We start from the raw sequence: 56,118 nt of genomic DNA, 5'->3' as shown, positions 1-56,118 counted from the left end.
GCCGGCCTCGGCGTCGGCGACGATCGGCGCGAACCAGTCGATGTCGGTGTTGCCTTCGGCCCAGTTGATCTGGTCGGCGCGGCCCAGCGCGTTGTTGATGCGGCGGACGACGGCCGGGACCGAGTTGGCCGGGTAGAGGCTCTGGTCCGGGTAGGTCTGGCCGGCCAGGTTGGCGTCGGCCGCGACCTGCCAGCCGGACAGGTAGATCGCCTTGAGACCCGCGCGGACCTGCTGCACGGCCTGGTTACCGGTCAGCGCGCCCAGCGAGTGGACGTAGTCCTCGGTGTGCAGGAGCTCCCACAGCCGCTCCGCGCCACGACGGGCGAGCGTGTGCTCCTCGACGACCGAACCGCGAAGCTTCACCACGTCGGCGGCGGAATAGGTCCGCTGGACGCCCGCCCAGCGGGGGTCGGTCTTCCACTGCTCGGCCAGCTCGGCCGCCGCCTGGTCGAGCTGCTTGGCCTGCTCGGTCATCGGACTCTCCCGTGTTGCGAAGTTTGCGATTGCTCGCCTTGCCTGGTTACGACCCTGACACGAGCACGAAAAGGCGGTCCATAGCTCCAATTTGCCAATTTGTGTGAAGGATGCGTAGCATCTTGCAAAGCTTGCGAATCATCGGTTGGCAAGCTGGGTGAAAATCCACGGCCTTGATCGTTCACGTAATCGTTCAGGGCCGGAAACCTTCCGGCCGATCGGAGGAGCGATGGACAAAACTTTCGCCGGGGCGCGGCTACGGCATCTCCGTGAGAGCCGTTCGATGAGCCAGGCCGACCTCGCTCGTGTGCTCGAGATCTCACCCAGCTACCTGAATCAGATCGAGCACAACTCACGGCCGTTGACGGTGCCGGTGCTGCTGCGGATCACGCAGGCGTTCGGCGTCGACACGGAGTTCTTCGCCAACAACGACACGTCTCGCCTGGTCGCGGACGTGAAGGAGGCGCTGCTCGACGAGGTCGTCGGCGTCGAGGTGACCAGTAGCGAGCTCAACGAGCTGGCGTCCAACCTGCCCTCGATCGCCCAGGCGCTGGTGAAGCTGCATCGCAGTTACCGCAACGCAGTGGAGAGCACGGTCGCGTTGACCACGGAAAACGGCCTCGGCCTGCACGGCAGCGCCGCCGCGCCGTTGCCGCACGAAGAGGTGCGCGACTTCTTCTACGAGCGGGAGAACTACGTCGCTGAGCTCGACGAGCGCGCCGAACGCATGGCCGCGGAGATCCCGTTGCGCCGAGGCTCGGCGCTGACGTCGCTGAAGGATCGCCTCTGGCAGCGCTACGGCGTGGAGGTGACGAGCGAAGGGCTCAACGAAGCCGCAGGTCAGCAGCACCGCTACGAGCCGGCGACGCGCGTGTTGCGGCTCGCGCCGAGCTTGCGCGTGGGGCAACAGGCGTTCCGGATGGCTTCGCAGATCGCGTTGCTGGAGTACGACGATCTGATCACCGAGCTGGCCGACTCGTGGGCGTTTTCGGGGCCGGCCGCGCGGACGTTGGCACGCGTGGGCCTGGCGAACTACTTCGCCGGCGCGCTGATCCTGCCGTATGGCCCGTTTCTGGCCACGGCGGAGAAGTTCCGCTACGACATCGAGCGGCTGTGCGACCACTTCGGCGTCGGCTTCGAGACGGTGTGCCACCGGCTGTCGACGCTTCAGCGGCCGAAGCAGCGGGGCATCCCGTTCTCGTTCGTGCGCGTGGACCGGGCGGGGAACATGTCGAAACGCCAGTCGGCCGCGGGGTTCCACTTCTCGCGCGTCGGTGGCGCCTGTCCGTTGTGGAACATCTACGAGGCGTTCGCTTCGCCGGGCAAGATCCTGACACAGATCGCGGCCCTGCCCGACGGCAAACGCTACTTCTGGGTCGCGCGCACGGTCTCGCGCAACATCGGCGGCTTCGGCAGCCCGGGCAAGACGTTCACCGTCGGCCTCGGCTGCGAACTGCGCCACGCGGGCCGGCTCGTCTACTCCACCGGCCTCGACCTGGACGAGCCCGCCGCGGCGACGCCGATCGGGATGGGCTGCAAAGTCTGTGAACGCCCGGCGTGCTCGCAGCGTGCGTTCCCGGCGATCGGCAAGCCGTTGACGGTCGACGAGAACACGAGCACGTTCGTCCCGTACCCGGCGGTGCCGAAGAGTTCGTGAGCTGCAGAGGCGGAGGTAGGCGTCGGAAGCGGGCATCGGCACGCCGCGATGTGGCCGATGAAAGGCCGCGACCGGGCTCGTCCGAAACGTTCACGACTGCGCAAATCAGGCCGTACCCCCGACACTCGGTGACGGCTGACCGCAAGCTGCCGCCCGCACCGCCTCGGGCGTCGCGATGAGCGGGAAGTAGATTCAACGATCGTGCAACGGATCGATACCGTCAGTGCCCAGATGGTGGAACAGGCCGCCGAGCGGCTCACGGGTGTGGTCACCCGGACGCCGCTCGAGCCGAACGCCCGGCTGTCGTCCCGCGTGGACGCGCGGGTGTGGCTCAAGCGGGAGGACCAGCAGACGGTCCGCTCGTACAAGATCCGCGGCGCCTACAACTTCATCGTGCAGCTCGACGAAGCCACCCGCTCGCGCGGCGTCGTGTGCGCGAGCGCCGGCAACCACGCGCAGGGCGTGGCGTACGCGTGTCGCCGGTTGGGGGCGAATGGCCGCGTGTACGTGCCGGGCACCACGCCTCGGCAGAAGCGCGAGCGCATCGCGACGCTGGGCGGCGCGCACATCGAGGTGATCGTCGTCGGCGAGACGTACGAGGACGCGTTCGCCGCCGCCAACGACGACGCCCAGCGCACGGGCGCGACGCTCGTGCCCGCGTTCGACGACCCGCGCACCGTCGCCGGCCAGGGCACCGTGGCGCTGGAGGTCGTGGATCAGCTCGGTTTTGTCCCGGACGTGCTCGTGGTGCCCGTCGGCGGCGGTGGCCTGCTGGCCGGCATCGCGACGTGGGTGCGCGAGCGGCACCCCGAGATCCGCGTCGTGGGCGTCGAGCCGGCCGGCGCGATGTGCATGGCCGCCGCCCTGGAGGCCGGCGAGCCGGTGCGGATCGACGCGGTGGACTCGTTCGTGGACGGCGCCGCGGTCCGTGAGGCCGGCGGCGTGACCTACCCGCTCGTGCGCGACAGCGGCGCCGAGCTCACGTCCGTGCCCGAGGGCGCCGTGTGCACGGAGATGCTGGCGATGTACCAGGCCGACGGCGTGATCGCCGAGCCCGCGGGCGCCCTGGCCTCGGCCGCGCTCGGGACGACGGTGCTGGTCGAACCCGAGCAGACGGTGGTCTGCATCGTCTCGGGCGGCAACAACGACGTCAGCCGCTACAGCGAAATCCTCGAACGCTCGCTGATGCACGAAGGGCTGAAGCACTACTTCCTCGTCAGCTTCCCCCAGGAGCCGGGCGCGCTGCGGCGGTTCCTCGACGAGATCCTCGGACCCGAGGACGACGTCACACGCTTCGAGTACGTGAAGCGCAACAACCGCGAGCTCGGCCCGGCGCTGATCGGCATCGAGATCCCGCGGCCGGCCGAGCTGCCCGGCCTGCTCAAGCGGCTGGAGGCGAGTCCGCTGCAGGTCGAGCAGGTGGAGCCGGGAAGCCCGCTGTTCCACTTCTTGCTCTGACGTTTCCGCTGGTCAGCAGCATTCGCCGCTGAACGGCAACGGGTTCAGGCCAGTTCCGCGCTGCCTTCGCGATAGATCTTGGCGGAGGCGATGCGGCCGTTGCGAAGGTGGTAGAAGCCGGCGATCGGGAACGTGTGCTCGTCGCCGGCGTGGGTGAGCCGCTCCGTCAGCTGGGCGGCCACGCGGTCGCCGTCGATCAGGATCTCGTCGACGGTCAGCGTTGGCAGGAGCTGGGTCATGGCGCTCTCGAAGAGGTCGGCCAGCTCGGCGCGGCCACGGGCGACGGTCGTGCCCGTGATCCAGACGGCGTCGTCGGTGAAACCCGCGAGCAGTGCGCGGAGGTCGCGGTTGTTGAACGCGGCCACGTGACGCCGCAGGATCTCGCTCACGAGGTGAGGGTATCCGCGGCGTCACGTGGGTTTCGCCGTTCGGCGACTACGCCTTCGGTGCCGGGATCGGCTCGCCCGGGCAGGACTGCGTCGTCGTCTGGCCGGTGTCGAAGAACGTCACGGCCGCGGCGGCGCACGGCAGGCTCGAGAGCGAACCGTGGGCGTCGTCCTCGACGGTCATGAGGGAGCCGCCGATTTGCCGCTGCATGGCGAGAGCCCAGCCGATCGGCGTGACCGGCTCGAAAGCGTGGCCGACGAGCTGCAGCGGGCTCTTGCCGGCGCTGAACTGCCACTGCGTCGCGGGCACGGGCCAGCCGACGCACATCTGCTCGTAGATGCCGAACGAGCCCGCGACCGGGTTGGCCTTGATGCGGTCGACGCGGTGCTGCCAGACCGTGTCGAAGTCGCGTGGGCTGGGTGATTCGTTGCAGAGCAGGGCGTTCTGCTGGAAGAAGTTGCCACCGGTCCGTTCGGTGTCCCAGCCGAAGCCGGTTTTCGGCGTGGTAGTGGGCTGCCCCGTCGGAGCGCCGCCGTCACGGATGGCGGCGAGCTGGCCGGCGGCCTCGACCCACTGGCGGCGCGGGTAGGCGAAGAACTGGTTGACGGTTTCGCCGTTGAGCGGCGAACCGTCGGGGCCGGTGCGCGGATGGGCGGCGAGCTCGGCACGTAGGTCGAGCAAAGCCTTCTCGACCTGGGGTTCGATGCCGCCGAAGTGGTAGACGGAGTCGTAGCGCGCAACCCACGCGGCGAACTCGCGGAACGTGTTCTCGCCCGCGGCGGCCTGGTCGTCGTCCATCGTCGTGACGCTCAGCTGCGGCGGCATGACGGAGTCGAGCAGCATCTTGTCGACGTGGCTGTCGAAGAGCGTGCGGTACTCGGCGCCGAGGGCCGTGCCCCAGGAGACGCCGTAGTAGCCGATCTTCTGCTCGCCCAGCGCTTCGCGGATGCGGTCGACGTCGCGGGCGATGTTGGGCGTGGTGAACGACTTCACGAGCGCGGGGTCCTTCGCGAAGCACGCTGCGTTGGCCGCGGCCTTGTGGTCGGCGAGGAAGCGCGCCTGGTCCTTTTCGGACAACGCCGGGTCGGGCTGGGCGTCGTCCTCGTCGCACTGGAGGCTCGCGCTGTAGTCGACGCCGCGCGGGTCGAAGCCGATGAGGTCGTGGTGCTCCAGCAGGCCGGACGCCTTGCTCTCCGCCATGGTGAGCGGCATCTTCATCCCGGACTGGCCGGGGCCGCCGGGGTTGAACACGATCGCGCCCGTGCGCGTGCCCGTCGCGCGGATTCGGCTGACGGCGATGTCGATCGTGCGGCCGGCGGGGTCGGCGTAGTCGAGCGGCACGGTGACCATCGCGCACTCGGTGCGCTGGTCGTCGACGTCCCAGCCCTTCGCGATGGACACGCAGGGTTTCCAGTCCAGCCCTTGCGCGGACGCGAGCGCCGGCACGAGGGGGACCATCGCGACGGCCGCGACAACCGGGACGAGTAAACGGAACTTCGGCATGCTGATGATCATCGGGTCCGCGCGTGATGATCCGGATCAGCCGATCGGCTGATGTGCGTCACCGATGAGCCGAGATCAGTCCGTAGTGGACTTTCGCGGGTCAGGAACCCGACACGTCCGACAGTCCGACGAACATCGTCCGGTGCAGATCGCCGACGTGGGCGCGGGTCATGATCGCCGCCTCGTCGGGGTTGCGCGTGGCGATGGCGCGGACGATCACCTCGTGCTCCCGGTTGGACGCCCGCAGCGCCGACATCCGGTACGGCAGGTAGAAGCGGTACAGCTCGCGCAGCACGAGCTCGTACTGCTTCACCGCCGCCGCCGGCGCGCCCGAGGCGGCCACGGCGAGGTGGAACTCGGCGTCGAGCTCGTGGAACTCGGCCCACCCGGCCGCGTCGTCCATGCGGCGGACGAGGTCACGCAGCCGTTCGACGTCCTCGTCGGTTCGCCGAATGGCGACGAGCTGGACCAGCCCCGACTCGATCACCAGCCGGTGGTCGATCAGGTCGTGGACCTCGTCCGACGACTCGCGGTAGGCGTTCACCGCGCCGACCCGGCCCGCCGGCGCGTCGGGGGCGACGTGCGTGCCACCGTTGCGGCCGCGCCGGCGCACCAGCACGCCGTCTTCGCACAGCGACACGAGCGCCCGGCGCACGGTGATGTCGCCGACGCCCAGTGCACGTGCGATCTCGCCGTTGGGCGGCAACCGCTCCCCCGGGCCCAGCAGGCCCAGCTCGATCGCGAGGGCGATGCGCGCCCGCACGGTGTCGAGCGCGGACAGGCGCCGGATGCCCGTCAGCGCCGGCGAACCCAGGTCGGCAGCCATGCGGAGACCTTACCCAATAAAACATCTCAAAGTGAACACTATTGTTTAAGTGAGCAAGATGGACTATTTTTCGGCGCATGCCCCGCTCCCTGCCGATCGCGCTGGCGCAGTTGCCACCGCGGCCGTACACCGACTCCGTCGCGGCGTTCGCGGACCAGGTCAGGACCGTGCTGGCCGAGCACCCCGGAACGCGCCTCGTCGCCTTTCCCGAGCTGCATCTCTGCGGGGTCGAAGGGACCGCTGACGAACGCACCGAGCAGCTCAACGCCGCCGCGCAGCCCCTCGACGGCCCGCGAACTCGTGACCTGGCCCAGCTGGCCGGCGACCTCGGCGTCTGGCTTTCGCCGGGCAGCGTCTGCGAACGCGGGGAGCACGGCGAACTGTTCAACACCGCCCTGGTCTTCTCGCCCGAAGGCGAGCTCGCCGGCAGCTACCGCAAGGTGTTCCCGTGGCGGCCGTATGAGCCTTATGACCCGGGTGACCGTTTCGTGGTCGCCGATCTCGCGGATGAGGGGCGAATCGGCTTCTCGATCTGCTACGACGCCTGGTTCCCCGAGGTCACCCGCCACCTTGCGTGGCTGGGCGCCGAGCTCGTGCTCAACCCGGTGCAGACCACCACGCCCGACCGGGCGCAGGAGCTCGTGCTCGCGCGCGCCAACGCGATCACCAACCAGGTTTTCGTGGCGAGTGTGAATACGGCCGGGCCCGTCGGGGTAGGAGACAGCATCCTGGTCGACCCCGAGGGCACCGTGCTCGGCGAGCTGCCGGGCGGCGCGTCCGGCGTGCTCGCGAGCACGGTCGACCTGGACGAGGTCGCCCGCGTCCGTCGCGAAGGGACCGCCGGCGTCAACCGGATGTGGGATCAGTTCACGCCGGGTGACCAACCGCTGGAACTCCCCCTGTACGGGGGCCGCATCGAGCCGGACCGGTGGCGTCCGCGAGGAGAAGGAGCCCGATGAGCACCACGAAGGTGACCCCCGGAGCCAAGCTCGAACGACGGCTCGGGCTGCCCGGCGTCGTCCTATTCGGACTCGCGTACATGGCGCCGCTGATCGTGCTGGGCACGTTCGGCGTCGTGGCGACGACGACCCAGGGCACGGTGCCGTCGGCGTACGTCGTGGCGCTGGTCGCGATGCTCTTCACCGCCGCGAGCTACGGCAAGATGGCCGCGACGCACCCCGTCGCCGGCTCGGCGTACACGTACGTGCGCAAGGCCATCGACTCCCGGCTCGGCTTCCTCGTCGGCTGGGCGGTGCTGCTCGACTACTTCTTCCTGCCGATGGTGATCTGGCTGATCGGCGGCGCGTACCTGTCGGCGCAGTTCCCGGACGTGCCGAGCTGGCTGTGGCTGATCGCGTTCATCGTGCTGACCACCCTGCTCAACGTGCTGGGCATCAAGATCGCCGAGAAGGCCAACTTCGTCCTCATGGCCTTCCAGGTACTGGTGATCGTGTTCTTCGTGGTGCTTTCACTCAAGCAGGTGCTCGCCGATGGCCACTCGGTGGCGAGCGGTGACCCGTTCTTCCACCCGGGCAGCACGTTCGGCACGATCTCGGGCGGTGCCGCACTGGCGACGTACTCGTTCCTGGGCTTCGACGCCGTGACGACGTTGACCGAGGAAGCCGTGGAGCCGAAGCGGACGATCCCCCGCGCGATCCTGCTGACCGCCCTCATCGGTGGCGGCGTGTTCATCGTCCTGGCGTACGTCACCCAGCTCGTGCACCCGGGTTTTCTGTTCGACGACGAGTCGTCGGCCGCGTTCGAGATCGCGCGTCACATCGGCGGCTCGCTGTTCGGCGCGGTCTTCCTGGCGGGGCTGGTGGTGGCGCAGTTCGCGTCGGGCATCGCCGCGCAGGCCAGCGCGTCGCGGCTGATGTTCGCGATGGGCCGCGACGGCGTGCTGCCGCGGGTCTTCGGCCGGTTGCAGCCGAAGCTGAACACGCCGGCGTTCGCGATCGTGCTGACCGGCGTCGTCGGGCTGATCGCGCTGGCGCTGGACGTGACGACGTCGACGTCGTTCATCAACTTCGGCGCGTTCACGGCCTTCACGATGGTCAACGTGAGCGTGATCGCGACCTGGATCCGCACGCGGCACACGGCTTCGCGCAACGTGCTGACGTGGCTGGTCGCTCCGGTGATCGGTGCGCTGGTCGATCTTTGGCTGCTGGTGAACCTCGACGGGCTCGCCCTGACCTTCGGCCTCGTGTGGCTGGGGATCGGGATCGTCTACCTGGTCGCGCTGACGCGGGGGTTCCGCCGGCCGCCGCCGGAGATGTCGTTCGAGGAGTGACGGGATTCGCCGCTGGATGGCTACGAGTTGCCGTTCAGCGGCGAAAGTCCTTGTCCTGTCGTTGCCTTTCAGTGGCGACAACCAGGCCGTCGCCACTCAGCGGCGAAACCTTCAGCCCTCGCCGAGCGTCTTCTGCAGGGCCTTGTTCGCCTTGCGCGCCATGTCGGCGACGGCTTCGCGGCGGGCGGCGTCGGCGGCGTAGTCGTCCTTCCGGTTGCGCACCACGCGCGCGGGCGAGCCCACCGCGATGGAGTACTCCGGAATGTCGCCGCGCACCACGGCGTGGGCGCCGAGCACGCACCCGCGGCCGACGCGCGTTCCCTTGAGGACACTGACCTTCGTGCCGAGCCACGTGTCCGGACCGATGCGCACCGGCGACTTCACGATGCCCTGGTCCTTGATGGGCACGTGGATGTCGGCCGTCACGTGGTCGAAGTCGCAGATGTAGACCCAGTCGGCGACGAGGGTGGCGGCGCCGAGCTCGATGTCGAGGTAGCAGTTGATCACGTTCTGCCGCCCGAACACGGACTTGTCGCCGATGCGAAGGGACCCCTCGTGGCAGCGGATCGCGTTTCCGTCACCGATGTGGACCCAGCGGCCGATCTCGAGCCGGCCGTAGCCGGGGCGGCAGTGGATCTCCACGTCCTTCCCGAGGAACACCATGCCGCGCAGGATGATGTGCGGATTCGCGAGCCGGAACTTGAGCAGGCGGAAGTACCGCACGAGGTACCACGGCGTGTACGCCCGATTGCGCAAAACCCAACGCAACGAGTCGCGGGTCAGGAACTTCGCCTGGTGCGGGTCGCGCCGGGCCCGCCGCCAGGCACGCACGCGGGACAACGCGGGCGCACCCCACATCGACGTCATGCCGTTGACCGTAACCTGTGTGGGGACGCCGGCCACAGGCAAGGGGAGCACGGATGGGGAGCAAGCTGATCATCGACACCGACCCCGGTGTCGACGACGCTTTCGCGATCGCGCTGGCGGCGGTTTCCGCCGACGTCGAGCTGCTGGGGGTGACCACGGTCTTCGGCAACGTGCCGCTGACCAGCACCACCGCCAACGCCCGGCGCCTGCTCCAGCTGTGCGACCGCCCCGACGTGCCGGTCGCCGCCGGGGCTTCGCGGCCGTTGGTGCACCTGGGCAAGCGCGGTTCGAGCCACGTCCACGGCAACGACGGCCTCTCCGGTCACGCCGGCTCGCTGCCCGAGGCGACGCGGCCGTTGGAGTCGCTGGACGCAGTCGGGCTGATGGTCTCGCTGCTGGAAGCGTCCGACGAACCGGTGACGATCGCGCCGATCGGGCCGCTCACGAACATCGCCGCGGTGCTCGCCGCGCACCCAGGTATCAAGTCGAAGATCTCGCGCATCGTGCTGATGGGCGGCGGCGTCGCGCGCGGCAACAGCACGGCCGTCGCCGAGTTCAACGTCTGGGCCGACCCTGAGGCCGCGCGCCGCGTGATCGCCGAGGACGACGTGCCGTGCGTGATGGTCCCCCTCGACCTCACGCACCGCTGCGCCGTGGACAGCGCGTGGCTGGCGAAGCTCGCCGCGTCGGGGCCGCTGGGCCGGACGCTGGAAGGGCTGACGCCGGACTACCTCGCCCACTACCGGCAGGTCCTGGGCTACGACGGCATCGTGATGCACGACGCCGTGGCCGTCGCGGAGGCGATCAGCCCCGGGATTCTCCAGACGGAGACCTACCCGGTGGACATCGACGTGACCGCGGGGCCCGCGCGCGGCATGACGCTCGTCGACCGCCGCGCGGTGCCGGTCAACCCGACGGGCCGGCCGATCGAGGTCGCGGTCGACACCGACCTCGACGGGCTGCGGGAGTTCGTGCTTTCGAGACTCGCCGGGGGCCGGTGATGGCGAGGCCGCCGGAGGGTTCGCGGCCGTCGCCGCTGGGTGGCGACGACGAGAACGCGGTGTCGTCGTTCAGTGGCGAGGGCCAGGTCAGCGAGCCTTCGCCGGTTGGCGGCGACAACCCGGGCGGCGCCGAGTTGCCGGCCAGGGGCGACGACCACACGACCGAGCCGCCGCCGGCCAGCGGCGACGGTCTACCTGCCAGCGAATTGTCGCCGGCCAGAGACATTGGTTCAGCGGCCGACGAGCCGTCGCCGATCGACGGCGGGAGCTCAGCCGCCAGAGAACTGTCGCCGGTCAGCACCGAGGGTTCACCCGCCAGCGGACCGTCGCCGATCAGACACATTGGTTCAGCGGCCGGCGAGCCGTCGGCGGACGGAGGGTATGGATCAGCGTCCAAAGAACCGTCGCCGATCGACGGCGAGGGCTCAGCTGCCGTCGAGCCGTCGCCGGCCACAGGCGACGGCTCGGCCGCTAGTGAACCGTCGCCGGCCAGAGGCGAGGGCTCAGCCGCCGGGGAGCTGTCGCCGATTAGCGGCGAGGGCCCGGCGAGCGCTCAAGCGTCGCCGATGGATGGCGACAACCAGGCCGCCGACGTTTCGCCCCTCGATGGCGACGCGCAGGAAGACGGTGAGGCTTCGCCGTTGGATGGCGACGAGACGACCGCGGCGTCGTCGCTGGACGGCGAGAGCGGAGAGGCCGATGAGCCGTCGCCGATGGATGGCGACGGGAGTGCTGGCGGGTCGCCGTTCGAAGGCGAGAGGGCGGGCTTAGGAGCGTCGCCGATCAGTGGCGACGGCCAGGTCGGGCATGGGTTTTCGGGGCCGGTCGAGCCGTTGCCGCCGTTCTCCGCGGCGATGACGGAGCAGCTGTCGCCGCTGAGTGGCGACGGGGAGAAGGCCCAGGTCGGGAAGCGGAAGTCGCGGCGGGGGCGGGCGGTTGTGGCGGTCGCGGCGGTCGTCGTGGCTGTCGCGGCGTTGGTGGTGGCCGTGCAGTTCGCGCCGGGGTCGGGGCAGCCGGCGACGAAGGCTGCGGGGGACTCGTCGTCGGTGCAAGCGCCGGTGCCGTCGGCGGCCGCGTCGAGTGCGGCGGTGCCGACGACGCAGCCGAACGTGCCGCAGCCCAGCGAGTTCGACGCGTGGGCGTCGAAGACGAGCCAGTGGCTGGACATCCCGCTTCGGGCGATGACGGGGTATGCGCAGGCGACCGTCACGCTCACCAAGGAACAACCCGCGTGCCACCTGTCGTGGGTGACGCTCGCGGCGATCGGCAAGGTCGCGAGCGACCATGGGCGCGCGCACGGCGACCACGTCGGTACCGACGGCGCGATGACCAAGCCGCTGGGCACCGTCGAGGTCCGCGACTTCTACGGCCGCGTCGTGTCGACGGCCAACGCGTCCGGGCCGATGCAGCTGGCGCCGGCGGTGTGGTCGAAGTGGCAGCGCAGCGCGTCGGGTGGCAAGCCCGATCCACAGAACATCGACGACGCGGCCCTCACCGCGGGCCGCGCGCTGTGCGCGGGTGGCCGCGATTTGGCGACGGACTGGTGGAACGCCGTTTCGTCACTGCAGGGCGCGCCCGTTTCGCTGCACCGGATCCTGGCGACGGTGAACGTCTACGGCACCGTCGGACAGAGCAGCCAGGCGCCGAACCCCGCTGTGCTGAGCGCGGTCGACTTCGCGATCGACCAGATCGGCCTCCCCTACGTCTGGGGCGGCAACGGCAGCAGCGACCCCGACCCGGGCTTCGACTGCTCCGGCCTCACGACCGCCGCGTACGGCAGCGCGGGCGTGAAGCTCATGCGCACGGCGGACACGCAGTTCCACAGCGTCCCCCACGTGAGTGAACCCCAGCTGGGCGACCTGATCTTCTACGGTGAACCCACCACGAAGATCCACCACGTCGGCCTCTACATCGGCAACCAGCAGATGATAGACGCCCCGCAGACGGGCCAGGCCGTGCAGGTGCACCCGTACCGCAAGCCCGGAGACGACTACGCGGGCGCGGGGCGGCCGACAGCCTGACGGGGCTACGGCACGTCGGACCTCGCGACCCGGACCCAGACCCAGACCCGGTTCAAGATGGTCACAGCACGTCGGTCTCCGCGACCCAGCCCCAAGGTCAAGAAGGTCACACCACGTCGGTCCCTGCGGCCGGACCCCAGATCAAGAGGGTCGCGGCGCGTCGGTCCGCGCGATCCAACCCCAGGTCAAGTAGGTCACGTTTCGCCGCGGCGGAAGTCGTCGTCGCGGGCGGCGTCGGTGGCCGTGTTGAAGCGGGTGACGGTGTCCTGCAGCGCGGTCATCGCCGAGTCGGCCGGCCGTCTCGGCGATGACGGCACGCGACCAGCGCGCGGGACGGCCCGGGCGGCCTGGTGCTCCCTCAGCCATGTGCGCGGTCTTGCAGTTGGGTCTCGCTTTCCGACTACACAAGCGTATAGTCAGCTGCACGCTCATATAGCGAGGAGGATGCCGTGGACGAACCCGGCGATCTGACGGCACGCGCCCGGATTCGGGACGCGGCGATGCGGCTGTTCGGCGAGCAAGGGTTCGAGGGCGCGACGATCCGTGGCATCGCGGAGGCGGCGGGCGTCTCGTCGGGTCTGGTGCGGCACCACTTCGGGTCCAAGCAGGCGTTGCGCGAGGCGTGCGACGCGCACCTGGTGAAGCTGATCCACCGCCTCAACGACCAGGCGCTCGCGGGCGCGGGCGGCAACCACGTGGCGGCCGCGCGGATCGCCGTCGGGCCGTATCAGGCGTACCTCGCGCGGGCGTTGGTGGACGGTGGCGCCGCGCCGTTGTTCGACGAGATGGTGCGGCTGGGGGCGCGGTGGCTCGCCGACGTCGATCGGACGCGGCCGGACGCGCCGAGCGTCGCGCCCGAGGTGCGGGCGGCGGTGAGTACCGCGATGGCGCTGTCGATCACGGTGCTGCACGAGCACGTGTCGCGCGCGATGGGCGTGGACGTGTTCAGCGTCGAGGGCGACGTGTTGCTCGCGCGCGCCCTGATCGACCTCTACTCGCACCCGATGCTCAGCGCCGACGATGCGCGGAAAGCGCTCGACGAGATCGAGCGGCACCAGTGACTTTGGGAGGAACCTGTCATGCCTCATGCGACCCAACCCCGGATCGCGCCGCTTCCGTGGGAGGAAATGGCGCCGGAGGAGCAGAAGCTCGCGAAACTCGGTGCTGATGAGGTGATCCGGGTTCTCGCGCGGAACCCGTCGTTGATGATGGCTTCGTCGGCACTCGGCGAACACCTGCTGTCGCAAGGCAAGCTGCACCCGCGGGTCCGGGAACTGGCGATCTTGCGGGTCGCGCTGCGGTGTGAGGCGCCGTACGAGTGGGCCAACCACGTGCCCGCCGCGCTCGGCGCCGGCGCGACGGCGGAGGAGATCAACGCGCTGTCGGATCCGGCCGCGGTGTGGTCGCCCGGAGACGACGCGGTGCTCCGGGCGGCCGACGAGCTGTGCGCCGACGCGTTCGTCTCGGACGAAACGTGGGCGGCTCTCGCGTCGACGTTCGATGAGGCGACGATCCTCGAGGTGCTGTTCCTCGTCGGCTATTACCGGATGATGGCGGGGTTCCTGAACTCGGCGGGCGTCGAGGTGAAGCCGGGGCAGCTGCAACTCGGTGAACGCGTGGCGCCGGCAGTCGTCGCGGGACCGGTCGTGGCCGGCGCGTCGCCGTTCAGCGGCGAAACCGTCGTCGACGGGACGTGGCACATCACCTTCACGCACCCCGCGGGGAGTAAGGAGCTGGTGCTGGACCTCGAAACCGGGGAAGACGGCGTGACCGGGTCCATCGTGGACACTCAGCTGGGCGTGACGGTCCCCCTCGTGTCGGGCCGCATCGACGGTCGTCGGCTGGAGTTCACCGCCGTGGTGACCGATCCGGCGCGGTTCGACATCGGCGTGGTGGGCACGGTCGATGGCGACGTGTTCACCGGATCGGTGACGATTTCGGGTGGTGGGACGTTCCCGTTTTCAGGTGTTCGCGGGGGGTGAAGGCGCGGAAATGGCGCGCTCGAGATGGTGATCGGCTGCTAGCGTCGGGTTCGTTCGTCCCGACTCCCGGATGGAATCCGCACTATGCGCGCCAGCCTTCGTGCCGGCCTGAAGACGGCACTCAAGAACCGCGACCGCGTCGCCACCACCGCCCTGCGCTCGGCTTTGGCGGCGATCGACAACGCCGAGGCCGTGCCGGTCGATCAGCTGTCCACGGCGACCGGGACGGAACACGTTGTGGGCGCGGCGCTGGGCGTCGGGGCCTCGGAGGCCCAGCGGCGTGAGCTGACGGAGGCGGACGTCCGCGCGATCGTCGAGAACGAGGTTCTGGAGCGCACGACTGCCGCGGACGAGTACGAGACTCTCGGCCGGACCGAGGCCGCGGAGCGGCTGCGCGCGGAAGCCGACGTGCTGAGGCAGCACCTGGAGCCGGCCTCCTGAGGTCCGGATCCGGCCCCGATCGCGGGCCGGAAATCGGCAATGCCCTCGGTGTCGCCGAGTTTCGGCAACGGCGCCGGCTGCTTGCGGGTGGCGTCGGATTCTCGTTCGCCACGGGGTGGTCCACGGGGTCCGACCGCCTGATCTGCCTGCGGTGAGTCGGCGTGCTCAGTAACCTTCGGGAAGCCGGGACGCCCGGTAGCGTGGTGACGTGAGCGGCAACGAGCTGGGAGAGTTCCTGCGCGCGCAGCGGGCCCGGCTGGCGCCTGAGGACGCGGGCGTGACCAGCCACCGTCCGAGGCGGGTGAGCGGGCTGCGGCGCGAAGAGGTCGCGGTGCTGGCGGGCGTCAGCGCGGACTACTACGCGCGCCTGGAGCAGGGGCGCGAGCGCAACCCGTCCGGGCCGGTGCTGGACGCGATCGGGCGGGCGCTGCGGCTGAACGCCGATGCCCTCTGGCACACCTATCGCCTCGCCGGCCTCGTGCCGCGGGTGCCGGAGCACGCTCGCGACGACGTCTCCCCCGAGCTCCTGCGACTCATGGACACCTTCCCCAACGCGGTCGCGTACGTCACCAATCGGCGCCTCGACCTGCTGGCGACCAACGCGCTCGCCGACGCGCTCCTGTCCCCCGTCGGCAAGCCGGCGAACATGGTGCGCACGCTGTTCCACGAACCGGCGGCGCGCGAGCTTTTCGTGGAGTGGGAAGACATCGTGGCCAGCGCCGTCGATGCGTTGCGGCTCGCGAGTGGCTACGACCGCGAGGAGGTCGGCGAGCTCGTGGACGAACTGCTGGCCACGAGCGAGGAATTCGCCGTTCTGTGGCGAAACCACGGTGTGAAGGGGCTCGCGGGGACGCGCAAGACGTTCCACCACCCCGCCGTCGGCCGGATCGTGCTGGACTACCAGACGTTCGACGTGCGCGACGCGTCCGGCCAGTACCTGCTCGTGGGAATCGCGGAGCCGAACAGCGCGAGTGCCGACGCGCTGGCGTTGCTGGGGTCGTTGCGCGCGGTGGCCGACCAGCCCCGGTGAGCCGAACCAGGGTGTGCCGCTCCTAGGCAACGGCGTCCTTCCGGATGCGTTTCGCCGCGGGCAGCCTCGAGGTCACGACGGTCCCCACGACCGCGCAAACCTCACGAGGAGTACGCATGAACGGCAAGATCGCGCTGATCACGGGCGCGAGCAGCGGCATCGGGGAGGCCACCGCACTGCGACTGGCCGCTGACGGTCACCACGTCGTCCTGGGCGCCCGCCGCACCGACCGGCTCGCGGCGGTCACGGAGAAGATCCGCGCGAACGGCGGTGTTGCCGATTTCCGGCAACTCGACGTGACCAGCTTGGAGAGCGTGCGCGCGTTCGTGACGGCCGCGCATGAGACGCACGGCCGGGTCGACGTGCTCGTGAACAACGCCGGCGTGATGCCGCTGTCCACTCTGGACAAGCTCCGCGTCGACGATTGGAACCGGATGATCGACGTGAACCTGCGTGGCACGCTGCACGGGATCGCCGCCGCGTTGCCGCTGATGGGCGAAACCGGGGGTCACATCGTGAACGTCGCGTCGACGTCCGGCCTGCGCGTGGACCCGACGGCGGCTGTGTACTGCGCCACGAAGTTCGGGGTGCGGGCGCTTTCCGAAGGTCTGCGCCAGGAGAACACGAAGGTCCGCGTCACCATCGTCAGTCCGGGGTTCACACACTCCGAACTCGCGGACCAGGGCGGCGATCCCGAGACACAGGCGGCGGCGCGTGCGGCGAGCGAGCAGCTGGGTATCCCGGCTTCGGCCATCGCGGACGCCATCGCCTACGCCGTGAGCCAGCCGGCGGCGGTGGACGTGAACGAGATCGTGGTGCGGCCCACGGCCCAGACCTGAGCCGTTGCGAACGCGCGCGGCGCGGCGGGACCCGCCGTGCCCATTCCGCGCGGTGGGACCCGCCGTGCCTATTCGGCGCTCAGGGACCGGTCGTGCCCATCCGGAACGGCAGGTCCGTTCGCGACACCGGGTTCGACACGACGGGTCCGTTCGCAACAAAGGATTCCGCACGAACGGTCCGTTCGCGACACCGCAGTCGGCATCGCGGATTACTCCGCGACGACGGATCCGGCAGGCAGGTCCCTTCGCCGATACCAGAGCCGGCACGACGGGTCCATTCGCGCACACCGCGGTCGGCACCGCAGGTCCCTTCGCGACGGCCGAGACGACCGGGGCAGAACCCGTTGCCGCAGAACAAGTCCGCGAGTCAGGCCAGGGACGCGGCCAGCTCCTCCAGCAGGTCCATCTGCTCCTGCATCCCACCTTCCATGCCGGACTCGATGATGGCGTCGCGGACTTCGCGGCTGCCCGTCTCCATGAGGATCGACAGGCTGGTGCGGTCGCCCGAGCCGGCGAAGGTCGTCGTGGTGATCGCGGCGTCGTCGTCGGAGGCGCCGGGGGTTTCGTAGACCTCGCTGCTGACGATGCGTTCGTTCGGGACGATCTCGCGGTACTCGCCGTGGAACGCGACCTCGAAGCCGCCGTTGGCGTCGAGGACGTAGCGCCACCGGCCGCCGACGCGCAGGTCGATCTCGACGGACCGCATGGTGCCGCGGTGGCCCGCCCAGAAGCGTTTGACCAGCTCAGGCGTGGTCCACGCGCGGTAGACGAGGTGCCGCGGGGCGGCGAACTCGCGGGTGATCAGGATCTGGTCATCGGCCGGCAGGGTCACCTTCGCCGTGCCCGTTGTCGTCTCGGTCATGGTCGCTCTCCTCGCCCGTGGATCGGTCGTCGGTGCGTTCGAGTTCCTCCAGCACGGAGTCCAGCAGCTCGAACCGCTCCTCCCAGGAGCGCTCGAACTGCCGTACCCAGTCGTGGATCGGTTTCAGGGCACGGCCGTTGAGCCGGTACAAGCGCTGACGTCCTTCGTCCCGGACGTCGACCGCGCCCACTTCGCGCAGCACGCGCAGGTGTTTCGACACCTGCGGCTGCCCCATGCCGAGCAGCCGGACGAGGTCGTTGACGGGGTACTCGCCACCGGCGAGCACGTCGAGGATCTCCCGTCGCCGCGGTTCGGCCACGGCGTTGAACACGTCGGTCGTCGTCGCTGCTCGTGCCACGCCGACCATCGTATTCCCATATGGGTATGTGTCAAGAGGACGCCGGCCGGGCGCGGACGTGGAACCGCTCCCCCTGTGGCCCGAAAAGGGCGAGAACCTCGCACGGCACGTCGCCGGGGTTGCCGAACCAATGCGGAACGTGCGTGTCGAACTCCACGACTTCACCCGGTTTGAGGATCACGTCGTGCTCGCCGAGGATGAGCCGCAACTGTCCGGAAAGGACGTAGGCCCATTCGTACCCCTCGTGCACGCGCGGATCGGGGTCCGTGTCGGGCCAGTGCGGCGGGAAGATCTGCTTGTACGCACGCAGCCCGCCGGGCCGGCGCGTGAGCGGCAGGAACGTGACGCCGTGCCGGACGAAGGAGTGCGTGCGCAGCCGAGGGTCGCTGGTCGGCGCGGTGCCGACGAGCTCGTCGAGCGGCACCTGGTGGGCGCGTGCGAGGGCGAGCAGGAGCTCGAGCGTCGGCTTGCGCTGGCCGGACTCGAGGCGCGAGAGCGTGCTCACCGAGATGCCGGTGGTCTCCGACAGCTGGGCGAGCGTGGCGTTGTTCTGCTGGCGGAGCGCGCGCAGTCGCGGGCCCACCGATTCGAGGACGCCGTCGACGTCCGGGAGTTCACCGTCCATGACTCCATTTGCTACTTCGGCAAACGTATTTGTCAAGTCGGCGAGATCTGCGGATAGTCCGAGGGGAGGGACGAACTACAGGAGGACCAGGTGAACGAGAACTATGACGTCGTGGTGGTCGGCGGCGGTGCCGCGGGCCTCAGCGGCGCGGTGGCACTTGCGCGCTCACGGCGTTCCGTGCTCGTGGTGGATGCCGGCGAGCCGCGCAACGCGCCGGCCGGCCACGTGCACAACTACCTCGCCCGCGAGAGCACGCCGCCCGGCGAGCTGCTGGCGGCTGGGCGTGAAGAGGTCCTCGGGTACGGGGGCGAGATCGTCGACGGGGCGGTGACCTCGGCCGTTGCGCTGGACGGCGGCGGGTTCGCCGTGGCTCTCGCCGATGGGAGGACCACGCGGGCGCGTCGCCTCCTGGTGGCGACGGGGCTCGTCGACGAGTTGCCGAACGTTCCGGGCGTCGCCGAGCGGTGGGGACGCGATGTGCTGCATTGCCCGTACTGCCACGGCTGGGAGGCGCGTGACCAGGCGATCGGCGTGCTGGCGACGAATCCGATGGCCGTCCACCAGGCCCTGATGTGGCGGCAGCTGTCGGATGACGTGGTCGTTTTCCGGCACACGGCCGCGTTCGACGAGGAGCAGCTGGCGCAGCTGAGCGCGCGCGGGATCCGGGTCGTCGACGGCGAGGTGACGGCGCTGCGGGTGGAGGACGACGCGCTCACCGGTGTCGTGCTGCGCTCGGGTGAGGTGGTGGCGCGGGAGGCCGTGGTGGTCGCGCCGCGGTTCACGGCGCGGGCCGACGTGCTCGTGTCGCTGGGGCTGGAGCCGGTGGAGCTGGAGGTCGACGGGCACGTGATCGGCAGCTCGGTGCCGGCCGACGCGAACGGCGCCACGTCGGTGCCCGGGGTGTGGGTGGCCGGGAACGTGACGGACATGAAGTCGCAGGTCGTCGTGTCCGCAGCGGCCGGGTTGACGGCCGGCGCGGTGATCAACGGCGATCTCGTCGCCGAGGACGTACGGCGGGCGCGGGAGCCGTTCGCGCACGAAATGGAACGACAGGTTGCCGCGCTGGTCGGCGGCTCGACGAAGCACGGGGTGTGACGATGGCTGAGCAGCACGAAGAAGTCCCGTTCGACCAGGATTCCTGGGACGAGCGGTACCGGTCGAAGCCCGCGATCTGGAGTGGACGGCCCAATGCGCAGCTCGTGACGGAGGCCGCCGAGCTGCGCCCGGGCAGCGCGCTCGACGCCGGCTCCGGCGAAGGCGGCGACGCGCTGTGGCTCGCGCAGAACGGCTGGCGCGTGACGGCCGCGGACTTCGCGGCCACCGCCCTCGACCGGGGTGCGGCGCAGGCGGCCGAACAGGGCCTGGGCGACCAGATCCGGTGGCTGACGACGGACCTCACGACGTGGGTGCCGGACGAGAAGTACGACCTCGTCACGTCGCACTTCCTGCACCTGCCGACGGCCCAGCGCGTCCCGATCTTCGCGCGGCTCGCGGATGCCGTGGCGCCGGGTGGGACGTTGCTCATCGTCGGCCACCACCCGACCGACGTGGAGGGCGCCGCGCACCGGCCGAACGTGCCGGACATGTTCTTCTTGGCCGAGGATGTGGCGGCGACGTTGGATGAGTCGTGGGAGTCCGTGGTGACTGACGCGCGGGAGCGGGCGCACGTGATCGAGGGGCATGAAGTGTCCATTCGCGACACGGTGTTGGTGGCGAGCAAGCGGTGAGTTCCTTGGTCGGGCACCTGTTGCCGTTGGGTGGCGACGGGTGTCCGGCCGGGGTTGTCGGGGGCGTGCGGCTGTTGTCGCCGTTCAGGGGCGACGGTGTTAGCCGGTGGGTTGCGACGGGTCGCGCCATTCGCCGTTCAGTGGCGATGGGTCGCGCCGCCGCTCGCCGGTGAGCGGTGACGGCATTCGCCAGTGGGTTGCGACGGTCGCACCATTCGCCATTCAGCGGCAACGGGGAGCGCCGGCACTCGCCGGCGAGAGGCGACGATTCGCCCGAGAGGGGCGACAGGTTGCGCCATTCGCCGCCCAGCGGCGACGGGTCGCGCCGCCGCTCGCCGGTGAGAAGCGACTGCATTCGCCAGTGGGTTGCGACGGTCGCACCATTCGCCATTCAGCGGCAACGGGGAGCGCCGGCACTCGCCGGTGAGAAGCGACGATTCGCCTGCAGGTGGCGACCAGCCGCGCCATTCGCCGCTCAGCGGCGACGGGTCGGGCGGCCGCTCGCCGTTCACTGGCAACGGCGTTCGCCCGTGAGTGGCGAGGGGTAGCGCGATTCGCCGCTCAGGGGCGACGGGTCGCGCAGCCGCTCGCCGTTGAGCGGCAATGGCATTAGCCAGTGGGTTGCGACGGTCACGCGATTCGCCACTCAGTGGCAACGGGTCCCGCCGCCGGGTTGCCCGCGGCGGTCAGCAGACCGACCCCAGCAGTACGTGACGATCGCGCCTGCTGCCACTCGCCGTTGAGAGGCGACGGCGTTCGCCCGCGAGTGGCGACAGGTCGCGCTGTTCGCCAGTGAGTGGCGACGGGTCGTGCGGCGGCTCGCCGTTGAGAGGCGACGGCAATCGCCCGCCAGTGGCGACAGGTCGCGCTATTCGCCACTTAGCAGCGACGGGTCGCGCAGCCGCTCAGCGGCTACGGCGCTGACCGGTGAGTGGCGACGGGTCGCGCGGGCGCTCGCCGTTGAGCGGCGATGGCGTTCGCCGGCAAGTGGCGACGGGTTGCGACGTTCATGGTTGAGGGGCGAGGGGTCACGCCTCTCGCCGTTTGATGGCGACGTCTCGAGCCATTCGCCGTCTAGTGACCGGGTCGCGCGGCTCGTCGTTGAGTGGCGACGGCGTTCGCCCGTGAGCGGCGACAGGTTGCGACGTTCGCCGGTCAGTGGCGACCGGCCGCGCGATTCGTCGTTGAGCGGCGACGGTATTCGCCTGTGAGGGGTGAGTGGCTGGTGGGCGGGTGAAAAGGGGCGCCGCGCGGAGCGGGGCGAGTTAGCCTGGGCGGCATGGCGACTTGGGAGGACGTGGCGCGGCTCGGGGCGCGGCTGCCGGGGACGGAGCTGGTCGTCAAGAGGGATGCGCGGTCGTGGGGTGTGAAGGGTAAGGCGTACGCGTGGGAGCGGCCCTTGCGCAAGACCGACCTGGACGCGCTCGGGGACGCGGCGCCGGAGGGCGACGTGCTGGCGGTGCGGGTGCCGGATGTCGGGGCGAAGGAGGCGTTGCTGGTGGACGAGCCGGGCGTTTTCTTCACCACGCCGCATTTCGACGGGTATCCGGCGGTGCTCGTTCGGCTGGCCGAGATCGATTTGGCGACGCTTGACGAAGCCCTCGTCGAAGGGTGGCTGTGCCGGGTGCCGAAGAAGGTCGGGAAGCAGTATCTGGAGGAGCGCGGCGTCGGCTGACATCGTCCAGCTCTCCTTAACGATTCGTCCAAGATCTTTCACTTGTCCTGTCGATCGGGCTTTGGCAGCGTGGAAGGCGAATCGACCAGGGGGAGCGCGGATGTCGGGCAGCGGCACATTGGTGCGGATGGCGGCGCTGGCCGTGCTGTGGGGCTCGACGTTCCTGTGGATCAAACTCGCCCTCGAAGGCTTTGCGCCGGTGGTCGTGACGGTGGTCCGGTGCGCACTCGGGTCCCTGGTGTTGCTCGGGCTCGCGGTGGCGGCGCGGCAGAAGCTGCCGCGCGACCGGACGACGTGGGGGCGGCTGACGGTGGCGGCGTTGTTGTGCAACGCGGTGCCGTTCGGGTTGTTCGCGGTGGGCGAGCGGACCGTCGACTCCGGGGTGGCCGGCGTGCTCAACGCGACCACTCCCCTGTGGTCGCTGCTGATCGGCCTCGCGCTTGGTGTCGAGCGAGGCATCCGGCCGATGCGGCTGGCGGGTCTGCTGATCGGGTTCGCGGGGACGTTGCTGATCTTCGCGCCGTGGACGCGGGCGGGACTGGCGAGCTGGGGTTCGCTCGCGCTGCTCGGGGCGGCGGTGAGTTACGCGGTCGCGTACGCGTACATGGGTCGGAAGCTCGTGGGTCGCGGGACGGAGCCGTTGGCGTTGTCGGCCGCGCAGTTGCTGGCGGCGACGGGGCTGAGTGCGCTGGCGTTGCCGGTTGGTTCGGCGTCGTTGTCGCCGCACGTCACGGTGTTGTCGGTGGTGGCCGTGGTGGTGCTCGGGGTGTTCGGGACCGGTGTGACGTTCTACCTGAACTACCGCCTGATCGCCGATGAGGGGCCGACGGCGGCGGCGACCGTCGGGTATCTGCTGCCGGTGGTGTCGGTGGTGCTCGGTGCCGTGGTGCTGGGCGAGGAGATCGGGGCGCGCGTGGTGGTGGGGATGGTGGTGGTGCTCGGGGGTGTCGCCGTTTCGCGGCGACGGCGGCCGGCGGTGGCCGCGCGCCGAGTCGGCGCCGAACTCCGGGAAAGCGGCTAAACTTCGCCCGCGCGTCCGCGAGTGCGGACGGAACCGGTCGAGGGAGGCGCGGATGCGCAGGCTCGTCGTTGTTCTTGCGGTGGTCGTCGCGGCGTTCGGGGCGGCGGGGGTGGCGTCGGCCACGACGTCGGTGAGCGTGGGCGGCGCGGTGGCGAAACCGCGGTCGTTCTCGGCGGCCGAGCTGGCGGGCGCGGATCTGGACCAGGTGGTGACGGGGCTGTCGCCGATGCTGCCGCCGGGCAAGAACACGATGCTGCGGGTGACGGTGACGGTTCGCGGCACCAACCACGCCGTGACGTTCGCGCTGGCGGAGCTGGATCCGTCGTTCGGCAATCACCCGGCGGTGTTCCGGACGGGCCGGCATGGCGTGGATCTGACGGTGCCGGGCGACCGCAACGCTTCGCGCACGGTGACGGACGTACGGTCGGTGACGGTGCTTGTGTCCGACGCTGCTTCGGCGACGCGCGCGGTGCGCGTGACGGTGGGGCGGCGCGTCGTGACTCTGCCGCCGGAGCTGCTCGCACACCTGCCGCGGCGGACGGTGACGGCGAAGTTCGGGTCGGACGCGGGGCAGCAGACGCACACGGAGTCGGGGCCGGGGCTTTCGCTGGTGCTGCTGCTGGCCGGTGTGCTGCCGACGTCGGACAAGACGGTGGTCGCCGTTGGGTCGGGCGGCTATGGGCCGCGGTGACGCTGGCGGAGGCTTCGGTGGGCGGGCGGCCGCTGCTGCTGTCGACGGTGGAGGACGGGAAGGCGCTGGACCTGCCGCGGTTGGTGCCATTGGGGGATGTCAAGGGTGGGCGGTATGTCTCGGGGGTTACTGCGCTCGCTGTTGGGTGAGGTTGGTTGGGGAGTTGGGTTGCCTGCAGCACTGCGAGGTTCGCGGGATGCCGGATGCGGTGCGCAGTTGACGGCAGCGCTGTGGCGCTAGCGAGATGCCGGATGCGGGTCGCGCTGACGGCCGCACTGCGGAGGTCGCGGGATGCCGACTGGGGTGCGCACTTGACGGACGCGATGTAGGGCTTGCGCGATGCCGCTTGGAGAGTTCGGTTGACGGCAGCGCTGTGGGGCTCGAGGGATGTCGGATGCGGGTTGCGCTGACGGCCGCAGTGTGGTGCTCGCGCGATGCCGGTTGGGTGTTCGGCGGATGCCAGCGCCGTCGGGCTCGTGGGATGTCGGATGCGAGTCGCGTTGACGGCCGCGATGTGGGGCTTACGCGATGCCAGTTGCGGTGCGCAGTTGGCGGGCGCGATGCGGGGCTCTCGCGATGCCCGATGCGGTGCGCAGTTGACGGCGGCGCTGCGGGGCGCGCGGCCGGTCGGGTGTTCGGTTGATGGCAGCGCATTGGGAGCTCGCGGGATGTCGGATGCGGGTCGCGTTGACGGCCGCGGTGTGGGGCTTACGCGATGCCAGTTGCGGCGCGCAGTTGACGGCCGCTCTGCGAGGCTTGCAGGGTGTCGGTTGCGGATCGCGCTGACGGCCGCAGTGTGGCGCTTGCAGAATGCCGGTCGCGGTGCGCAGTTGGCGGGCGCGATGTAGGGCTTGCGCGATGCCGCTTGGGGAGTTCGGTTGACGGCGGTGCTGCGGGAGTCGCGCGATGCTCGATGCGCGGCGGCGATGTCGGGCTTGCGGAATGACGGTTGCGATGGACAGTTGACTGCCGCCTTGTGGAGCTTGCGGGATGCCGGTTGAGGTGTGCAGATGACGGTGGCGCCTGGAGTTCGCGGAGCTGACGGGAACGGGTGGCGGCGATCGCGTTGGTCGGGGGCGAGTTGTTGGTGGCGCGTCGAGCTGCCGTGTGGGGTGCTCGGCGGTGGTCAGCGGGCAGTGCGATCGTGGCTCGGGGAAGGTCGCAGGCGGTGTGGCTCCTGGATAGCGGAGATCGCGCGGGGTGCCACGGCGATATGTGCTTGGAGGCGGGATCTTGGCGAGCGGTGGAAATTGCGCTCGTTCGCGGTCGGTGGCGTGCCTTGTGACGCGGCAACCCGCGCGTTGGCAAGGGCCCACCCTCCCGGGGGCCGCCCATGATCCATTTTACCGGGGTGTACCGACAGGAACCGGCGTGAGCGGGAGTTATCCACATCTGATGTCGGGTTGTGGATGACCGGAAAGGACTCTGAGGAGTCAAGGGGGCTCGACGGGCGAAGAGTCGAGCGGGGGAGCTCGGGGAGAGCCGCGGTGGCCGGCCGGCCGAAGTTGCGGGCGAAGGCGAACGGAGAGGCAAGACCCACGGAAAGCGCAGGTCAGCCGCAGCGTTGCCGGTGATCGGGACTGCGTGGCATCCGAATGGCCTATGGCCCGGCTCACATTATTGGTCTATACCATTTGGACAAGGTTTCCCCGCTCTCCAGGTCCCCGCTGTGGAGGTTTCACCATGAGGCTCCCCTCTCCCCGGAAGTTGATTGCTGCGTTGGGTGGATTGGCGGCTGTGGCCGCCGGGTTGGCTGCGCCGGCGGGTGCGGCGCCCGCGGTGCCGGCGGCGGCCGGGTCGCCGGCGCCGGTGGCGCCGTATGTGGATATGGGGGCGTGGCCGACGCCGGTGCTCTCGACGATGTCGTCGAAGGGTGGGGTGAAGGGGTTCACGCTCGGGTTCGTGACGGGCGCCGGGTGCAAGGCCAGCTGGTTCAACGCGTACGACCCGCGCTCGGCGTGGCAGGCGAGTGAGATCGCGAAGATCCGGTCGGGCGGGGGTGATGTGAAGGTGTCGTTCGGTGGGGCGTCGGGGATTGAGCTGGCGCAGGCGTGCAGCAGTGTATCGTCGCTCGAGGCGGAGTATGACGCGGTAGTGAAGGCGTATGGCCTCAAGTACATCGACCTCGATATTGAGGGTGCGGCGGTGGCCGACACGGCGTCGATCCAGCGGCGGTCGCAGGCGCTCAAGACGGTGCAGAACAACAATCCCGGCCTGAAGATCTCGCTGACGCTGCCGGTGCTGCCCAACGGGCTCGACAGCAACGGCCTGGGCGTCGTCAACGCGGCCAAGGCGGCGGGCGTGAACCTGGACCTGGTCAACGTGATGGCCATGGACTACTACCAGGGCGCGGGCGACCAAGGGGCGAAGGCGATCTCGGCCGCCAAGGCGACGCAGGCGCAGCTCAAGTCCATCTTCGGGCTGTCGGACGCGGCCGCGTGGAAGAAGGTCGGGCTGACGCCGATGCTGGGCGTCAACGACTCGCAGAACGAGATCTTCTACCAGAAGGACGCCACCGCCGTGGTGAACTTCGCGAAGAGCGTGCACCTCGGCATGCTGTCGTTCTGGGAGGCCGGCCGCGACGCGAACGCGTGCAACGGAGCGCTTTACCGCTGCACCAACGTTTCCCAGCAGCCCTACGAGTTCTCGAAGATCTTCTCCGGCTACAACGGCTGACCGGCCGCCCGGCCGGGGTGTCCACTGAGGACGCCCAGGCCGGGAGAGGCCGTCAGGGCAGGTAGTACATCGGGTTCGGCAGCTTGACCGGGTTGTCGGCGTAGCCGCCCTCGAGGTCGCTGAACTGGTCGCCCAGGTTGAGCACGATGTGGGCACCCGTCGCCTGGATGTGGGCGCGGGTGCCCGACTTGTACTGGATCGTGGTGCAGGTCAGGCCGCACGGCAGGTAGTCCGGCGCCGTGCCGGCCGGCTTGAAGAACGCGCCCGCCGGCGCCGGGTAGCCCTCGTTGGCCAGGTTCTTCAGCGACTGCGGGCCCTGCGGGGTGCTGCGGCCCGTCAGGAAGTAGACCTTCACACCGCGCTGCGCGGCCCAGTTCGCCAGCTCCAGCACGGGCTTGTTGGCCACGAATGTGCCGTTGTCGATCGCCTGCTGCTGCTTGACCGGGTCGAACCCGAAGTCGTTGTCGGCCTCCCAGCCGTAGGTGACCTCCGACGTGTCGTCGACGTCGAGCACGATGGCCGGGTTCTTCACCTTGCCGAGCTTCTGCGTGAGGTAGCGCTTCGCGTCGGCCACGACCCGCTTGGTGTCGGTGACGAACCTGCTCGAGTCGGAGTAGTGGTGCTTGCCCGACGCGTCGAGGTAGTCGCCGTAGTAGGCCTTCACGTCGTTCTTGACCTGGCCGATGTTCGCCGGCTCCCGACCGTGGGCGGCCGTCACCGCGTCGGAGCCGGCCAGCGCGGTCGCACCACCCGCGACGGTGGCGCCGATCGCCGCCGCGGCGGCGAGCTTGAGCAAAACGGGAAAACGGGACACGGCGAACCCCTCCAAGTGAACTTCAGGTAAAGTGCGCCCGCAATCTACGCCACCTCAGGCGGCAGGAGAACCCTCCGAAGGGATGCGTTCGGCGCGGCAGACGAAGGCCACCGGCGACCGGCCGATGCGCGTGAGCACCACAGTGGACTCCGCGCTGCCCCGTGGTTTCAGGCGGCGGCGCAAGGCGTCCGGGTCGACGTCGAGGCCGCGGACGAGGATCTCCAGGCGGCCGACGCCGTGGCGCTTCAGCGTGGCACGCAGGGCTTTTTCGCTGTACGGGCCGTGTTCCAGCACGCGGAAGGCGCGCACGCCCGGCGGCGGCGTGTCACCGGTCAAGTACGCGATGCGTTCGTCGAGCTGCCACAGGCCGTGGCGCGCCGCGTAGTGGCGGACCAGGCCGGCACGCACGACGGCGCCGTCCGGGTCGATGATCCACTCCCCCGGCGGCTGCGCAGGCAAGTCGTCCGGATCGGTGTCGGTGACCGTCCACTGAGTACCGTCCGAGCGCAGCACCGTGGCCCGACGGGAGACACCACCCTCCAAGCCCCGCCAGAGACAGGCCTCGCGGACGGCGCCGTCGAGCGAGACCAGCTCCACTTCCGAAGCCCACGGCGCGATGGCGAAGTCCAGGCCCGGCGCGCACTTCACCGACAACGTCCGCCCGCCGTAGGCGTCGACTAGCTCGTCCAGCGGCGGTAGGAAGTCCGCCGGTTTCCACGTGCGCCGCCCGGCCGAGTCGCGGCGGGCCGGGTCGGCGACCACGACCGTGTCCCGGCTGACCGGGCGCAGAGCGTCGGCCTGCACCACACCGACCGAGACCGAAGCCGCGGAAGCGTTGTGCCGCGCCATCTCCAGCCGTACGCGATCCACATCGGACCCCAACGTCCGAGAAGCGACCCGCGCCAGCTCCACCAGGTCGGCGCCGACGGAGCACGTCACGTCGTGCACGTCGCGGCCGGCCAACCGGGACGCCCGGTGCCGCGCCACCGCCGTCGCGCTCGCCTGTTGCAACGCGTCGCCCGTGAACAGCCACGAGTCCGCATGAGACAGCTTCGAAGCCGATTTCCGCCGCAGCACCACCGTTTCCAGCACCGCCGCGGCGAACCGCTCCCCCACCGAGCGGCGCACGGCGGCGACGTCGGCGATGCGGGAAGCGTCCGTCAGCGGCAGCGCCGCGCAGTCGGCGAGCGCCGCCCGTCCCGCGGCGGAGCGCAGGAAGGCGACGTCGTCGAGCGAGAAACCGTAGGCCAATTCAGGAAGGCCGCTTGGTCCCGGTGATCATCACGTTGTAGAACAGCTCACGCGGCAGCACCTTCGAGAGCACCTTCTTGTCCAAAGCGGACAGCCGCAGCCACAGGTGGTAGGCGAACATGCGCCACCGGACCGTGAGCTTCTCCTGCGGGACAGCCGCCTCGAACGTGCGGATCGGCCAGCCCGCGAGAGCCGCCGAGAACTCGTCCGTCACCGCGCGCACATCCTGCGCCCCGGCGCCGCGCGCCATCCCCTCGAGTTCCGACGGGTCGAAGGTGTGGATGTCCACCACGGCTTCGAGAGCCGCCGCACGGGAGGATTCGTCCAGTTCGGACTGCGGACGCCGCCAGCCGGTCAACGCGGGCAGCTTCGTGACACGCGTGGTGAGGTACCAGGTGATCTGGCCGAGCTTGCGCGCGTAGAAGTCGCCGACCTTGGTCGGCTCGCCCGCGAAGACGAACCGCCCGCCCGGCTTCAGCACGCGCAGCACCTCGCCGAACGCCTGGCGCACGTCGGGGATGTGGTGCAGCACGGCGTGACCCACCACGAGGTCGAAAGTGTTGTCCTCGTACGGGATCCGCTCCGCGTCGGCCACGCGGCCGTCGACGTCGAGGCCCAGCTTCTCCGCGTTGCGCAGCGCCACCTGCACCATGCCCGGCGAGAGGTCCGTGACGGAACCCTTCTTCGCGACGCCGCCCTGCATGAGGTTCAGCAGGAAGAACCCGGTGCCGCTGCCCAGCTCCATCGCGTGGGTGTAGGGCTGGCCGTCCTCGCCCGCGACGGCGTTGAACACGTCGGTGGCATACGAGATGCAGCGCTCGTCGTACGAGATCGACCACTTCTCGTCGTACGTCCCGGCTTCCCAGTCGTGGTAGAGCACGTTGGCGAGCTTCGGGTCGGCGTAGGCCGCCTTGACCTCGTCGGCCGTGGCGTGCGGGTTCGGGGCCGGGTCGGTCACGGCGGTCACTTCCCCTCGAAAGTGGCCTTGCCGGGGCCGTTCTCGATGAAGGACTTCATGCCGTTCTTCTGGTCCTCGGTGGCCCACAGCGCCGTGAACAGCTGCGTTTCGATCTTCAGGCCGGTCGCCAGGTCGACGTCGAGACCCGAGTCGATGGCGGCCTTCGCGGCCTTGAGCGCCACGGCGGGACCGTTCACGAACTGCGCGGCCCACTTGTGCGCGGCGGCGTACACGTCGTCCGGCGCGACGACCTCGTCGACGATGCCGAGCTTCAGCGCTTCGTCGGCCTTCACGAACCGGCCGGTGTAGATGAGGTCCTTGGCCTTGCTCGGGCCGACCAGGCGCGAGAGCCGCTGCGTGCCGCCGGCACCCGGGATGATGCCGAGCTGGATCTCCGGCTGGCCGACCTTCACGTTGTCGCCCGCCACGCGCCAGTCGGCGGTGAGCGCCAACTCCAGGCCGCCGCCGAGGGCGTAGCCGGTGATGGCGGCGACGACCGGCTTCGGGATGGCCGCGACCAGCGAGCAGGACGCGGTGAGCTCGGCCCCGAACTTCGAGATCTCCGGGTAGGTGCGGTCGCCCATCTCCTTGATGTCCGCGCCACCGGCGAAGGTCTTCTCGCCGCCGTAGAGGATCACCGCACGCACGTCTTCGCGGTTCGACGCCTCGCGCGCGGCCTCGGCCAGCTCGGTCTGCAGCTGGTTGTTGATCGCGTTGACCGGCGGCCGGTTCAGGCGGATCGTGCCGACGCCGTTCTCGACCTCGAGGTTGACGAACTCTCCCACGCGACTTCCTCCTCGTTGACGGATGCCGGCAGGCTACCGGCCGGTACGCCCGAACTTACCGGCGCCGGGCGAAGAACCGCTCGCCCGAACGCTGCAGCACCAGGTCCTGGTCGAACGTCTTCGACAGGTTCTCGCTCGTGATCACGTCGTCCATCAGGCCCGCGACCACGGCGTGCCCGTCGCGCAGCAGCAGCGCGTGGGTGAAGCCCGGCGGGATCTCCTCGACGTGGTGCGTGACGAGGACCATGGCCGGCGCGTCCGGGTCCATCGCGAGGTCGGACAGCCGCGCCACGAGGTCCTCACGCCCGCCCAGGTCCAGACCCGCCGCCGGCTCGTCGAGCAGCAGCAGCTCCGGGTCGGTCATCAGCGAACGCGCGATCAGCACGCGCTTGCGCTCGCCTTCGGACAGCGTGCCGAACGTGCGCTTCGCCATGTGCGCGATGCCGAGCGTGCCGAGCAGCTCGGCGGCGCGGTTGAGGTCGAGGCTGTCGTAGGCCTCGCGCCAGCGGCCCATCACGGCGTAGCCGGCGCTCACCACCACGTCTTCCACGCGCTCGTCACCCGGGATGCGCTGGGCGATGGCGGCGGAGGTGAACCCGATGCGGGGGCGCAGGTCGAAGATGTTCACGCGGCCGATGCGGTCGCCGAGCAGGTCGACGGTGCCGGCCGTGGGGTGCAGCTCCGCGGCGGCCAGCCGCAGCAGGGTCGTCTTGCCCGCGCCGTTGGGCCCGAGCACGACCCACCGTTCGTCGAGTTCGACGCTCCAGTCGAGGTCCGCGAGAAGGTCGTTTCCGCTCCGGCGGACGCCGACACCGGACATCCGCACCACGAGGTCGTCAAGGTCGCTGGGCAGGATCGGCTCGCTCACGGGCCCATTGTGGCCGTCCACGCGCGCGCGTCCGCACCCGCCCGGGGTTGACAACGCACCCGCGCGCGTGTGACCCCGCGCCGACGTCCAGCGGATGGGACGAAGCAGCGTACAAAGTGCGAGCTGTGGCACGATCGGTGACGTGTCCAGGTCCGCGTCCGCCACCGTCCCCGCAGCCCGGGGCTCGTTCTGGCGCCGTCGCACGATCGACCTGCTCCTCGTGGCCTCGTGCGGGTGTACGCGAGCGCGGCGCGCCTGCTGAACGCGGGTTTCGTGCCGCGCTGTGCCGTCTTGCCAGCCGTCACCCCCGTTTGAGGAGCACCCGCGTTGACCACGTCGATCACCCGTCCCGACTTCGAGATCCACCCCCGGCTGACCGATCCGCTGCTGGCGCAGCTGCTTCAGCCCGAGCGGCTGCTGTGGACGCCGCGTGAGCTGGCCGACCTCACCAAGACCGTGACCACCGAGCTCACCTCCAGCCTGCGCGAGGTGCTGCGCTTCGACGAGGAAAGCCGCTGGTGGGCGCGGCTCGCGCTCACCGACGGGCTGGAGCTGTGGCTGCTGTCGTGGCTGCCCGGCCAGCAAACGAAGCCCCATGACCACGGTGGCGCGGCCGGCTCGTTCACCGTGCTGCAGGGCGAGCTGGGTGAGGAATACCGCTATCCCGGCGGCCCGATCCGGCGCCGCACGCACACGGCGGGCGAGAGCATCGGCTTCGGCGCCGGGCGGGCGCACCAGGTCACCGGCCTCGGCGACCAGCCGGCCGCCAGCGTCCACGCGTACTCGCCGCCGCTGGTGCCCACGCGCGAATACGCGACGCTGGCCGACGTGCCCGGCGAAATCCCGCCGCTGCCGGTCATACTCGGCCGATGAGCTCGATCGACGACTTCCTCGCCGGCGCCCGGTCCTCCTTGGACCGGGCCTCGCCGGAGCGCGCGTCTTCGCTGCAGGCCGAAGGCGCGCTGATCGTGGACATCCGGCCGCACGCCAACCGCGCCGCCGAGGGCGAGATCCCCGGCGCCGTGGTCGTCGAGCGGATCCACCTGGAGTGGCGGCTCGCCCCGGACAGCGACTGGCGGCTCGACGGTGTGACTCCTGACACGACGGCGATCGTGATGTGCAACGAGGGCTACTCGTCGAGCCTGGCCGCGGCGGACCTGCAGCGGCTGGGGTTGAAGAACGCTACGGATCTCGAGGGTGGGTTCCGGGCTTGGGCGGAGGCTGGGTTGCCCGTGGTGGAGGGTGGCTCGCCGGCGGTGCCGTAGCACGGCTCAGGGGCTCACGGGCCGGATTCGCCGAGGGGGATCCAGTAACGCAGCACCGGGCCGTGTTCGGTGTCCCGGCACTCTTCCCTGACACCGCCGAGGCGCTCGATCGTCCTCGCCGAAGCGACATTGCCGGCCTCGCAGACGAGCAGCACGCGGTCCATCCCGAGTCCACGCGCCTGGTCGACCATGCGGCCCAGCGCCCAAGCGGCCAACCCGCGACACCGAGCGGAGGGCCGGATGCCGAAGCCGAGGTGGCCGACGTCGCGGACGACGTCGTCGAACCCGTGCCGCAGCGCGATTCCGCCGAGCACCCGGTCGTCCTCGACGAGCCACCGGTAGGTCACCCGGTCCGACTCGCCGGTTAGCCGCGCCACCCAGGTCGCGAACCCCGGCGGCGAGCCGACCTCATCGGCAGGCACCAGCCCGAAACCGTCTTCGTGGCTGCCGGGGCCCCACTCGGCGTGCGCTTCGAGCCAGGCTCGGTGCAGCCGGGTGGTGGGGGCGATCAGGGCCGGCACTAGGCGAGGACGACGCGGGCCAGTTCCGCGGGGCTCGCCAGCAGGGGGTGCTTCGGCAGCACCCGCACCGTGTAGCCGACCGAGCCTGCGCGGGGCAGGCGCAGGGACGCGGAGAACGCGCCGATGCCGTCGCCCTGCATCGGGACCGTGACGGTGTCCGTGAGTTCGTCGCCGTCGCCGACCTGGCCGACGACGGCCTGGATGTCCACTTCGGACGGGTTCAGGCCGGCCAGGTCGATGCGGGCGCGGACGGTGACCTCGGTGCCGACGACCAACCGTGAGGAGTGGTCGTAGAGCAGCTCCGAGTCGAAGATCCGCACGCGCGGCCAGGAGACTTCGAGCTTGGTGCGGTAGTCGGCGAGCGACAGGGCGCCCGCGTAGCCGTCGCCGACGGCGGCGGCGACCATGCGCGACGCGGGCAGGTAGCCGGAGTCCACGTACTCGCGGACCATGCGCGAGGCCTGCACGCGCGGGCCGAGCGTTTCCAGCGTGTGCCACACCATCGACAGCCAGCCGGAGGGGACGCCCGAAGCGTCCTTGTCGTAGTAGAGCGGCGCGATCTGCTGGCCGAGCAGGTCGTAGAGCGCGGCGGCCTCGAGGTCGTCGCGGCGCAAGGGATCCGTGACACCGTCGGCGGTGGGGATGGCCCAGCCATTGGAGCCGTCGTAGCACTCGTCCCACCAGCCGTCGCGGATGGAGAGGTTGAGGCCACCGTTGAGCGCCGACTTCATGCCCGACGTGCCGCACGCCTCCAGCGGCCGCACGGGGTTGTTGAGCCACACGTCGCAGCCGCGGTAGAGGTAGCGGGCCATGGACATGTCGTAGTCGGGCAGGAAGACGATGCGGTGGCGCACGGCGGGGTCGTCGACGAACCGCACGATCTGCTGGATGAGCTGCTTGCCGTTCTCGTCGGCGGGGTGCGACTTGCCGCCGATCACGATCTGGATCGGGCGCTTCTCGTCGAGCAGCAGGGCACGCAGGCGGTCGGGGTCGCGCAGCATCAGCGTGAGGCGCTTGTACGTGGGCACGCGGCGGGCGAAGCCGACGGTCAGCACGTCCGGGTCGAACACGCGCTCCGTCCAGCCCAGCTCCAGCGCCGAAGCGCCACGCTGCATCCACGCCGCCCGCACGCGCCGGCGCACCTCGGCCACGAGCTTCTCCCGCAGCTCGCGGCGCAGCTCCCACAGCTGCTGGTCGGTGACGCCGTCGCGCAGCGAGCTGTCCGGCGTGCGGCCCTCGTGGCCGAACTCGTCGTGGTTGCCGCCCAGCAGCGCGCTCAGCTCGCGCGCGACCCACGTCGGCCCGTGCACGCCGTTGGTGATGGACGAGACGGGCACCTCGTCGTCGTCGAATCCGGGCCACAGGCGGGAGAACATGCGCCGGGTGACGCGGCCGTGGAGCTCGGAGACGCCGTTGGCGCGCTGCGCGAGCCGCAGCCCCATGTGGGCCATGTTGAACAGGCCCGGGTTGTCCTCCGCGCCGAGTTGCAGCACGCGGCGCACGTCGATGTCCGGCACGAGCCGGCCGTCGGAGAAGTAGCGCTGTACGAGGTCGACGGGGAACCGGTCGATGCCGGCGCTCACCGGTGTGTGCGTGGTGAACACCGTGCCCGCGCGCACGGCCGGCAGCGCCTCGTCGAAGCCGAGCCGGTCGGCCTGGATGATCTCGCGGGCGCGCTCGAGGCCGAGGAACCCGGCGTGGCCCTCGTTGGTGTGGAAGACGTTCGGCTGTGGGTGGCCGGTGAGCTCGCAGAACTTCCGCACGGCCCGGAAACCGCCGATGCCGGCGAGGATCTCCTGGCGGATGCGGTGGTCGGCGTCGCCGCCGTAGAGCCGGTCGGTGACGGGGCGCAGGTCCTCGTCGTTGGTCTCGATGTCGGTGTCGAGCAGGAGCAGCGGGATGCGGCCCACGCGGGCGCGCCAGATCTGCGCGTGCAGCGTGCGCCCGCCCGGCATGGCGACCTCGACGAGCACCGCGTGCCCGCCGTCGGTGACCAGCTCCAGCGGGAACGCGTTGGGGTCGATCACCGGGTAGTGCTCGACCTGCCAGCCGTCGAGCGACAGGCTCTGGCGGAAGTAGCCCGACCGGTAGAGCAGCCCGACGCCGACCATCGGCACGCCGAGGTCCGAAGCCGCCTTCAGGTGGTCGCCTGCGAGCACGCCGAGGCCGCCCGAGTAGTTGGGCAGGGCCTCGGTGACGCCGAACTCCATCGAGAAGTACGCGACGGCCGCGGGCAGGCCTTCGTCGGTACGCCGCTGGTACCAGCGCGGCTCGGTGAGGTACTGCTCCAGCCCCGCCGCCGCTTCGCGCGTGCGACGCAGGAAGTCCTCGTCCACCGACAGCTCTTCGAGACGCTCGGGCGGCAGCGCGGTGAGCATCCGCAACGGGTCGCGGATGGCGTTGAAGAGCTCGGCGTCCATCGACGCGAACAGGTCGCGAGTCGGTGGGTGCCACGTCCAGCGCAGGTTCGTCGCGAGCGCGCCAAGGCCCGCTAGCGATTCCGGCAGGCTGGCTCGGACGGTGAACCGGCGGACAGCACGCATGGTCAGCGACCATATCGGGCCGCCGGTCCCGGCGCTCGTGACCCGTTCGGGGATAACGCTCACATCGGGCACACCCGCTGGGTAGGGTCCCGGGCGTGATGAGGCGAGGGGGAGCGCTGCTGGCGCTCGCGGTGGTGGCCGCGCTGGGCGCGGCGGCGTGCGGAACTGGTTCGGCCGGACCGATCACGCCGGGGGCCGGCAACGTCGCGGGCCTGCCCGTGACCCACTTCGACAGCGGCCTCAAGAGTGGCGCGCCGAAGCCGAACCTGACCGTGAAGAACGCCGAGGGCGGCCAGGACGACCAGCTCGCCACGGCCGCGATCGCCGACGTCGAGGCCTACTGGGGCGAGGCCCTGCCAACCGACTTCGGACAGGACTTCAAGCCCGTGACGTCGCTGCTGTCCTACGACTCGCGCACCGACACCGAGAACACGGCGTGCGGCAGCGTGAAGAAGCTCGTGAACGCGTTCTACTGCTCCGCCGACGACTCGGTGGCCTGGGACCGCGGCGTGCTGCTGCCGATGCTGCGCCAGCGCTTCGGGCCGATGTCGGTGGTCACCGTGCTGGCGCACGAGTTCGGCCACGCGATCCAGTACCGGCTCGGGCCGAAGGCCGGCATCACGAAGAGCACGCCGAGCGTGGTGAAGGAGCAGCAGGCCGACTGCTTCGCGGGCAGCTACTTCCGCTGGGTGGCCGAGGGCAAGAGCAAGTACTACCAGGTGTCCACGGCCGAGGGCCTCGACCAGATCATGGCCGCGATGTTCTTCATCCGCGACCAGGCCGGCACGAGCGCCACCGACCGCCAAGCCCACGGCACCGCGTTCGACCGGACGTTCGCGTTCCAGTCCGGGTTCGAGAAGGGCCCGAAGGAGTGCGCGGGCATGAACGCGCAGAACGTGCAGGAGCGGCTCACCGAGCGGCCGTTCGACAGCGGCGACAAGGGCAAGGGCGACGCGAAGATCTCCGAGCAGACCCTCGCGCTGCTGAAGTCGAGCCTCGACTCGGCGTTCGGTGGTGCGGGAGTGAAGGCGCCGACGATCGTGCCCGGGAGCGGCAGCTGCTCGGGTGGGCCGTCGACCCCGCCCGCGTCCTACTGCCCGGCCGACAACACGGTGAACATCGACGTTTCGCGGCTCACGGCGCTGGCTCAGCCGGTGGACGAGGAGGCCGAGGCGTCCGGGCAGCAGAGTTCGGGCCTGGGCGACTTCGCGGCGTTCGCGGAGGTGGCGTCCCGATACGCGCTGGGGATCCAGAAGGGCGTGGGGGCTTCGCTGGACAACCCGAACGCCGGGCTGCGGACGTCGTGCTTGGTCGGCGCCTGGGCGGCGTTCACGAACCGGCCCGGCTCGCTGCGTCTGTCCGCCGGCGACCTCGACGAGGCGATCGCCGATCTGCTGCGGCCGCAGGGCCTGGTGTCGGCGGACGTGAACGGCAAGCGGCCCGACAGCGGTTTCGACCGAGTCGAGTCCCTGCGGCGGGGGTATCTCGAGGGGTCTTCGGTCTGTTCGAAGCAGTACGGCTGACCCGATTTTCCACCCAGGCTGGAAAATCGGTGTGGCCGGAATTTCCAGGAATGCTGGAAACGCGCCTGGCCGAGGTTCAGCCGAAGCCGGGTGCGTCCCAGGTGACGCCGTTGTCGTCGCCGAGCAGGTGGTCGAGCAGCCCCGCCGCGGACGCCTCCGGGGTGATGAGGACGCCGTTTTCGTACGCGTCGGCGAACCCGCGGCGGACGGGTTCGGCGAGGCCACGGCCGAGGTCGCCCCGGATTTCCGTCTGCATCGCGGTGTCGACCATGCCCGGCTGGTAGACGTTCACGGTCACGCCCGTGCCCGCGAGCTCCGCGGCGAGGTTGCGGCTGTGGGCTTCCAGCGCGGCCTTGGTCGTGGTGTAGGCGTTGCCGCCGATGAGCGAGCCGGGGTGCGTGGCGACGCCGCTGGAGACGTTGACGACGCGACCCCAGCCGCGGGTGAGCATCCCGGGCAGCAGGCCGAGGGTGAGCGTGACCGGCGCGGTGAGGTTGGTCGCGATCGCGGCCGCGAAATCGGCCGGGTCGACCTCGGCCGTGGGGGCGACGGGCCGGGTCACGGCGGCGTTGTTGACCAGCACGTCGACCGGGCCGGCCCCCTCCACGAGCGCGGCGACTTCGGCGGGACTGCCGAGGTCGGCCGGGATGACCCGGGTGGGGCCGGCGGCGAGCTCGGCCGTCTTCGCGAGCTCCGCCTCGGAACGGGCGACGAGGACGACTTCGGCGCCGCGTTCGGCCAGGCCCAGGGCGAGGGCGCGGCCCAGTCCGCGACCGGCGCCCGTGACCAGGGCGGTTTTTCCTCGCAGGCTGGAGATGCGCACGTCCGTGAGGCTAGTGGAGCACGATCGTTTCGCCGCCGGACGACGAAGGCCCCCGATCGCGGATCGGGGGCCTTCGTGGTGGAACGGGTCAGAACAGGGCGCTCGCCAGGTTGCGGCGGGCCTTCATCACGCGCTCGTCGGCCGGGTCGAACAGGTCGAAGAGCGCGACCAGGTGTTCGCGGACGCGGTTGCGGTCGTCGCCGGCGGTGCGGCGGACGGTGTCGATCAGGCGGGTGAACGCGGCTTCCACGTCCTGCTCCGCGATCTCCAGGTCGGCGGCCGCGAGCTGGGCGTCGAGGTTCGACGGGTCGGCGTCGGCCTTGGTGCGGGCGTCCGGGTCGGCCGCTTCGGCGCGGGCGGTGAACTTGACCTGGGCCAGGGCGTTCTTGGCCAGCTCGTTGGCGGGCTCGGCGTCGAGGATGCGCTCGTAGGCGGCCTGCGCGGCGGCGAAGTCGCCCTGCTCGAAGGCTTCCTCGGCCTCGGTGAAGCGCGGGTCCTCGGGCTCCTCGATCGGGCCGCGGACCTCCTCGGCGGCGCGGATGCCGGGGAGCTTGTCGCGCAGGGCGTCGAGCAGCGCGTTCAGCCACTTGCGGATCTCGGGCTCCGGCAGGGCGCCGGAGAACGCGTCCACGGGCTGGCCGCCGCCGATCGCGACGACGGTCGGGATCGACTGGGCGCCGAACAGCTGCGCGATGCGCGGGTTGGCGTCCACGTCGACGCGGGCGAGCACCCACGCGCCGGCCGCTTCGGTGGCGAGGCGCTCCAGCACGGGGCTGAGCTGCTTGCACGGGCCGCACCAGTCGGCCCACAGGTCCACGAGCACGAGCTGGTTGAGCGAGCGCTCGACGACGTCGGTCTGGAACGTGGCTTCCGTCACATCCATGATGACGTCCGACGGCGGCGCGCCGCCCCCGGCCGGCGCCGCACCCGCGGGCGGCGCGGGGGGCTGGCTCCGGGACGCCTCGGCCCGGGCCTTGAGCGCGGACAGGTCGACCGCGCCGGACAGTGCGGCGGACATGGCCGCTGAGTTCGCTGCAGATCCGCGTGGGTGTGTCACGCCCTCCATCCTGGCACGGGGCGGCGGGACATTTCACCGCCGGTGCCCGGGTGGCGCACTCGCGCCGCGATTGGCAGGAGCGCCCGGCTCGGGCATGCTCACGCGGAAAGATCAGGGAGGCCGTGATGCTGAGCCGGCGCAACGCCACCGTGGCGGTGGCCGTCGGGGTGGGCGTGGCGTGGGTCGTGGCGATCACGCTGCTCATCGCGAACCAGCCGGACCCGGGCGCGCCCTCGCCCGTCGCCCTGCGGGACTCGCTGCGCAGCGCCCTGGTCGCCCGCGACTCCGGCGGGCTCGAAGACCTGCTCGACTACCCGGGCTCGGGCGCCTCCGACTTCGCCGACGACTACGTGGCCGTGCTCGGCGAAGAGGACGTGCGCGACATCGCCGTGCAACTCGTCCCCGACGACCACGCCCCGACGCGCGCGGTGGTCAGCGGGGTGACGCACGGGTCGCGGTTCACCTACTCCCTGGCGGTGACCAGGGAGGAAGGCCGGTGGACCGTCGCGTTCACCCCGCCGCTGCCGTAGGCGCTCAGTCCTCGCGCAGGTGCGCTTCCACGCGGTCGACCTTCGCGGTCAGCTGGCCCGTGTCGTAGCCCGGGCGGATGTCGGCCTTCAGCACGAGGCCGACGCGCGCCGACCCCTCCCCCGCGGCTTGCACGGCCTGCTTCACGACGGCCATCACCTCGTCCCACTCGCCTTCGACGTTCGTGAACATCGCGTTCGTGGAGTTCGGCAGGCCGCTGTCGCGGACGACCTTCACGGCACGGGAGACGGCCTCGCTCACCCCGGCGTCCGGGTCGCCGCCGGAGGGGCTCACGCTGAACGCGACGATCATGTCGGGATCCTTTCATCAGAGGAAAACAATGGCGGCTGAGCAGGGCGATCGCCGTCTTCCGGGTACCCGCTGGTAACTTCGTTTGTCATGAACCGACCGCTGCCGTTCGACCCGATCGCCCGTGCGGCCGAGCTCTGGGAGGACCGGATCGGTCCCGCCGGAACCATGGCCGCGGTCACCGGTCTGATGCGGGTGCAACAGATCATCCAGTCGGCGGTCGACGGCTCGCTCAAGCCGCACGGCCTCACGTTCGCCCGCTACGAGGCGCTCGTGCTGCTCACCTTCGCCCGCAACTCGCGGCTGCCGATGCGGGTGATGGGCGAGCGGCTGCAGTTGCACCCCACCAGTGTCACCAACATAGTCGACCGCCTCGAGCGCGACGGGCTCGTGAAGCGCGTGCCGCACCCCACCGACCGGCGCACGACGCTGGTCGAGATCACCGACGACGGCCGCGCGCGCCGCGAAGCCGCGACGGCCGCCGTGACGGGCATCGACTTCGGGCTCACGGGGCTCACCGAGCGGCAGGTCGAGCAGCTCACCGACCTGCTCACCAAGGTCCGCCGCTCGTCGGGCGACTTCAGCGAATAACGCCGGAACGCGAGACGGGCCCGCACGACACGAGGTCGTACGGGCCCGTCGAAAAGCGGGGAACTCAGGCGTTGACGGTCTCCGGCACGCGGGACTCGAACAGGCCGACACCGCCGTGGGTCAGGCGCTGGGGGCCGTCGAGGCGGCCGTTGCGCAGGGCCCACTTCTCGAAGATCCAGGTGAACAGCGGCGGGATGCTGGACAGCAGCGCGAGCACCAGGGTCTTCGGGCGCCAGCCGAGCGGCTTGGCGACGGACAGGGAGACCACGACGTAGAGCACGAAGATCACGCCGTGGACCATGCCGATGACGGGCACGCCGCCCTCACCGGAGGAGTGCACGACGTACTTGAGAAACATCCCGATCAGCAACGCGGCCCAGGACAGGGCTTCGGCGACTGCGGCCACGCGGAACACGAGAGCGGCCTTGCTGGACACGACTTTCCTCCTGTGCGTCACACGGGTGCGTGCTGCCTGCACACACAAAAACGCGTCCGGCGCACTGTCCAAGGGGGACTACCCGCTTGACGTCAACAGCACTGTCGGACGCGTATGACACCAGTGTGAGGCGTGACGGCCCTCACCGGAACACCGGGGCCCGTGACTATCCTCACGGACCCTCCCGAATATGGTCTGGACCACTGCGGGAAACCGTGGGGAAATGCCCGGAAAACCGTGAAGGCCCCTTCCCGGTCTCGCATTCCGGGAAAGAGCCTTCACGGATAGTCCTCAACCGGACACTAACCGGCACACGGTGACGGCGGCGCCGACGAAGGTGATGTTGCCCACGTGGCCTGCGCGGCGTCGGCGGTCAGCGTGAAGTCCAGTGTGGTCCCGCGCCGCAGCTGCTCGACGCTCACGTAGGACTTGTCCGAAGGCTGCGCCTGCCGCCCGTCGCCCACCTTCAGTCCGCGGACGTACTGGAGCTTCGCCCCGTCGGCCCCCGGTGCCTTGATGGTGACCGAACGCCCGTTCTGCAGGTGCAGCACGGACTTCGCGAACTGCGGCGCGTTGAGCACGAAGTTCCCGGTACCGGGTACGGCCGGGTAGAGGCCGAGCGCGCTGAAGACGTACCACGCCGACATGGTGCCGAGGTCGTCGTTGCCCGTGACGCCGTTGGGGGCGTTCGTGAACAGCGTGTGGGCCGCGCGCACCACCGCGGAGGTCTTCCACGGCTGGCCGGTGAGCGTGTACATCCACGGCGAGTGCAGGTCGGGTTCGTTGTTGGGGTTGTAGCGGAACTGGTTGTAGTACGAATACGGACCGACGACCCATTCCTCGCGAACGGTCTTCGCCGGGTCCTTCACGAGGTCGTCGTAGGCGAAGAAGTCGTCGAGGCGCGCGTGGGTGTTGTCGGCGCCGCCCATCTCCTTCATCAGGCCGGGCACGTCCTGCTGCACCAGCCACTGGTACTGCCACGCGGTGCCCTCGTGGAAGCCGTCCTGGCTCTGCGGGCTGTAGGCCTGGCCCGCGGGCGTGAACCAGTCGCCGCCGGAGACCTTCGGGCGGAAGAAGCCGGTGAAACCGCGGTCGGTCACGGTCGGGTCCCACAGCGTCTGGTACGTGCGGCCCTTCGCGGCCAACGCGGCCGCGTCCTGCTTCTTGCCCAGCGCGGCGGCCATGGCCGAGAGCGAGCAGTCGCCGAGCGCGTACTCCAGGGTGGCCGAAGCGCCGTGGTTCGGGTCGGTGTCCTGGCCCTTCTTCGGGAAGTTCGGGTCGTACTGCACGAACCCGTCGGCCTGGTAGCTCGCGTTGCCCGAGCGGCCCTGGAACGGCGAGGACGCCGGCGGGATCTGCTGCGAGTTCTGCAGCAGCGCCTCGTACGCCTCGACTTCGTCGCCCTTCAGCGCGCCGAAGCGCCACAGGTCGACCAGGAACGGCGTGACCGGGTCGCCGGTCATCGTGTTCGTCTCCTGGCTCGCGTACGCCCACCGCGGCAGCCAGCCGCCCTCCTCGTGGATCGCGAGGATGCTCTTCGCGATGTCGCGCGCCCGGTCGGGCTTCAGCAGCGCGAGCAGCTGGTTCTGGCTGCGGTAGGTGTCCCACAGCGAGAAGAAGTCGTAGTACGTCCAGCCGATCGCGCGGTGGATCTTCTTGTCGAAGCCGTAGTAGCGGCCGTCGGCGTCGTTCGCGGTGAGCGGCTGCAGGAACGCGTGGTAGAGCGAGGTGTAGAACACCGTGCGCTCATCGGGCGTGCCGCCGGTGATGTCCACACTGGACAGTTCCTGGCGCCACGTGCGCTGCGCGTCGGCCTTCACCGCGTCGAACGGGCGCACGCGCGAGGCGGCGAGGTTCACGTCGGCGCCGTGGGCGTCCACCTGGGAGATCGACGTGGTGGCCGTGATCTGGTCGCCCTTCGGGAAGGTCAGCCACGCGCCGCGCAGGCCCGCGCCGCCTTCCGACGACTTGCTGCCGGGCGTGCCACCCGTCGGCGACCAGGTGCCGTAGCTGGAGAACGGCTTGTCGAACTTCGTGGTGAAGTACGTCGTGTAGGCCTTGCCGCCGCAGAAGGCCTGCGACTCGACGGTGCCGGAGATCGTGTGGTCGTCGACGATCCGCACGCTGCTGCCGGTCACGGGCTCCTTGGCGTTGGCCTGCCCGACGTTCACGAACACGTTGGCGGGACCGGACTTGTCGAACGTGTAGCGCTCGACGCCGCTGCGCGTCGAGGCCGTGGTCTCCACGTCGACGCCGCCGTAACCGGTCAGGTGCACCTTGTAGTAGCCGGGTTTCCCGACCTCGCCGTCGTGGGTGTAGGGCGCGGCGTAATTGGCGTTGTCGAAGGTGGCGGGCTTGGTCGTGTCGAAGGCCGCGCCCGGGCCGACGTCCCCGGTGGTGGGCAGGGTCTGCACCAGGCCGCCCTGTTCCCAGCAACCCGCGCCGGACAGGTAGAAGTGGCCGAAGCCGCGGATCGCGGTGTCGGTGTAGAGGTAGCCGGCGTAGTGCGTGGTCGACGGTGAAACCTGCACCATGCCGAACGGCGCCGAGGCGCCGGGGAACGTGTTGCCCTCGTCCTGCGTGCCGATGAACGTATTCACCGACTCCAGCGCGTCGGCCGGTCCGGCCGAGGCCGTGACCGGCGTGAGGCCGGCCGCCACGACGGCGAGCGCGAGCGCGCCCGCCAGTGTTCTGCTCCTCATCGAGCTCCCTCCCGAAACGGGTCCGTGGAGGACCCCTCGGACGAGGAGCCCTCCACGGATCACGGACTGGCGAAGATCAGCCGACAGCGATGGCGAAGATGTGCATCACGCCGCCGCTGACGTTCGACGGCAACGTCACGCTCGCCACCGTCTTGCCGGCGTCGAGGGTGATCGGCGCGGTGCCGAACACCATCGTGCGAATCTGCTGCGGGTCGGTGCCCGAAGCGTTGCGGTACGGCGTGGACAGCACGATCCGGTTGCCGAACGACGGCTGCGCACCGCCGCCGCCGAGCGTCCAGTCGGACACGCCGACCGTGGCGGTGGACGTGGTGCCGTCGGTGTAGGTGATGGTGAGCGTGCCCTGCGCGTTGCCGTTGGAGCCGGCGCCGAGCAGCTCGAGCCGGCCCGAGCCGGTCACGGTCACCTTCTGGCCGTTCGCCACCACGTTGTCGGGGTCGCCCGCCGGGAACGAGGGCCAGGTGAAGTTCAGCCCGTCGCTCGTCACCGTGCCGCCCGGCTTGGCACCGGCCGCGGCCAGCGCGTCGGCCGAGTAGCTCCAGCCGCCGCCGTCGAAGTTGGCCTTCGTCGAGTCGGAGTCGGGCGAGATGCCAGCGTTGTCCACTGTGGCCAGCCAGCTGCCCGGCTGAGCCACGAGCACCGTCAGCACGGCCTCGGTGCTCGCCAGCCCCGGCGCGGAGAACGTGACCGGGATGCGGCGGGCGCCGTCGGCGGTGCCCGCGGGGACGGTGACGTTGACCGTGGCTTGCGCCTTGCCGTTGGCCGGCACGGCGACCGAGCCCGACGCCGGCGACAGCGTGATGCCGTCGGCGCTGCCCGCGGTGTAGGTCCACGTCTTCGCGGTGCCGGACAGGTCCTGCACGCCGACGCTCGCCGTCACGGTCGAGCCCGCCGGGGTCACCACGCGGGCCGGGTTGGCGAACGCGAGGCTCGGCTTCTCCTGCTCGCGGAACGACGGCGGGGCGTCGGCCGCCGCGGCGCCCCACTGGGTGGCCGTGGCCGAGCGGGTGAAGTCGAGCGTGCCGCCGGTCGAGATCAGGGCCTCGGGCAGCCACGCCTTGGTGGCCGCACCGCCGTTGACCTTCAGCGAGCCGACGTAGTCACCGGTGCCGGGCGCGTTGATCGTGATCTTCTTGCCCGCGCCCGTCGTGAGCACGGCGTGCTCGAACCGCGGCGTGGACAGCAGCACCTCGGCGCGGCCCGGGATCTCCGGGTAGACGCCCAGCGCGGACCACACGTACCAGGCCGACATCTGGCCGAGGTCGTCGTTGCCGATCAGGCCCTCGGGACGCGGGTTGTAGAGCTCGTCCATCGACCGGTGCACGATGGACTGCGTCTTGGCCGGGGCACCCGCGTACGAGTAGACGTAGGGCGCGTTGGAGTTCGGCTCGTTGCCCATGAACGCGTACGGCAGCTGGGTGCCGGCGTTCAGCTGCGTGAAGAAGGTGTCCAGCCGCGACTGGGTCGCCGTGTCGCCGCCGAACGCCGAGACGACGCCGCCGAGGTCGTAGGGAACCATCCACTCGTACTGCGCGCCGTTGCCCTCGACCCAGCCCTGCGAGCTGGCCGGGTCGTACGTGCCGGCGAACGAGCCGTCGGCGTTGCGCGGCTGCAGGTGGCCGGTGCCCGGGTTGTAGAGGTTCTGCCAGTTCTGCGCGCGCTTCATGAACGTGGTGTAGGTGGCGCTGTCGCCGAGGCGCTTCGCGAACTGCGCGATGGCGAAGTCGGCGCTGGTGTACTCGAGGGTGTCCGCGCCGGCGCCGGGTACGTAGCCCAGCCGCATGTAGTCGGCGAGGCCGGGCCGCTCGGTGTAGCCCTGGGTGGGCTGGGTGGCGCCCTTGATCATCAGCAGCAACGCCTTCTGGGCGTCGAAGTCACGCGCGCCGAAGGCGTAGGCGCTGGAGACGATGATGTGGTACGGGTCGCCGTTCATCACGCCGGTGTAGTCGTTGGCCACGGTCCAGCGGTCCCACGAGCCGCCCTGCTCGGCGTAGGCCATCATCGAGCGCACGATGTCCGACGTCTGGGCCGGGTCGATCGTGGCCAGCAGCGGGATCTCCGAGCGGTAGATGTCCCAGCCGGAGAAGTTGGTGTACATCGCGTGGCCCTTGTCGGCCTTGTGGATCCGGCCGTCGAAGCCCGGGTAGGAACCGTCTACATCGGAGAACACGTTCGGCTGGATCAGCGAGTGGTACAGCGACGTGTAGAACGTCGTCATGTCCGCGTCGGCGCCGCCGCTGACGGCGACCTTGCCGAGCTGGTCGTTCCACGCCTTGCGCGCGCCGGCCGCGATCTGGTCGAAGGACTTCTTGCCGTTGTTCTCGGCCTTCAGGTTCGCCTTCGCGCCGTCCACGGACACGAACGACAGGCCGACCTGCACGTTGACCTGCGCGCCGTTGAGGTTCGCGAAGGTCACGTAGCCGCCGCTGCCGGGGCCGCTCACGGTGGTGTCCTGCGTCTTGGCCTTGGCCGGGCGGGCGATGGCGGCGTTCACGCCGTTCGGCTGCGCCACCTTCGCGCGAGCCCCGCCGGTCTCCGACGTCTTGCCGGGCGTCACCGCGCCGTTCTTCCACGTGCCGATCGAGGCGAACGGGGTGTCGAACTTGGCCGAGAAGTACACGCGGTAGGTGTTCTGCGCGCCGCAGAAGCGGCCGCTGGTCGCCCAGCCGCTGATGGTGTCCTTGCCGATGGTGATCGACGCGTCGTCGGTGCCGTTGACCGAGCCGGACGTGTTGACCAGCAGCGTCGAGGACGCGCCGGCGGGGTAGGTCAGGCGCGCGGAGCCGGTGCGCTGCGTCGCGCTCAGCTCGACCTTCGCGCCGCTGTCGAGGGTGACGTCGTACTCGCCCGCGGTGGCGTGCTCGTTGTCGTGGCTGAACTTCGACGTGTAGTGGCCCGGGTCCGTCGCGGGCGAGGTGCTGACCTCGCCGACGTACGGGATGAACGGGATGTCCTCGTACGTCGAGCAGCCGGCACCCGAGAGGTGCGTGAGGCTGAAGCCGGTGAGGGCGTTGTCGTCGTAGAAGTAGCCGCCCGGCTGCGACTTCACCGTGTCCGGGCTCCACTGCACCATCCCAAACGGCGCCACTGCGCCGGGGAACGTGTTGCCGGCACCGCCACCGGTGCCGTGGTCCTCGCCGCCCGGCCGGGTTCCGACGAAGGGGTTCACCCACTTCGCGAAATCGGTGTCCGGGGCTTTCGCCGCCACGGCCGCGGTGGCCGGCGCGACCGCCGCCACCACCGCCGTGGTCAGGAAGATCAGTCCGGCTCTCCAGCGCGCTCGCGCCATCGCCATCGCCTCTCCAGTCGTCGGCGCGACTCGGCCGTCAGGGCCGCTCAGGAGTGGGATGACAACCTTGTCGCGCACACCGTCGATGCGGGCAACCTTGGGCAATCGTTCACGAAAACGTCAAGTCGTGCGTGGAAGCCTGTCTGGTTCAGGACACAGTGATCAGCCATCTGCCTCACAACTTTCGCAGGCTGAACCCCGTTCGGCGCGAAGCGGGCATTGACAGCGACCCGGCCTGTGGTGTGCAATCTGCGCCACTATGACAACGTTGTCTCCTCATGGCCGGGAAGCGGACGGGCTTCCCCGCCCGGCGAGCCGACGGGCCACGATGAGCGATGTGGCCCGGCTCGCCGGCGTCAGCATCAAGACCGTGTCCCGGGTGGTCAACGACGAGCCCGCGGTCCACCCCGACACCGCCGAGCGCGTGGTGGCGGCCATCGAGCAGCTCGGGTTCCGGCGCAACCTCGGCGCCCGCAACCTGCGTCGCGGCTCGACCACGGGCACGATCGGCCTCATCGTCGAAGACGTCGGCAACCCGTTCTACTCCGAGCTCAACCGCGCGGTCGAGCGCATCGCCACGTCGTTCGGCCGCCACGTGCTCACCGGTTCGTCGGAGGAGAACTCCGACCGCGAACGCGAGCTGGCGCTGGAGTTCTGCGCGCGCCGGGTCGACGGGATCCTCGTGGTCCCGGCGGGCATGCAGCACGGCTACCTCGTGCCGGAGATGCGCGCGGGCACGCCCGTGGTGTTCCTCGACCGCCCGGCCGGCGACATCGTGGCCGACACCGTGCTCGTGGACAACCTCGGCGGCACCATCGACGCGGTCACGCACCTGGTGCGCCACGGGCACCGCCGGATCGCGTTCCTCGGTGACAGCCCCGACATCTTCACCGCGGCCGAGCGGCTGCGCGGCTTCCGCGAAGGCTGCGTGCGCAACGGCGTCTCCTACGACGAGAGCCTCGTGGTGATGCGCACGCCGACGCCCGAGACGATCGCCCACGCCGTCGCGACGCTGCTGACGGGTCCGTCGGCCGCGACGGCGGTGATCGCGGGCAACAACCGCGTGGCCGTGCACCTGCTGCGCGCCCTGGCCCACGCCGAGCACCGGCCCGCGATGGTGAGTTTCGACGACTTCGAGCTGGCGGACCTGCTGGACCCGCCCGTGACGGTGGTCGCCCACGACGTCAGCGCCCTGGGGCACGCGGCGGCAGAGCTGCTGTTCGCGCGGATCCAGGGGGATCAGTCCGCACCCAGAAAGGTAGTCCTGCCCGTGCATCTTGTCGCCCGTGGTTCCGGTGAGGTCACCCCGTGAGCACGCACCTCGAACCGATCCGGCTCCCGGCCAACCAGCCGCCGCAGTTCTACCGCGGTGGCGACGCGATCGCCGCGCTGCGCGGTGCCACCGGTACGGACTCGAAGTTCGGCCCGGAGGACTGGGTCGGCTCCGTCACCACGATGTTCGGCCAGGACACCAACGGCCTCACGAAGCTCCCCAGCGGCGTCTGGCTGCGCGACGCCGTGCGCGAGAACGCCGAGGCGTGGCTGGGTGCCGCGCACGTGGCCAAGCTCGGCGATTCCACCGGCTTGCTGGTGAAGCTGCTCGACGCGGGCCAGCGGCTGCCCGTGCACTTCCACCCGAGCGACTCCTTCGCGGAGAAGCACTTCGACTCGCACTTCGGCAAGACCGAGGCGTGGATCGTGGTGGGCACCTACGGCGACGACCCGCGCGTGTACCCGGGTTTCAAGGAGACGGTGAGCAAGGCGACCGTCGCCGAGTGGACCCGCGAGCAGGACGCGCCGAGCATGCTGGGCGCGCTCAACAGCGTGCCGGTGCAGGCCGGCGACACCGTGTACATCCCGGCCGGGCTGCCGCACGCGATCGGCGAGGGCGTGTTCGTGGTGGAGCTGCAGCAGCCCACCGACTTCTCGCTCACGCTGGAGTGGCGTGACTTCCTGGCCTCGCCGGAGAAGGGCCACCTCGGCATCGGCTTCGACACCGCGATCGAAACGCTCGACACGTCCGGCTGGGACACCGAGCGGCTCACCACGATCGTGAAGCACACCGCCGAGGACAAGGCCACGTCGGTGGACCTGCTGGCCGCGGGTTCCGACGAGTTCTTCCGCGCCGACCGCGTGCAGCTGACCGGCGGCTCCCTGGCGTTCGACCCGTCGTTCTCCGTGCTCGTGGTCCTCGACGGCGCCGGCACGCTGCGCACGGAACACGGCGGCGAGTTCGCCCTGGCCAAGGGCGAGACCTACGTGGTGCCGTTCGACGCCGGGCAGGTCGAGGCGTCGGGCTCGCTCACCGCGATCCGCTGCCGCCCGCCCGCACCCGAGAAGAGGTAGGCCTCATGAGCGAGATCCTGCTGGACGCGGTGGACCTCACGAAGCACTACGGCTCGGTGGAAGCCCTCCGCGGCGCTTCCTTCCAGGCCCGCGCGGGCGAGGTCACGGCCCTGATCGGCGACAACGGTGCCGGCAAGTCGACGCTCGTGAAGTGCCTTTCCGGCGCCGAGCAGCCGACGTCCGGCAGGATCCTGCTCGACGGCTCCGAAGTACACCTCGACTCCCCCGTGGCCGCACGGCGGCTCGGGATCGAGACGGTGTACCAGGACCTGGCCGTCGCTCCCGAGCTCGACCCGGCGGCGAACCTGTTCCTGGGCCGGGAAATCCACCGCAAGGGTTTCCTCGGCAAGCTGGGGATGCTCGACAAGCCGGAGATGCGCCGGCAAGCCGTGGCGGAGTTCCAGCGTCTCGGCGTGACGCTGCAGAGCACCGACGTGCCCATCGGGTCGCTTTCGGGCGGGCAGCGCCAGAGCGTGGCCGTGGCGCGGTCGGTGGTGTGGGCGTCGAAGGTCGTGTTCATGGACGAGCCGACGGCCGCGCTCGGGGTGGTGCAGCGAGAACGCGTGCTCGACGTGATCAAAAAGGTGCGCGACAAGGGCATCGCCGTGGTGCTGATCAGCCACAACATGCCCGAGGTGCTGTCGGTGTCCGACCGCATCGAGGTGCTGCGGCTGGGCAAGCGCGTGGCCCGGTTCGCCGGGGCGGACACGAAGCTGGAAGACCTCGTGGCGGCCATGACCGGCGCCCTCGTGCAGGAGGAGGCCGCGTGAGTACTCCTACCAAGGACATCCAGACCACTGTGGACGGTGGGTTCGGCAAGGTGCCGCTGGGCAGGCGGCTCGTGGGCGCCAACACGTTCTGGATCGCGCTCGTACTCGTGGCGCTGATCATCGTGTTCACCGTGCTCGCGCCGGCCGAGTTCGCGACGTTGTTCAACCTGCAGACAACGCTGATCGAGACGTCGGTGCTGCTGGTGCTGTCGGTGGGCATGACGTTCGTGATCATCACCGCCGGCATCGACCTGTCCGTGGGCTCCGTGCTGATCTTCGCCGGCATGGTGGCCGGCAAGACGATGGAAGCACTCAGCCCTGGCGGCAACGCGACCAGCGCGGGTTGGGGCGTGATCTTCGCAGGGCTGGTGGCCGCCGTGGTCGCGGGCACGGTCTGGGGCCTGATCAACGGCTGGCTCATCGCCGTGGCGAAAATCCCTCCGCTGATCGTCACCCTCGGCACGATGGGCGCCGCGCTCGGTGCGGCGCTGCTGCTGAACAGCGGTTCGGACGTGCGCAGCGTGCCGACCGCGTTGAACAAGACGCTGGGCTACGGCACGTCGTTCGGCGGGGTCCCCAACCTCGTGCTGGTGGCTGTGGTGATCACGCTGATCGGCGCGTGGCTGCTGCACACCACGAAGTTCGGCCGCTACACGTTCGCCATCGGCTCCAACGCCGAAGCGGCGCGGCGCTCGGGCATCGGCGTGACGGCGCACCTGCTCAAGGTGTACACGCTGACCGGGTTCCTGGCCGGGGTGGCCGGGTTCCTTTCGCTGGCCTACTACTCGTCGACCACGGTTTCGGCGCACACCACGGACAACCTCAACGCCATCGCCGCCACGGTGATGGGTGGCACGAGCCTCTTCGGCGGGGTCGGTTCGGTGCTGGGCACCGTGATCGGCGTGTTCATCCCGGCCGTGCTGAAGAAGGGCTTCAACATCACGCACGTGCAGGACTTCTGGCAGATGATCGCGGTCGGCGCCGTGCTGATCGCCGCCGTGTGGTTCGACCAGCAGCGCCGGCGGCGCCGCAACTCCCGCTGACTCCCCAGGTTCCCCCGGTTTCCGAGAGTACAAAGAGGTGCTGACGATGAAACTGACCAAGACCCTGATCGCGGCCGGCGCGCTGGCGTCGGCGGCTTCGCTGGTGGCTGCGTGCGGCTCCGGGCAGGTGGGCCAGAGCGGCGGCTCCGGTACCTCTGCGAACAACACGATCACCACCAAGAAGCTCGCGCTCGTGCCGGGGGTGCAGGCCGAGCCGTTCTACATCTCGATGCAGTGCGGCGCGCAGGACGAGGCCAAGAAGCTCGGCTACGAACTCACCACGCAGGCCCCGCAGAAGTTCGACGCCGCCATGCAGACCACGATCGTCAACGCGCTGGGCTCCAACCCGCCGGCCGCGCTGCTCATCGCGCCGACCGACGACCAGGCGATGCTCGCGCCGATCCAGCAGGTGAAGAACCGCGGCACGAAGATCATCGAGGTCGACACGGCGCTGCAGGACAAGAGCGTGGCCGAGTCGTCGATCTCCTCGGACAACACCGCGGGCGGCAAGCTCGCCGCGCAGACCATGGCGAAGCTCGCGGGCGACAAGCCGGGCTCGGTGCTGATCCTCGACACCATCGCCGGCACGTCGACCACGGCGGCGCGCGCGAAGGGCTTCGAAGACGAGCTGAAGAACCACCCGAACCTCAAGTCGGCCGGCATTCAGTTCACGCAGAACGAGCCGGACCAGGCCGCGTCCAAGGTCACCGCGGCGCTGGCGTCGACGCCGGACCTCATCGGCATCTTCGCGACCAACCTCAACACCGGTGAGGGCGCGGCGACCGGCCTGCGCAACGCGGGCAAGATCGGCCAGGTCAACCTGGTCGGCTTCGACGCGAGCCCGTCCGAAGTGGACGGCCTGAAGAAGGGCGAGTACCAGGCCCTGATCGCGCAGGACCCAGCGGCGATCGGCACCCAGGGCGTGCAGCAGGCCGTGGCGGCGCTGGAGGGAAAGCCCGTGACGCGGACCCTCACCGCGCAGCTGCACTCCATCACCAAGGACGACATGGACGCGAACTCGCAGTACTTCTACAAGCAGAGCTGCTGAGCGACCCGAGCGCGGCGAAGGGGACTTTCCCGCGCGGAAAGTCCCCTTCGCCGCGTTCGGGGCTAGGATCTACTCCCCCAGACTCCGTCGCCGAGGGGAGGCCGCCGATGACCGAGGGTGTCCGGCTGCCGTGGCGCTCCGCCGCGCGCGCCGACCCGGTGCCGGTGCTGGCCGCGGCGCGCAAGGTCACCGACGACCTCATCGACGGCCTCGCCGGCACCCACGCCCGGCGCGCGGCCCACGGGCTGCGGCGGCTGTTCGGCGTGGCCGGCCTGGGGCTCACGGACCTGTCGGGATCGCTGCTGTGGTCGGGCCGGCCGGGGCCGGACGCGACCGTGGCCCACGTGCTCGACGAGGTGCTGCACAGCGAGGAGCCCGCGGTCGTCGACGGCGTGGAGGCGGTGCCGCTGCACGTCCACGACGAGCTGGCCGGCGCGTTGCTCGTGGTGGGCGCGCGGGGTTCGGAGGTGGTGCGGCAGGCGGCCGACGTGGTGGTGCAGGCCCTGGAACGCGGCCGGCTCGAGGCGTCGGCGGACCAGGCGGCGCAGGCCGAGCTGCGGGCGTTGCGGGCGGAGATGTCCCCGCACTTCGTGTACAACGCGCTGACGGTGATCGCTTCGCTGGTGCGTTCGGAGCCGGACCGGGCGCGGGACCTGATGCTCGACTTCGCCGACTACACGCGCTACAGCCTGGCGCGCCACGGCGAGTACACCGTGGTGGCCGAGGAGTTCCGCGCGGTGGAGACGTACCTGGCGCTGCAGCGCGCGGTGCTGGGCGAACGGCTGAAGGTGCAGGTGCGCGTGGCGCCGGAGGTGCTGGCCGTGGCCGTGCCGTACCTGGTGCTGGAGCCGCTGGTGGAGAACGCCATCCGCCACGGCATCGAGCCGCGCGCGACCACCGGGCTCGTGCAGGTCCACGGGCAGGCGGAAGGGAACGACTGCGTGATCAGCGTGGAGGACGACGGGGTCGGCATGGACCCGAAGCTCGCGGCCGACATCCTCGCCGGCCGCGTCGCCGAGGGCGGCGGCCTGGGTCTGGCCAATGTGGACAGACGACTGCGCAACGTCTACGGCGCCTGGTACGGGCTGACCGTCGAGACCGAAGTGGGTGCCGGCACGCGAGTGGTCGTGCGGGTCCCGAGGTTCCAGCCGGGGGTGCTGCCGTGAGCGGGCTGCGGGTACTGGCCGTCGACGACCTGGCGCCGGCCCTGGACGAGCTGTGCCGGATGCTGCGCGAGGCCCCGGAGGTCAGCGAGGTCGTGGGCGCGGGTGATGCGCTGCACGCGCTGAAGCTGTTGCAGGCGGACCACTTCGACGCGGTGTTCCTCGACATCTCCATGCCGGGCCTCGACGGGCTGGAGCTGGCGACCCTGCTGGCTCGCCTGTCGGAGCCGCCGGTGATCGTGTTCGTGACCGCGCACGACGGCCATGCCGTGGCGGCGTACGGCATCGGCGCGGTGGACTACCTGCTCAAGCCGGTGCGGACGGAGCGGCTGGCGGCCGCGTTGGCGAAGGTCGTGCGCATGGCGCCTTCGGAGGCCCAGCGCGCGGTGCCCGACGCGATGGCCGCCCTCCCGGTCGACGCGGGCGGCCGCACGCGGTACGTCCGCCGCGACGACGTGCTGTTCGTCGAAGCCCACGGGGATTACGTCCGCCTCCACACCCGCGGTGGGGTGCACCTGGTGCGCATGCCGATCTCGCGGCTCGAGGAGTACTGGGAAGGGACCGGGTTCACGCGGGTGCACCGGGGTTACCTGCTGTCGGTGTCGGCCGTGGTGGAGCTGCGCAGTGACACGACGGGCGGGCTGCTGGCGCACACGCCCGTCGGGGATGTTCCGGTGAGCCGGCGGCACGCGCGCGAGCTGCGCGACCGGTTGCTGGAGGCGGCGCAGCAGGGACAACTGGGGTCGTCTTGGTGAGGGGCGCGTGAGCCGGGTCCGGCGGGTCGCCGTGATGAGCCCGCAGACGCGCCTCGCCCGGTCCCGCCGGCAGGCGCGCGGGCGGTGGCGCATGCCGCGGCTGCGCGCGTCCGACGCCGAACGCGCCGCCGCGCTCTACCGCGCGCAACGCAAACGCGGCATCCCCGCGCTGGTCGCCATGTTCGCGCTCGTGCTCGGGCTGCCCGCCGTGTTCGCCGTGGCGCCGGGGCTGGACGCGGTGCGCGTGTGGGGCATTCCGTTGTCCTGGTTGATGATCGCGCTGCTCCCCTACCCCGTGATGGCCGGGCTGGCCCGCTGGCAGCTGCGGCGCGCGGAGAAGGCCGAGGACGACCGATGACGGCCCGCGCGAGCGGGGTGCGCTGATGGACCTCGCGCTGGCGGTGACTCCGGTCGTGCTCATCACGCTGCTCATCGGCGTGCGCGGGGTGGCCGCGATGCGCACGACGTCGGACTTCCTGGTGGCGTCGCGGCGGATCTCGCCGTTCGTGAACTCCGCGGCGGTGTCCGGGGAGTACCTGTCGGCCGCGTCGTTCCTCGGGGTGGCGGGGCTCGTGGTGAAGGACGGCGTCGGCGCGCTGTGGTACCCGGTCGGGTTCACGGCGGGCTACATCGCGATGCTCGTGCTCGTCGCGGCGCCCATGCGGCGCTCCGGGGCGCTGACGGTGCCGGACTTCGCCGAAGCGCGCCTGGCCTCGCCGGCGCTGCGCCGGATCGCGGCGGTCGTGGTGCTGGTGATCGGCACGATCTACGTCGTGCCGCAGTTCCGCACGGCCGGGCTGGTGCTCACGGCCGTGGGCGGTACGCCGTACTGGGTCGGGGTGGTCATCGCGGGTACGGCCGTGAGCGTCACGCTGGCGCTGGGCGGCATGCGCGCGGCGACGTATGTGCAGGCGTTCCAGTTCTTCCTCAAGCTGCTGCTGTTCCTCGTGCCCGCGCTGTGGCTCGTGCTGCACGTGAGCGACGCCGACCGCGACGCCGCGCTCACGCCCGTCGAGTTCACCCGCTTCACGCACGAGACGCCGGTGGACTTCGAGCACGACGTGACCGTGGTCCTGCGCGAGCCCACCACCGTCGTCACGGCGACCGGGCCGCGCACGCTCCCGCCGGGTGAGCTGACCGTCCACAGTGGAGAGCGCCTGGTCTTCGCCACCAACGCGCCTGTGCCCGACGTCAGCGACGGCGCGGCGCTCGGCGGCCCCGACTGGCAGCGGCCGCTGCTCGACCTCGACAAGGGCTACCCGCTGCTGGGCACGTGGGCCGTGCTCATCGCGACCATGCTGGGCACCATGGGCCTGCCCCACGTGCTGATGCGCTTCCACACCAGCCCGGACGGCCGCGCCGCCCGCCGGACCGCCGCGATCACCGTGGCGCTGCTCGGCGTGTTCTACCTGTTCCCCGGCGTCTACGGCGTGCTCGGGCGCGTGCTGGTGCCCGAGATCTACCTCTCCGGCGACACGGACACGGTTGTCGTCGCATTGCCGGCACAAGTGGACACCGGCTGGGCCGGCGAGCTGTTCACGGCGCTGCTCACCGCGGGCGCGTTCGCGGCGTTCCTGGCAACGTCGCTGGGGCTGCTGCTGGTGATGTCCGGCGCCATCGCCTACGACCTCATGCCCGGGGGCCTGCGCCGCCTGCGGGTGACCGTCGTGTTCGTCGCGGTGGCGATGGTGGTGCTGTCGCTGCCGTCGGCGCAGCTCGACGCCGGGGTGCTCGTGACGTGGGGCTTCACCGTGGCCGCGTCGACGTTCTGCCCGCTGCTCGTGCTCGGCATCTGGTGGCCGCGGCTCACCGCCGCGGGCGCGATCAGCGGCGTGGTCACGGGGCTGGTCGCGTCGTCCGGCTCGATCCTGTTCGCCCTGGCCGGGCCGCGCCTCGACGGCTGGGTGGCGATCTTGGTGTCACAACCGGCACCCTGGTCGGTACCACTCGCGTTCGGCGTGATGGTGGCCGTCTCCCTGCGCGGCCGCCCGCCGTCGTGGGCCGGCGCGGCGATGCTCCGCCTGCACCTCGACGAGCGAGCGCCCGGCCCGGAGCCGCCCCATTCGTCCGCACCCGCGTACCGCTCGTCGACCGTTCGTCGTGTCGCCCGGCGTTTGAACCGCTGACGCTTCCTCGTGGGCGCTCGCCTCCCTACTGTGGCGCGGACCACAATTCGCAGCGTCGCGAGGGAGTGACGATGAGTCCCACCGACACCGACCTGACCGGCGACCCGCCGGACATGGACTGGGAACACGTACAGGAGAGTGCCGAGTTCAGGCAGCTGCGCCACCGCTTGCGCAG

General features: G+C 70.4%; 54 protein-coding genes (2 of these 54 only partly in view). 32 read left to right on the top strand and 22 right to left on the bottom strand.

The features are described from left to right. Positions 1-474 carry the 5' end (the start) of an isocitrate lyase gene (aceA, locus tag AB0878_RS12575; RefSeq protein WP_366579250.1) on the bottom strand. 816 nt of this gene lie to the left of the window's left edge, so the window shows 474 of its 1,290 coding nt (coding positions 1-474); it begins with the start codon at positions 472-474; its stop codon lies off the left edge, out of view. Between the two features lie 229 nt (positions 475-703). On the opposite strand from aceA, the gene AB0878_RS12570 reads away from it, so the two are divergent. Together AB0878_RS12570 and ilvA are read left to right on the top strand one after the other, a co-directional pair. Further along, a complete protein-coding gene (locus AB0878_RS12570; RefSeq protein ID WP_366579249.1) occupies positions 704-2,131 on the top strand; it encodes a short-chain fatty acyl-CoA regulator family protein in 1,428 nt (475 codons plus the stop codon). Positions 2,132-2,332: 201 nt separating this feature from the next. Then, complete coding sequence (ilvA, locus tag AB0878_RS12565) at positions 2,333-3,589, top strand: threonine ammonia-lyase IlvA (protein ID WP_366579247.1); 1,257 nt, start codon at positions 2,333-2,335, stop codon at positions 3,587-3,589. Between the two features lie 44 nt (positions 3,590-3,633). On the opposite strand, the gene AB0878_RS12560 is transcribed toward ilvA, so the two are convergent. The 3 genes from AB0878_RS12560 to AB0878_RS12550 all read right to left on the bottom strand — a co-directional run bounded on the left by AB0878_RS12560 (position 3,634) and on the right by AB0878_RS12550 (position 6,305). Continuing rightward, on the bottom strand, positions 3,634-3,978 hold the full coding sequence (locus tag AB0878_RS12560) for a nuclear transport factor 2 family protein (RefSeq protein WP_366579245.1): 345 nt from the start codon (positions 3,976-3,978) through the stop codon (positions 3,634-3,636). Between the two features lie 46 nt (positions 3,979-4,024). Further along, on the bottom strand, positions 4,025-5,479 hold the full coding sequence (locus tag AB0878_RS12555) for an alpha/beta fold hydrolase (protein WP_366579244.1): 1,455 nt from the start codon (positions 5,477-5,479) through the stop codon (positions 4,025-4,027). A gap of 100 nt (positions 5,480-5,579) precedes the next feature. After that, positions 5,580-6,305, bottom strand: a complete 726-nt coding sequence (locus AB0878_RS12550; protein WP_366579242.1) for an FCD domain-containing protein — start codon at positions 6,303-6,305, stop codon at positions 5,580-5,582. A gap of 77 nt (positions 6,306-6,382) precedes the next feature. On the opposite strand from AB0878_RS12550, the gene AB0878_RS12545 reads away from it, so the two are divergent. Next, on the top strand, positions 6,383-7,264 hold the full coding sequence (locus AB0878_RS12545) for a carbon-nitrogen hydrolase family protein (protein WP_366579240.1): 882 nt from the start codon (positions 6,383-6,385) through the stop codon (positions 7,262-7,264). Next, positions 7,261-8,595 (top strand): APC family permease, encoded by a 1,335-nt coding sequence (locus AB0878_RS12540; RefSeq protein ID WP_366579238.1) that lies wholly within the window; start codon positions 7,261-7,263, stop codon positions 8,593-8,595. Before AB0878_RS12545 ends, AB0878_RS12540 begins: the two co-directional genes overlap by 4 nt. Before the next feature lie 111 nt (positions 8,596-8,706). On the opposite strand, the gene AB0878_RS12535 is transcribed toward AB0878_RS12540, so the two are convergent. Continuing rightward, positions 8,707-9,462, bottom strand: coding sequence for an acyltransferase (locus AB0878_RS12535; RefSeq protein ID WP_366579236.1), 756 nt, complete (start codon positions 9,460-9,462; stop codon positions 8,707-8,709). Positions 9,463-9,515: 53 nt separating this feature from the next. On the opposite strand from AB0878_RS12535, the gene AB0878_RS12530 reads away from it, so the two are divergent. Continuing rightward, positions 9,516-10,463, top strand: coding sequence for a nucleoside hydrolase (locus tag AB0878_RS12530; protein ID WP_366579234.1), 948 nt, complete (start codon positions 9,516-9,518; stop codon positions 10,461-10,463). 854 nt (positions 10,464-11,317) lie between these two features. After that, positions 11,318-12,484, top strand: coding sequence for a C40 family peptidase (locus AB0878_RS12525; protein WP_366579365.1), 1,167 nt, complete (start codon positions 11,318-11,320; stop codon positions 12,482-12,484). 194 nt (positions 12,485-12,678) lie between these two features. Here the strand turns inward: AB0878_RS12525 and AB0878_RS12520 are convergent, their stop codons facing one another. Next, a complete protein-coding gene (locus AB0878_RS12520) occupies positions 12,679-12,801 on the bottom strand; it encodes a hypothetical protein (RefSeq protein WP_366579232.1) in 123 nt (40 codons plus the stop codon). Between the two features lie 132 nt (positions 12,802-12,933). Here AB0878_RS12520 and AB0878_RS12515 point away from each other — a divergent pair, with 132 nt between their 5' ends. The 5 genes from AB0878_RS12515 (at position 12,934) to AB0878_RS12495 (ending at position 16,776) form a co-directional block, all read left to right on the top strand. After that, positions 12,934-13,545, top strand: a complete 612-nt coding sequence (locus AB0878_RS12515) for a helix-turn-helix domain-containing protein (protein WP_366579230.1) — start codon at positions 12,934-12,936, stop codon at positions 13,543-13,545. Between the two features lie 18 nt (positions 13,546-13,563). Further along, positions 13,564-14,466 (top strand): carboxymuconolactone decarboxylase family protein, encoded by a 903-nt coding sequence (locus AB0878_RS12510; RefSeq protein WP_366579229.1) that lies wholly within the window; start codon positions 13,564-13,566, stop codon positions 14,464-14,466. Positions 14,467-14,550: 84 nt separating this feature from the next. After that, on the top strand, positions 14,551-14,907 hold the full coding sequence (locus AB0878_RS12505; protein ID WP_366579227.1) for a GatB/YqeY domain-containing protein: 357 nt from the start codon (positions 14,551-14,553) through the stop codon (positions 14,905-14,907). Between the two features lie 208 nt (positions 14,908-15,115). After that, positions 15,116-15,937: a helix-turn-helix transcriptional regulator gene (locus AB0878_RS12500; protein ID WP_366579225.1), complete on the top strand. Its 822-nt coding sequence runs from the start codon at positions 15,116-15,118 to the stop codon at positions 15,935-15,937. A gap of 116 nt (positions 15,938-16,053) precedes the next feature. Further along, complete coding sequence (locus AB0878_RS12495) at positions 16,054-16,776, top strand: SDR family oxidoreductase (protein ID WP_366579223.1); 723 nt, start codon at positions 16,054-16,056, stop codon at positions 16,774-16,776. 367 nt (positions 16,777-17,143) lie between these two features. Here the strand turns inward: AB0878_RS12495 and AB0878_RS12490 are convergent, their stop codons facing one another. Genes AB0878_RS12490 through AB0878_RS12480 form a run of 3 tightly spaced genes read right to left on the bottom strand, consistent with a single transcriptional unit; the run spans position 17,144 to position 18,621 of the window. Then, a complete protein-coding gene (locus tag AB0878_RS12490; protein WP_364055768.1) occupies positions 17,144-17,638 on the bottom strand; it encodes an SRPBCC family protein in 495 nt (164 codons plus the stop codon). Next, positions 17,589-17,996 carry a metalloregulator ArsR/SmtB family transcription factor gene (locus tag AB0878_RS12485; protein ID WP_220237550.1) on the bottom strand — a complete coding sequence of 136 codons (408 nt, stop codon included), beginning with the start codon at positions 17,994-17,996 and terminating at the stop codon, positions 17,589-17,591. The genes AB0878_RS12490 and AB0878_RS12485 overlap by 50 nt, the downstream gene beginning before the upstream one ends. 31 nt (positions 17,997-18,027) lie before the next feature. Next, entirely contained in the window at positions 18,028-18,621 is a 594-nt protein-coding gene (locus AB0878_RS12480; protein WP_366579220.1) for a cupin domain-containing protein, read from the bottom strand. A 90-nt stretch (positions 18,622-18,711) separates the two neighbouring features. Between AB0878_RS12480 and AB0878_RS12475 the strand changes: the two genes are divergently transcribed. The 6 genes from AB0878_RS12475 (at position 18,712) to AB0878_RS12450 (ending at position 26,411) form a co-directional block, all read left to right on the top strand. Then, positions 18,712-19,716 carry an NAD(P)/FAD-dependent oxidoreductase gene (locus AB0878_RS12475; protein WP_366579218.1) on the top strand — a complete coding sequence of 335 codons (1,005 nt, stop codon included), beginning with the start codon at positions 18,712-18,714 and terminating at the stop codon, positions 19,714-19,716. A gap of 2 nt (positions 19,717-19,718) precedes the next feature. Next, positions 19,719-20,348, top strand: a complete 630-nt coding sequence (locus AB0878_RS12470) for a class I SAM-dependent methyltransferase (RefSeq protein ID WP_366579216.1) — start codon at positions 19,719-19,721, stop codon at positions 20,346-20,348. Between the two features lie 1,279 nt (positions 20,349-21,627). After that, entirely contained in the window at positions 21,628-22,023 is a 396-nt protein-coding gene (locus AB0878_RS12465; RefSeq protein ID WP_366579214.1) for an MmcQ/YjbR family DNA-binding protein, read from the top strand. Between the two features lie 100 nt (positions 22,024-22,123). Then, entirely contained in the window at positions 22,124-23,044 is a 921-nt protein-coding gene (locus AB0878_RS12460) for a DMT family transporter (RefSeq protein ID WP_366579212.1), read from the top strand. Between the two features lie 52 nt (positions 23,045-23,096). Further along, positions 23,097-23,735, top strand: coding sequence for a hypothetical protein (locus tag AB0878_RS12455; protein ID WP_366579210.1), 639 nt, complete (start codon positions 23,097-23,099; stop codon positions 23,733-23,735). A gap of 1,737 nt (positions 23,736-25,472) precedes the next feature. Continuing rightward, entirely contained in the window at positions 25,473-26,411 is a 939-nt protein-coding gene (locus tag AB0878_RS12450) for a chitinase (protein ID WP_366579209.1), read from the top strand. A 52-nt stretch (positions 26,412-26,463) separates the two neighbouring features. On the opposite strand, the gene AB0878_RS12445 is transcribed toward AB0878_RS12450, so the two are convergent. From AB0878_RS12445 to AB0878_RS12425, 5 genes are read right to left on the bottom strand one after another with little or no spacing between them, the layout of a single operon-like run. Continuing rightward, positions 26,464-27,225 (bottom strand): HAD family acid phosphatase, encoded by a 762-nt coding sequence (locus tag AB0878_RS12445; RefSeq protein ID WP_366579207.1) that lies wholly within the window; start codon positions 27,223-27,225, stop codon positions 26,464-26,466. A gap of 54 nt (positions 27,226-27,279) precedes the next feature. After that, the gene (locus AB0878_RS12440; protein ID WP_366579205.1) at positions 27,280-28,476 is read right to left on the bottom strand and encodes a class I SAM-dependent methyltransferase; all 1,197 of its coding nucleotides are present in this window, start codon (positions 28,474-28,476) and stop codon (positions 27,280-27,282) included. A 1-nt stretch (position 28,477) separates the two neighbouring features. Further along, positions 28,478-29,443: a class I SAM-dependent methyltransferase gene (locus AB0878_RS12435; protein WP_366579203.1), complete on the bottom strand. Its 966-nt coding sequence runs from the start codon at positions 29,441-29,443 to the stop codon at positions 28,478-28,480. Beyond that, positions 29,440-30,219: an enoyl-CoA hydratase-related protein gene (locus tag AB0878_RS12430; protein WP_366579201.1), complete on the bottom strand. Its 780-nt coding sequence runs from the start codon at positions 30,217-30,219 to the stop codon at positions 29,440-29,442. Before AB0878_RS12430 ends, AB0878_RS12435 begins: the two co-directional genes overlap by 4 nt. Positions 30,220-30,274: 55 nt before the next feature. Next, positions 30,275-31,087, bottom strand: a complete 813-nt coding sequence (locus AB0878_RS12425) for an ABC transporter ATP-binding protein (protein WP_364055729.1) — start codon at positions 31,085-31,087, stop codon at positions 30,275-30,277. A gap of 327 nt (positions 31,088-31,414) precedes the next feature. Between AB0878_RS12425 and AB0878_RS12420 the strand changes: the two genes are divergently transcribed. Next, complete coding sequence (locus AB0878_RS12420; RefSeq protein ID WP_366579199.1) at positions 31,415-31,960, top strand: cysteine dioxygenase family protein; 546 nt, start codon at positions 31,415-31,417, stop codon at positions 31,958-31,960. Next, positions 31,957-32,352 (top strand): rhodanese-like domain-containing protein, encoded by a 396-nt coding sequence (locus AB0878_RS12415; protein ID WP_366579198.1) that lies wholly within the window; start codon positions 31,957-31,959, stop codon positions 32,350-32,352. The genes AB0878_RS12420 and AB0878_RS12415 overlap by 4 nt, the downstream gene beginning before the upstream one ends. 14 nt (positions 32,353-32,366) lie before the next feature. On the opposite strand, the gene AB0878_RS12410 is transcribed toward AB0878_RS12415, so the two are convergent. Both AB0878_RS12410 and glgP read right to left on the bottom strand, forming a co-directional pair. Then, the gene (locus AB0878_RS12410; protein ID WP_366579196.1) at positions 32,367-32,873 is read right to left on the bottom strand and encodes a GNAT family N-acetyltransferase; all 507 of its coding nucleotides are present in this window, start codon (positions 32,871-32,873) and stop codon (positions 32,367-32,369) included. Then, positions 32,873-35,416, bottom strand: coding sequence for an alpha-glucan family phosphorylase (gene glgP, locus AB0878_RS12405; protein WP_366579194.1), 2,544 nt, complete (start codon positions 35,414-35,416; stop codon positions 32,873-32,875). Before glgP ends, AB0878_RS12410 begins: the two co-directional genes overlap by 1 nt. A 98-nt stretch (positions 35,417-35,514) precedes the next feature. On the opposite strand from glgP, the gene AB0878_RS12400 reads away from it, so the two are divergent. Beyond that, a complete protein-coding gene (locus tag AB0878_RS12400) occupies positions 35,515-36,939 on the top strand; it encodes a neutral zinc metallopeptidase (RefSeq protein ID WP_366579363.1) in 1,425 nt (474 codons plus the stop codon). Between the two features lie 76 nt (positions 36,940-37,015). Here the strand turns inward: AB0878_RS12400 and AB0878_RS12395 are convergent, their stop codons facing one another. Continuing rightward, positions 37,016-37,762, bottom strand: a complete 747-nt coding sequence (locus tag AB0878_RS12395) for an SDR family oxidoreductase (protein ID WP_366579192.1) — start codon at positions 37,760-37,762, stop codon at positions 37,016-37,018. A gap of 88 nt (positions 37,763-37,850) precedes the next feature. Then, the gene (locus AB0878_RS12390) at positions 37,851-38,780 is read right to left on the bottom strand and encodes a tetratricopeptide repeat protein (protein WP_366579191.1); all 930 of its coding nucleotides are present in this window, start codon (positions 38,778-38,780) and stop codon (positions 37,851-37,853) included. Positions 38,781-38,944: 164 nt separating this feature from the next. Here AB0878_RS12390 and AB0878_RS12385 point away from each other — a divergent pair, with 164 nt between their 5' ends. Next, the gene (locus AB0878_RS12385) at positions 38,945-39,349 is read left to right on the top strand and encodes a hypothetical protein (protein WP_366579189.1); all 405 of its coding nucleotides are present in this window, start codon (positions 38,945-38,947) and stop codon (positions 39,347-39,349) included. Positions 39,350-39,353: 4 nt separating this feature from the next. On the opposite strand, the gene AB0878_RS12380 is transcribed toward AB0878_RS12385, so the two are convergent. Then, positions 39,354-39,659: a thiamine-binding protein gene (locus tag AB0878_RS12380; protein ID WP_220237532.1), complete on the bottom strand. Its 306-nt coding sequence runs from the start codon at positions 39,657-39,659 to the stop codon at positions 39,354-39,356. An 87-nt stretch (positions 39,660-39,746) separates the two neighbouring features. On the opposite strand from AB0878_RS12380, the gene AB0878_RS12375 reads away from it, so the two are divergent. Further along, entirely contained in the window at positions 39,747-40,247 is a 501-nt protein-coding gene (locus AB0878_RS12375) for a MarR family transcriptional regulator (protein WP_366579187.1), read from the top strand. A 64-nt stretch (positions 40,248-40,311) separates the two neighbouring features. Here the strand turns inward: AB0878_RS12375 and AB0878_RS12370 are convergent, their stop codons facing one another. The 3 genes from AB0878_RS12370 to AB0878_RS12360 form a co-directional block, all read right to left on the bottom strand. Continuing rightward, on the bottom strand, positions 40,312-40,683 hold the full coding sequence (locus AB0878_RS12370) for a DUF3817 domain-containing protein (protein WP_360600889.1): 372 nt from the start codon (positions 40,681-40,683) through the stop codon (positions 40,312-40,314). A gap of 302 nt (positions 40,684-40,985) precedes the next feature. After that, a complete protein-coding gene (locus AB0878_RS12365; protein WP_366579185.1) occupies positions 40,986-43,385 on the bottom strand; it encodes a GH92 family glycosyl hydrolase in 2,400 nt (799 codons plus the stop codon). Between the two features lie 76 nt (positions 43,386-43,461). Further along, the gene (locus AB0878_RS12360) at positions 43,462-46,698 is read right to left on the bottom strand and encodes a GH92 family glycosyl hydrolase (RefSeq protein ID WP_366579184.1); all 3,237 of its coding nucleotides are present in this window, start codon (positions 46,696-46,698) and stop codon (positions 43,462-43,464) included. 322 nt (positions 46,699-47,020) lie between these two features. Here AB0878_RS12360 and AB0878_RS12355 point away from each other — a divergent pair, with 322 nt between their 5' ends. From AB0878_RS12355 to AB0878_RS12310, 10 genes are all read left to right on the top strand, one after another. Beyond that, positions 47,021-48,004 (top strand): LacI family DNA-binding transcriptional regulator, encoded by a 984-nt coding sequence (locus AB0878_RS12355; protein WP_366579182.1) that lies wholly within the window; start codon positions 47,021-47,023, stop codon positions 48,002-48,004. Then, positions 48,001-49,038, top strand: coding sequence for a class I mannose-6-phosphate isomerase (locus tag AB0878_RS12350; protein WP_366579180.1), 1,038 nt, complete (start codon positions 48,001-48,003; stop codon positions 49,036-49,038). The genes AB0878_RS12355 and AB0878_RS12350 overlap by 4 nt, the downstream gene beginning before the upstream one ends. Positions 49,039-49,043: 5 nt before the next feature. Beyond that, entirely contained in the window at positions 49,044-49,808 is a 765-nt protein-coding gene (locus tag AB0878_RS12345; protein ID WP_366579178.1) for an ATP-binding cassette domain-containing protein, read from the top strand. Beyond that, positions 49,805-50,851: an ABC transporter permease gene (locus AB0878_RS12340; RefSeq protein WP_366579177.1), complete on the top strand. Its 1,047-nt coding sequence runs from the start codon at positions 49,805-49,807 to the stop codon at positions 50,849-50,851. The genes AB0878_RS12345 and AB0878_RS12340 overlap by 4 nt, the downstream gene beginning before the upstream one ends. A gap of 46 nt (positions 50,852-50,897) precedes the next feature. Then, positions 50,898-51,899: an ABC transporter substrate-binding protein gene (locus tag AB0878_RS12335; protein ID WP_366579175.1), complete on the top strand. Its 1,002-nt coding sequence runs from the start codon at positions 50,898-50,900 to the stop codon at positions 51,897-51,899. A gap of 107 nt (positions 51,900-52,006) precedes the next feature. Further along, positions 52,007-53,065: a histidine kinase gene (locus AB0878_RS12330; RefSeq protein ID WP_366579173.1), complete on the top strand. Its 1,059-nt coding sequence runs from the start codon at positions 52,007-52,009 to the stop codon at positions 53,063-53,065. Continuing rightward, positions 53,062-53,817, top strand: a complete 756-nt coding sequence (locus AB0878_RS12325; protein WP_366579171.1) for a LytTR family DNA-binding domain-containing protein — start codon at positions 53,062-53,064, stop codon at positions 53,815-53,817. Before AB0878_RS12330 ends, AB0878_RS12325 begins: the two co-directional genes overlap by 4 nt. Before the next feature lie 7 nt (positions 53,818-53,824). Then, positions 53,825-54,175 carry a hypothetical protein gene (locus tag AB0878_RS12320; protein WP_366579169.1) on the top strand — a complete coding sequence of 117 codons (351 nt, stop codon included), beginning with the start codon at positions 53,825-53,827 and terminating at the stop codon, positions 54,173-54,175. A 25-nt stretch (positions 54,176-54,200) separates the two neighbouring features. Next, entirely contained in the window at positions 54,201-55,943 is a 1,743-nt protein-coding gene (locus AB0878_RS12315; protein WP_366579168.1) for a cation acetate symporter, read from the top strand. Between the two features lie 71 nt (positions 55,944-56,014). Then, on the top strand, positions 56,015-56,118 hold the 5' portion of the coding sequence (locus AB0878_RS12310; protein WP_366579166.1) for a DUF485 domain-containing protein. Its footprint extends 256 nt past the window's final position; only the first 104 of its 360 coding nucleotides appear in the window; its start codon is at positions 56,015-56,017; its stop codon lies off the right edge, out of view.

Origin of the sequence: Amycolatopsis sp. NPDC047767 (genome assembly GCF_040704195.1) — a bacterium.
Taxonomy (GTDB): Bacteria; Actinomycetota; Actinomycetes; order Mycobacteriales; family Pseudonocardiaceae; genus Amycolatopsis.
Note: the sequence above shows the minus strand (reverse complement) of the source record. Positions and strands in the feature narration are given on the sequence as shown.

Excerpts from the sequence above, each read along its gene's own strand:
- glgP (WP_366579194.1), bottom strand. The coding sequence starts at position 35,416 with ATGCGTGCTGTCCGCCGGTTCACCGTCCGAGCCAGCCTGCCGGAATCG.
- AB0878_RS12495 (WP_366579223.1), top strand. The coding sequence starts at position 16,054 with ATGAACGGCAAGATCGCGCTGATCACGGGCGCGAGCAGCGGCATCGGG.
- AB0878_RS12540 (WP_366579238.1), top strand. The coding sequence starts at position 7,261 with ATGAGCACCACGAAGGTGACCCCCGGAGCCAAGCTCGAACGACGGCTC.
- AB0878_RS12335 (WP_366579175.1), top strand. The coding sequence starts at position 50,898 with ATGAAACTGACCAAGACCCTGATCGCGGCCGGCGCGCTGGCGTCGGCG.
- AB0878_RS12375 (WP_366579187.1), top strand. The coding sequence starts at position 39,747 with ATGAACCGACCGCTGCCGTTCGACCCGATCGCCCGTGCGGCCGAGCTC.
- AB0878_RS12455 (WP_366579210.1), top strand. The coding sequence starts at position 23,097 with ATGCGCAGGCTCGTCGTTGTTCTTGCGGTGGTCGTCGCGGCGTTCGGG.
- AB0878_RS12345 (WP_366579178.1), top strand. The coding sequence starts at position 49,044 with ATGAGCGAGATCCTGCTGGACGCGGTGGACCTCACGAAGCACTACGGC.
- AB0878_RS12385 (WP_366579189.1), top strand. The coding sequence starts at position 38,945 with ATGCTGAGCCGGCGCAACGCCACCGTGGCGGTGGCCGTCGGGGTGGGC.
- AB0878_RS12480 (WP_366579220.1), bottom strand. The coding sequence starts at position 18,621 with ATGGACGGTGAACTCCCGGACGTCGACGGCGTCCTCGAATCGGTGGGC.
- AB0878_RS12530 (WP_366579234.1), top strand. The coding sequence starts at position 9,516 with ATGGGGAGCAAGCTGATCATCGACACCGACCCCGGTGTCGACGACGCT.
- AB0878_RS12360 (WP_366579184.1), bottom strand. The coding sequence starts at position 46,698 with ATGGCGATGGCGCGAGCGCGCTGGAGAGCCGGACTGATCTTCCTGACC.
- AB0878_RS12510 (WP_366579229.1), top strand. The coding sequence starts at position 13,564 with ATGCCTCATGCGACCCAACCCCGGATCGCGCCGCTTCCGTGGGAGGAA.
- AB0878_RS12535 (WP_366579236.1), bottom strand. The coding sequence starts at position 9,462 with ATGACGTCGATGTGGGGTGCGCCCGCGTTGTCCCGCGTGCGTGCCTGG.
- AB0878_RS12470 (WP_366579216.1), top strand. The coding sequence starts at position 19,719 with ATGGCTGAGCAGCACGAAGAAGTCCCGTTCGACCAGGATTCCTGGGAC.
- AB0878_RS12505 (WP_366579227.1), top strand. The coding sequence starts at position 14,551 with ATGCGCGCCAGCCTTCGTGCCGGCCTGAAGACGGCACTCAAGAACCGC.
- AB0878_RS12330 (WP_366579173.1), top strand. The coding sequence starts at position 52,007 with ATGACCGAGGGTGTCCGGCTGCCGTGGCGCTCCGCCGCGCGCGCCGAC.
- AB0878_RS12415 (WP_366579198.1), top strand. The coding sequence starts at position 31,957 with ATGAGCTCGATCGACGACTTCCTCGCCGGCGCCCGGTCCTCCTTGGAC.
- AB0878_RS12465 (WP_366579214.1), top strand. The coding sequence starts at position 21,628 with ATGGCGACTTGGGAGGACGTGGCGCGGCTCGGGGCGCGGCTGCCGGGG.
- AB0878_RS12545 (WP_366579240.1), top strand. The coding sequence starts at position 6,383 with ATGCCCCGCTCCCTGCCGATCGCGCTGGCGCAGTTGCCACCGCGGCCG.
- AB0878_RS12460 (WP_366579212.1), top strand. The coding sequence starts at position 22,124 with ATGTCGGGCAGCGGCACATTGGTGCGGATGGCGGCGCTGGCCGTGCTG.
- AB0878_RS12365 (WP_366579185.1), bottom strand. The coding sequence starts at position 43,385 with ATGAGGAGCAGAACACTGGCGGGCGCGCTCGCGCTCGCCGTCGTGGCG.
- AB0878_RS12550 (WP_366579242.1), bottom strand. The coding sequence starts at position 6,305 with ATGGCTGCCGACCTGGGTTCGCCGGCGCTGACGGGCATCCGGCGCCTG.
- AB0878_RS12555 (WP_366579244.1), bottom strand. The coding sequence starts at position 5,479 with ATGCCGAAGTTCCGTTTACTCGTCCCGGTTGTCGCGGCCGTCGCGATG.
- AB0878_RS12400 (WP_366579363.1), top strand. The coding sequence starts at position 35,515 with ATGAGGCGAGGGGGAGCGCTGCTGGCGCTCGCGGTGGTGGCCGCGCTG.
- AB0878_RS12315 (WP_366579168.1), top strand. The coding sequence starts at position 54,201 with ATGGACCTCGCGCTGGCGGTGACTCCGGTCGTGCTCATCACGCTGCTC.
- AB0878_RS12380 (WP_220237532.1), bottom strand. The coding sequence starts at position 39,659 with ATGATCGTCGCGTTCAGCGTGAGCCCCTCCGGCGGCGACCCGGACGCC.
- AB0878_RS12390 (WP_366579191.1), bottom strand. The coding sequence starts at position 38,780 with ATGTCCGCCGCACTGTCCGGCGCGGTCGACCTGTCCGCGCTCAAGGCC.
- AB0878_RS12525 (WP_366579365.1), top strand. The coding sequence starts at position 11,318 with ATGACGGAGCAGCTGTCGCCGCTGAGTGGCGACGGGGAGAAGGCCCAG.
- AB0878_RS12490 (WP_364055768.1), bottom strand. The coding sequence starts at position 17,638 with ATGACCGAGACGACAACGGGCACGGCGAAGGTGACCCTGCCGGCCGAT.
- AB0878_RS12355 (WP_366579182.1), top strand. The coding sequence starts at position 47,021 with ATGAGCGATGTGGCCCGGCTCGCCGGCGTCAGCATCAAGACCGTGTCC.
- AB0878_RS12570 (WP_366579249.1), top strand. The coding sequence starts at position 704 with ATGGACAAAACTTTCGCCGGGGCGCGGCTACGGCATCTCCGTGAGAGC.